General features: G+C 62.6%; 57 protein-coding genes and 2 tRNA genes (1 of these 59 cut by a window edge). 13 read left to right on the forward strand and 46 right to left on the reverse strand.

Annotation, left to right across the window (positions count from 1 at the left end; translation table 11 throughout):
* From RBB16_RS11010 to RBB16_RS11020, 3 genes are all read right to left on the reverse strand, one after another.
* Positions 1 to 280: biotin/lipoyl-containing protein (locus RBB16_RS11010; protein ID WP_306046222.1), on the reverse strand; the 280-nt coding region annotated here is incomplete at its 3' end.
* 19 nt (positions 281 to 299) lie between these two features.
* Positions 300 to 1325 carry a pyruvate dehydrogenase (acetyl-transferring) E1 component subunit alpha gene (gene pdhA / locus RBB16_RS11015; protein ID WP_306046223.1) on the reverse strand — a complete coding sequence of 342 codons (1026 nt, stop codon included), beginning with the start codon at positions 1323 to 1325 and terminating at the stop codon, positions 300 to 302.
* A 141-nt stretch (positions 1326 to 1466) separates the two neighbouring features.
* Complete coding sequence (locus RBB16_RS11020; protein WP_071691878.1) at positions 1467 to 1760, reverse strand: septum formation initiator family protein; 294 nt, start codon at positions 1758 to 1760, stop codon at positions 1467 to 1469.
* A gap of 195 nt (positions 1761 to 1955) precedes the next feature.
* On the opposite strand from RBB16_RS11020, the gene RBB16_RS11025 reads away from it, so the two are divergent.
* Positions 1956 to 2444, forward strand: a complete 489-nt coding sequence (locus tag RBB16_RS11025; protein WP_306046224.1) for a bacterioferritin — start codon at positions 1956 to 1958, stop codon at positions 2442 to 2444.
* Between the two features lie 61 nt (positions 2445 to 2505).
* Here RBB16_RS11025 and RBB16_RS11030 read toward each other — a convergent pair whose 3' ends face one another.
* The 13 genes from RBB16_RS11030 to tkt form a co-directional block, all read right to left on the reverse strand.
* Entirely contained in the window at positions 2506 to 3399 is an 894-nt protein-coding gene (locus RBB16_RS11030; RefSeq protein WP_306046225.1) for a fructose bisphosphate aldolase, read from the reverse strand.
* 130 nt (positions 3400 to 3529) lie between these two features.
* Positions 3530 to 5164, reverse strand: a complete 1635-nt coding sequence (locus RBB16_RS11035; protein WP_306046226.1) for a hypothetical protein — start codon at positions 5162 to 5164, stop codon at positions 3530 to 3532.
* Between the two features lie 105 nt (positions 5165 to 5269).
* Positions 5270 to 5953, reverse strand: coding sequence for a DUF1045 domain-containing protein (locus tag RBB16_RS11040; RefSeq protein WP_306046227.1), 684 nt, complete (start codon positions 5951 to 5953; stop codon positions 5270 to 5272).
* Positions 5954 to 6320: 367 nt separating this feature from the next.
* Positions 6321 to 7238 carry a DMT family transporter gene (locus RBB16_RS11045; protein WP_306046228.1) on the reverse strand — a complete coding sequence of 306 codons (918 nt, stop codon included), beginning with the start codon at positions 7236 to 7238 and terminating at the stop codon, positions 6321 to 6323.
* Positions 7239 to 7442: 204 nt separating this feature from the next.
* Positions 7443 to 8621, reverse strand: coding sequence for a phosphoglycerate kinase (gene pgk / locus RBB16_RS11050; protein WP_306046229.1), 1179 nt, complete (start codon positions 8619 to 8621; stop codon positions 7443 to 7445).
* A 250-nt stretch (positions 8622 to 8871) separates the two neighbouring features.
* Positions 8872 to 9873, reverse strand: a complete 1002-nt coding sequence (gap, locus tag RBB16_RS11055) for a type I glyceraldehyde-3-phosphate dehydrogenase (protein WP_306046230.1) — start codon at positions 9871 to 9873, stop codon at positions 8872 to 8874.
* Positions 9874 to 9997: 124 nt separating this feature from the next.
* The gene (locus tag RBB16_RS11060) at positions 9998 to 10141 is read right to left on the reverse strand and encodes a hypothetical protein (RefSeq protein WP_306046231.1); all 144 of its coding nucleotides are present in this window, start codon (positions 10139 to 10141) and stop codon (positions 9998 to 10000) included.
* An 83-nt stretch (positions 10142 to 10224) separates the two neighbouring features.
* Positions 10225 to 10878, reverse strand: a complete 654-nt coding sequence (locus RBB16_RS11065) for an outer membrane protein (protein ID WP_306046232.1) — start codon at positions 10876 to 10878, stop codon at positions 10225 to 10227.
* A 64-nt stretch (positions 10879 to 10942) separates the two neighbouring features.
* Positions 10943 to 11482: a helix-turn-helix transcriptional regulator gene (locus RBB16_RS11070; RefSeq protein ID WP_306046233.1), complete on the reverse strand. Its 540-nt coding sequence runs from the start codon at positions 11480 to 11482 to the stop codon at positions 10943 to 10945.
* Positions 11479 to 12024 (reverse strand): cytochrome b/b6 domain-containing protein, encoded by a 546-nt coding sequence (locus RBB16_RS11075; RefSeq protein WP_306046234.1) that lies wholly within the window; start codon positions 12022 to 12024, stop codon positions 11479 to 11481. Before RBB16_RS11075 ends, RBB16_RS11070 begins: the two co-directional genes overlap by 4 nt.
* A gap of 67 nt (positions 12025 to 12091) precedes the next feature.
* Positions 12092 to 12337, reverse strand: coding sequence for a PepSY domain-containing protein (locus RBB16_RS11080; RefSeq protein WP_306046235.1), 246 nt, complete (start codon positions 12335 to 12337; stop codon positions 12092 to 12094).
* 235 nt (positions 12338 to 12572) lie between these two features.
* Positions 12573 to 13577 (reverse strand): type I glyceraldehyde-3-phosphate dehydrogenase, encoded by a 1005-nt coding sequence (gap, locus tag RBB16_RS11085; RefSeq protein WP_306046236.1) that lies wholly within the window; start codon positions 13575 to 13577, stop codon positions 12573 to 12575.
* Positions 13578 to 14080: 503 nt separating this feature from the next.
* Positions 14081 to 16096: a transketolase gene (tkt, locus tag RBB16_RS11090; RefSeq protein WP_306046237.1), complete on the reverse strand. Its 2016-nt coding sequence runs from the start codon at positions 16094 to 16096 to the stop codon at positions 14081 to 14083.
* 275 nt (positions 16097 to 16371) lie between these two features.
* On the opposite strand from tkt, the gene RBB16_RS11095 reads away from it, so the two are divergent.
* Together RBB16_RS11095 and RBB16_RS11100 are read left to right on the forward strand one after the other, a co-directional pair.
* Positions 16372 to 17145 (forward strand): hypothetical protein, encoded by a 774-nt coding sequence (locus tag RBB16_RS11095; protein WP_306046238.1) that lies wholly within the window; start codon positions 16372 to 16374, stop codon positions 17143 to 17145.
* The gene (locus tag RBB16_RS11100; protein ID WP_071691671.1) at positions 17138 to 17581 is read left to right on the forward strand and encodes a cell division protein ZapA; all 444 of its coding nucleotides are present in this window, start codon (positions 17138 to 17140) and stop codon (positions 17579 to 17581) included. The genes RBB16_RS11095 and RBB16_RS11100 overlap by 8 nt, the downstream gene beginning before the upstream one ends.
* A 25-nt stretch (positions 17582 to 17606) precedes the next feature.
* Here the strand turns inward: RBB16_RS11100 and RBB16_RS11105 are convergent, their stop codons facing one another.
* Together RBB16_RS11105 and RBB16_RS11110 are read right to left on the reverse strand one after the other, a co-directional pair.
* Complete coding sequence (locus RBB16_RS11105) at positions 17607 to 18818, reverse strand: multidrug effflux MFS transporter (RefSeq protein WP_306046239.1); 1212 nt, start codon at positions 18816 to 18818, stop codon at positions 17607 to 17609.
* Positions 18819 to 18854: 36 nt separating this feature from the next.
* Positions 18855 to 19523 (reverse strand): SDR family oxidoreductase, encoded by a 669-nt coding sequence (locus RBB16_RS11110; RefSeq protein WP_306046240.1) that lies wholly within the window; start codon positions 19521 to 19523, stop codon positions 18855 to 18857.
* A gap of 124 nt (positions 19524 to 19647) precedes the next feature.
* Here RBB16_RS11110 and RBB16_RS11115 point away from each other — a divergent pair, with 124 nt between their 5' ends.
* Positions 19648 to 20241: a biotin transporter BioY gene (locus RBB16_RS11115; RefSeq protein ID WP_306046241.1), complete on the forward strand. Its 594-nt coding sequence runs from the start codon at positions 19648 to 19650 to the stop codon at positions 20239 to 20241.
* Positions 20242 to 20580: 339 nt separating this feature from the next.
* On the opposite strand, the gene RBB16_RS11120 is transcribed toward RBB16_RS11115, so the two are convergent.
* The 3 genes from RBB16_RS11120 to RBB16_RS11130 all read right to left on the reverse strand — a co-directional run bounded on the left by RBB16_RS11120 (position 20581) and on the right by RBB16_RS11130 (position 22782).
* Positions 20581 to 21003: a DUF1284 domain-containing protein gene (locus RBB16_RS11120; protein ID WP_306046242.1), complete on the reverse strand. Its 423-nt coding sequence runs from the start codon at positions 21001 to 21003 to the stop codon at positions 20581 to 20583.
* On the reverse strand, positions 20996 to 22471 hold the full coding sequence (purF, locus tag RBB16_RS11125) for an amidophosphoribosyltransferase (RefSeq protein WP_306046243.1): 1476 nt from the start codon (positions 22469 to 22471) through the stop codon (positions 20996 to 20998). Before purF ends, RBB16_RS11120 begins: the two co-directional genes overlap by 8 nt.
* Before the next feature lie 119 nt (positions 22472 to 22590).
* Positions 22591 to 22782, reverse strand: coding sequence for a hypothetical protein (locus RBB16_RS11130; RefSeq protein ID WP_306046244.1), 192 nt, complete (start codon positions 22780 to 22782; stop codon positions 22591 to 22593).
* 156 nt (positions 22783 to 22938) lie between these two features.
* Here RBB16_RS11130 and RBB16_RS11135 point away from each other — a divergent pair, with 156 nt between their 5' ends.
* Positions 22939 to 24126: an alpha/beta fold hydrolase gene (locus RBB16_RS11135; RefSeq protein WP_306046245.1), complete on the forward strand. Its 1188-nt coding sequence runs from the start codon at positions 22939 to 22941 to the stop codon at positions 24124 to 24126.
* Positions 24127 to 24133: 7 nt separating this feature from the next.
* Here the strand turns inward: RBB16_RS11135 and RBB16_RS11140 are convergent, their stop codons facing one another.
* From RBB16_RS11140 to RBB16_RS11150, 3 genes are read right to left on the reverse strand one after another with little or no spacing between them, the layout of a single operon-like run.
* The gene (locus RBB16_RS11140) at positions 24134 to 24700 is read right to left on the reverse strand and encodes a CvpA family protein (RefSeq protein ID WP_306046246.1); all 567 of its coding nucleotides are present in this window, start codon (positions 24698 to 24700) and stop codon (positions 24134 to 24136) included.
* A gap of 33 nt (positions 24701 to 24733) precedes the next feature.
* Positions 24734 to 26101 carry a DNA repair protein RadA gene (gene radA, locus RBB16_RS11145; RefSeq protein WP_306046247.1) on the reverse strand — a complete coding sequence of 456 codons (1368 nt, stop codon included), beginning with the start codon at positions 26099 to 26101 and terminating at the stop codon, positions 24734 to 24736.
* 9 nt (positions 26102 to 26110) lie between these two features.
* On the reverse strand, positions 26111 to 26569 hold the full coding sequence (locus RBB16_RS11150; protein ID WP_306046248.1) for a paraquat-inducible protein A: 459 nt from the start codon (positions 26567 to 26569) through the stop codon (positions 26111 to 26113).
* Between the two features lie 198 nt (positions 26570 to 26767).
* Here RBB16_RS11150 and RBB16_RS11155 point away from each other — a divergent pair, with 198 nt between their 5' ends.
* Complete coding sequence (locus tag RBB16_RS11155; RefSeq protein WP_306046249.1) at positions 26768 to 27256, forward strand: hypothetical protein; 489 nt, start codon at positions 26768 to 26770, stop codon at positions 27254 to 27256.
* Positions 27257 to 27543: 287 nt separating this feature from the next.
* Here RBB16_RS11155 and gltA read toward each other — a convergent pair whose 3' ends face one another.
* Both gltA and gltX read right to left on the reverse strand, forming a co-directional pair.
* Complete coding sequence (gene gltA, locus RBB16_RS11160) at positions 27544 to 28836, reverse strand: citrate synthase (RefSeq protein ID WP_306046250.1); 1293 nt, start codon at positions 28834 to 28836, stop codon at positions 27544 to 27546.
* Positions 28837 to 28940: 104 nt separating this feature from the next.
* On the reverse strand, positions 28941 to 30344 hold the full coding sequence (gene gltX, locus RBB16_RS11165) for a glutamate--tRNA ligase (RefSeq protein ID WP_306046251.1): 1404 nt from the start codon (positions 30342 to 30344) through the stop codon (positions 28941 to 28943).
* A gap of 172 nt (positions 30345 to 30516) precedes the next feature.
* On the opposite strand from gltX, the gene RBB16_RS11170 reads away from it, so the two are divergent.
* The gene (locus RBB16_RS11170; RefSeq protein ID WP_306046252.1) at positions 30517 to 32580 is read left to right on the forward strand and encodes a ComEC/Rec2 family competence protein; all 2064 of its coding nucleotides are present in this window, start codon (positions 30517 to 30519) and stop codon (positions 32578 to 32580) included.
* A 238-nt stretch (positions 32581 to 32818) separates the two neighbouring features.
* On the opposite strand, the gene lexA is transcribed toward RBB16_RS11170, so the two are convergent.
* The 8 genes from lexA to RBB16_RS11210 form a co-directional block, all read right to left on the reverse strand.
* Positions 32819 to 33511: a transcriptional repressor LexA gene (lexA, locus tag RBB16_RS11175; RefSeq protein WP_071691659.1), complete on the reverse strand. Its 693-nt coding sequence runs from the start codon at positions 33509 to 33511 to the stop codon at positions 32819 to 32821.
* A 79-nt stretch (positions 33512 to 33590) separates the two neighbouring features.
* The gene (glp, locus tag RBB16_RS11180) at positions 33591 to 34775 is read right to left on the reverse strand and encodes a gephyrin-like molybdotransferase Glp (protein WP_306046253.1); all 1185 of its coding nucleotides are present in this window, start codon (positions 34773 to 34775) and stop codon (positions 33591 to 33593) included.
* Positions 34772 to 35668 carry a GIY-YIG nuclease family protein gene (locus tag RBB16_RS11185; protein ID WP_306046254.1) on the reverse strand — a complete coding sequence of 299 codons (897 nt, stop codon included), beginning with the start codon at positions 35666 to 35668 and terminating at the stop codon, positions 34772 to 34774. The genes glp and RBB16_RS11185 overlap by 4 nt, the downstream gene beginning before the upstream one ends.
* Complete coding sequence (moaC, locus tag RBB16_RS11190; RefSeq protein ID WP_071691656.1) at positions 35665 to 36144, reverse strand: cyclic pyranopterin monophosphate synthase MoaC; 480 nt, start codon at positions 36142 to 36144, stop codon at positions 35665 to 35667. The genes RBB16_RS11185 and moaC overlap by 4 nt, the downstream gene beginning before the upstream one ends.
* Positions 36144 to 36953, reverse strand: coding sequence for an indole-3-glycerol phosphate synthase TrpC (gene trpC / locus RBB16_RS11195; protein ID WP_306046255.1), 810 nt, complete (start codon positions 36951 to 36953; stop codon positions 36144 to 36146). The genes moaC and trpC overlap by 1 nt, the downstream gene beginning before the upstream one ends.
* On the reverse strand, positions 36950 to 37621 hold the full coding sequence (locus RBB16_RS11200) for a uracil-DNA glycosylase (RefSeq protein ID WP_306046256.1): 672 nt from the start codon (positions 37619 to 37621) through the stop codon (positions 36950 to 36952). The genes trpC and RBB16_RS11200 overlap by 4 nt, the downstream gene beginning before the upstream one ends.
* Positions 37622 to 37727: 106 nt before the next feature.
* Entirely contained in the window at positions 37728 to 38744 is a 1017-nt protein-coding gene (gene trpD / locus RBB16_RS11205; RefSeq protein WP_306046257.1) for an anthranilate phosphoribosyltransferase, read from the reverse strand.
* The gene (locus RBB16_RS11210; RefSeq protein ID WP_306046258.1) at positions 38741 to 39337 is read right to left on the reverse strand and encodes an aminodeoxychorismate/anthranilate synthase component II; all 597 of its coding nucleotides are present in this window, start codon (positions 39335 to 39337) and stop codon (positions 38741 to 38743) included. Before RBB16_RS11210 ends, trpD begins: the two co-directional genes overlap by 4 nt.
* 176 nt (positions 39338 to 39513) lie before the next feature.
* Between RBB16_RS11210 and RBB16_RS11215 the strand changes: the two genes are divergently transcribed.
* On the forward strand, positions 39514 to 40839 hold the full coding sequence (locus RBB16_RS11215; RefSeq protein ID WP_306046259.1) for a divergent polysaccharide deacetylase family protein: 1326 nt from the start codon (positions 39514 to 39516) through the stop codon (positions 40837 to 40839).
* 91 nt (positions 40840 to 40930) lie between these two features.
* Here the strand turns inward: RBB16_RS11215 and rpsI are convergent, their stop codons facing one another.
* Positions 40931 to 41425, reverse strand: a complete 495-nt coding sequence (rpsI, locus tag RBB16_RS11220; RefSeq protein ID WP_071691650.1) for a 30S ribosomal protein S9 — start codon at positions 41423 to 41425, stop codon at positions 40931 to 40933.
* Positions 41426 to 41429: 4 nt separating this feature from the next.
* The gene (gene rplM, locus RBB16_RS11225) at positions 41430 to 41888 is read right to left on the reverse strand and encodes a 50S ribosomal protein L13 (RefSeq protein ID WP_306046260.1); all 459 of its coding nucleotides are present in this window, start codon (positions 41886 to 41888) and stop codon (positions 41430 to 41432) included.
* Positions 41889 to 42609: 721 nt separating this feature from the next.
* Between rplM and RBB16_RS11230 the strand changes: the two genes are divergently transcribed.
* The 3 genes from RBB16_RS11230 (at position 42610) to RBB16_RS11235 (ending at position 45481) form a co-directional block, all read left to right on the forward strand.
* Complete coding sequence (locus RBB16_RS11230; RefSeq protein WP_306046261.1) at positions 42610 to 43755, forward strand: site-specific integrase; 1146 nt, start codon at positions 42610 to 42612, stop codon at positions 43753 to 43755.
* A 235-nt stretch (positions 43756 to 43990) separates the two neighbouring features.
* The gene (locus tag RBB16_RS20680; RefSeq protein ID WP_371931238.1) at positions 43991 to 44170 is read left to right on the forward strand and encodes a helix-turn-helix transcriptional regulator; all 180 of its coding nucleotides are present in this window, start codon (positions 43991 to 43993) and stop codon (positions 44168 to 44170) included.
* Between the two features lie 141 nt (positions 44171 to 44311).
* Complete coding sequence (locus RBB16_RS11235; protein WP_306046262.1) at positions 44312 to 45481, forward strand: hypothetical protein; 1170 nt, start codon at positions 44312 to 44314, stop codon at positions 45479 to 45481.
* A 197-nt stretch (positions 45482 to 45678) separates the two neighbouring features.
* Here the strand turns inward: RBB16_RS11235 and RBB16_RS11240 are convergent, their stop codons facing one another.
* The 4 genes from RBB16_RS11240 to RBB16_RS11255 form a co-directional block, all read right to left on the reverse strand.
* Positions 45679 to 46176: a hypothetical protein gene (locus RBB16_RS11240; protein ID WP_306046263.1), complete on the reverse strand. Its 498-nt coding sequence runs from the start codon at positions 46174 to 46176 to the stop codon at positions 45679 to 45681.
* Positions 46177 to 46376: 200 nt separating this feature from the next.
* On the reverse strand, positions 46377 to 48041 hold the full coding sequence (locus RBB16_RS11245) for an AIPR family protein (protein WP_306046264.1): 1665 nt from the start codon (positions 48039 to 48041) through the stop codon (positions 46377 to 46379).
* A gap of 362 nt (positions 48042 to 48403) precedes the next feature.
* Positions 48404 to 48478 (reverse strand) — tRNA-Asn (locus tag RBB16_RS11250).
* 70 nt (positions 48479 to 48548) lie between these two features.
* Positions 48549 to 49427, reverse strand: a complete 879-nt coding sequence (locus RBB16_RS11255; RefSeq protein WP_306046265.1) for an MBL fold metallo-hydrolase — start codon at positions 49425 to 49427, stop codon at positions 48549 to 48551.
* A gap of 40 nt (positions 49428 to 49467) precedes the next feature.
* On the opposite strand from RBB16_RS11255, the gene RBB16_RS11260 reads away from it, so the two are divergent.
* Complete coding sequence (locus tag RBB16_RS11260; RefSeq protein ID WP_306046266.1) at positions 49468 to 50784, forward strand: ATP-binding protein; 1317 nt, start codon at positions 49468 to 49470, stop codon at positions 50782 to 50784.
* Positions 50785 to 50795: 11 nt separating this feature from the next.
* Here the strand turns inward: RBB16_RS11260 and RBB16_RS11265 are convergent.
* Both RBB16_RS11265 and RBB16_RS11270 read right to left on the reverse strand, forming a co-directional pair.
* Positions 50796 to 50872: transfer RNA gene (locus tag RBB16_RS11265), tRNA-Ile, on the reverse strand.
* An 88-nt stretch (positions 50873 to 50960) separates the two neighbouring features.
* Positions 50961 to 51854 carry a Hint domain-containing protein gene (locus RBB16_RS11270; RefSeq protein ID WP_306046267.1) on the reverse strand — a complete coding sequence of 298 codons (894 nt, stop codon included), beginning with the start codon at positions 51852 to 51854 and terminating at the stop codon, positions 50961 to 50963.
* Between the two features lie 298 nt (positions 51855 to 52152).
* On the opposite strand from RBB16_RS11270, the gene RBB16_RS11275 reads away from it, so the two are divergent.
* Positions 52153 to 52488 carry a hypothetical protein gene (locus RBB16_RS11275; protein ID WP_306046268.1) on the forward strand — a complete coding sequence of 112 codons (336 nt, stop codon included), beginning with the start codon at positions 52153 to 52155 and terminating at the stop codon, positions 52486 to 52488.
* Positions 52489 to 52491: 3 nt separating this feature from the next.
* Here RBB16_RS11275 and RBB16_RS11280 read toward each other — a convergent pair whose 3' ends face one another.
* The 4 genes from RBB16_RS11280 to RBB16_RS11295 all read right to left on the reverse strand — a co-directional run.
* A complete protein-coding gene (locus tag RBB16_RS11280) occupies positions 52492 to 52992 on the reverse strand; it encodes a GNAT family N-acetyltransferase (protein ID WP_306046269.1) in 501 nt (166 codons plus the stop codon).
* A gap of 78 nt (positions 52993 to 53070) precedes the next feature.
* A complete protein-coding gene (locus RBB16_RS11285; protein WP_306046270.1) occupies positions 53071 to 53520 on the reverse strand; it encodes a hypothetical protein in 450 nt (149 codons plus the stop codon).
* A gap of 72 nt (positions 53521 to 53592) precedes the next feature.
* Positions 53593 to 54120 carry a phage tail protein gene (locus RBB16_RS11290; RefSeq protein WP_306046271.1) on the reverse strand — a complete coding sequence of 176 codons (528 nt, stop codon included), beginning with the start codon at positions 54118 to 54120 and terminating at the stop codon, positions 53593 to 53595.
* A gap of 255 nt (positions 54121 to 54375) precedes the next feature.
* Positions 54376 to 55246, reverse strand: partial view of a Hint domain-containing protein gene (locus RBB16_RS11295; RefSeq protein ID WP_306046272.1) — the 3' portion only. It continues 11 nt past the right edge of the window; only the last 871 of its 882 coding nucleotides appear in the window; the start codon falls outside the window, past its right edge; its stop codon occupies positions 54376 to 54378.

Below are 55246 nucleotides of genomic sequence, written 5' to 3' on the forward strand. Positions count from 1 at the left end.
CGGCGGCGGCAGGGGCAGGCGCGGCGGAGGCGTCTTCGCCTTCCTCAAGCAGCACCGCGATGGCCGTGTTGACCTTCACCCCTTCGGTGCCTTCGGCCACCAGGATCGGGCCCATAACGCCCTCATCCACGGCTTCGAATTCCATCGTGGCCTTGTCGGTTTCGATCTCGGCCAGGATCATGCCGGATTCGATGGTATCGCCTTCCTTGACCAGCCATTTGGCCAGCGTGCCTTCCTCCATGGTCGGCGACAGGGCGGGCATGAGAATTTCAGTTGCCATATCGTTTGTCCCCCTCGGATCAGGCGTTTTCTTGCGGAACTTCAGCCGCGTAGATGTCGGTCCAAAGCTCTTCGAGCGCGGGCTCGGGGCTTTCTTTCGCGAATTCGGCGCTGTCGTTCACGACGGCCTTGATCTCCTTGTCGATGGCCTTGAGGTCATCTTCGGAGGCATGGCCGCCGGTCAGCAGAAGCTGACGCACATGGTCGATGGCGTCGCGTTCCTCGCGCATCTTCTGCACCTCCTCGCGGGTCCGGTATTTCGCCGGGTCCGACATGGAGTGGCCGCGATAGCGGTAGGTTTTGACTTCGAGAATGTAAGGTCCGTTGCCCGCGCGGCAGTGGGCGACGGCCTTTTCACCGGCGGCTTTCACGGCCAGCACGTCCATGCCGTCGACGGTTTCACCGGGGATGCCGAAGGGCTCGCCCCGCGTGTAGATATCGGCGGTGGAGGTGGAGCGGTTCTGCGCTGTGCCCATGGCGTATTGGTTGTTTTCAATGACGAAAATCACCGGCAGCTTCCACAGCGAGGCCATGTTGAACGTCTCGTAGACCTGGCCCTGGTTCGCCGCGCCATCGCCGAAATAGGTGAAGGTGACGTTGTCATTGCCCCGGTACTTGTCCGAGAAGGCGAGACCGGCGCCAAGCGGCACCTGCGCGCCGACGATGCCGTGGCCACCATAGAAATGCTTCTCTTTCGAGAACATGTGCATGGAGCCGCCCTTGCCCTTGGAATAGCCGCCCTCGCGGCCCGTCAGCTCGGCCATCACGCCCTTGGGGTCCATGCCGCAGGCCAGCATATGACCGTGGTCGCGGTAGGAGGTGATGCGCTTGTCGCCTTCCTTGGTGGCCGCTTCCAGCCCGACGACAACCGCTTCCTGACCGATATAGAGGTGGCAGAAACCGCCGATCAGGCCCATGCCGTATAGCTGGCCGGCCTTTTCCTCGAATCTGCGGATCAGCAACATCTCGCGGTAATATTCCAGCAGTTCTTCAGGCGAAACGTTTGGTTTTGCGGCAGATTTCGCTGTGCTCTTGCGCGCGGCCATGCCAGCCCCTCCTCTCGGTCAATAGAATAGTTTAACGTTGAACTATCTTCTAGCAGAGGTGTCCGCAAAAATCACGCATTGATTTTCCCATGCGTCAGCTTGCGCGGGAAACCCCGGTATGCGTTTGGATCATGGGATGGATCAGGGCAGGACGATCTCGTCGGGGCGCATATAGCCAAGCCGCTGGCGGGCCTGCTGGTCCAGAAGGTCGAGGTCAAGGTAATCGTCCGACAGGCGTTCGGTCAGCAGGGCCATTTCGGCGGTCTCGGCCCGCAGTTCGTCCAGTTCGGCCTGATAGACATCGCGTTCGGCCTCGATCTGGATGCGGCGGAACAGCCCGTAATCCCCCTGCACGGCGGCAAAGGTGAAATAGGCCCCGATGAACAGGAGCCCCATGGGCAGGATAAGCCCTGAAAACGAGCGTCTTTTCTGCATTTAACTCTGCCGTGCCTCACGCTCCACCCGTCATTTCGCGGGCGGTTGCAGGGGCAGACTCGCATATCGCGGCGCAAAAGGGAATCCCCTGATTCGCAGAGCCCGACGTTGCGTCATTTCGGCAGGGTGGTTGAACCTGACAATCATCTTCTTAGATTCATTCTAAATCGAAAACGAATGTGAAAGGACAGTCCCATGCCCCGCAACGCCACCAGCCTTCCCGCCCTGCAGAAAGCCCTGTCGATGGAACTGGCCGCGTCCCAGCAATACCTGCTGCATGCCCATGTGCTGGAGGATTGGGGGCTTGGCAAACTGGCTGCCACGATGCGCGAGGAGATGCAGGAAGAGCTTGGCCATGCGGGCCAGTTCATCGACCGGATTCTGTTTCTGGGCGGTAACCCCGAGATGGTGCCCGCGAAAACGCCGGTGCGAGCGAATAGCCTGAAAGAGATGTTCGAGATCGACCGCGCCGATGAGGCCGAGGCGATCGAAGTCTATTCCGCTGCCGCTGCCGAGGCGAGCGCCGCTAATGATATCGGCAGCCGGGTGCTGTTTGAAACGATTGCGCTGGACGAGGAGGGCCATTGGGGCTGGCTCGACCAGCAGCTTGACCTGTTGGAGCGGCTTGGCGAACCGGTGTTCATGCAGACCTATCTGGGGTCCGCCCCCGCCGCTGAAGCGTAACAAAAACCCCCTCCCCGGACCGAGCGGGGAGGGGGTTTCCTGATGAACGGGCCTGCGCGGATCAGCCCGCGACAGACGCATCCCGGATCGACTGAATGGAGGCGTCCAGCACGGCGTTGAACTGCTCATCCGTCTGCTGTGCCGAGAGACCCTCGGTCAGGGCGCGGCTGAAGCTGGCGATCATGCCGGTTTGGCGCGACAGGCGAGCATTGGCTTCCTCGCGGTTGTACCCGCCCGACAGCGCCACGACCTTCAGAACGCGCGGGTGATCGACCAGCGGTTTGTAGAGGTTGTCGACCTCGGGCAGGGTCAGTTTCAGCATCACCATCTGGTCATCCGCCAGCGCATCGAGATGGGCGAGGATCACGTCGCGCAGCATCTCTTCGGCTTCCGCCTTGTCGGCGATGGTGATGGTCACCTCGGGTTCGATGATCGGCACCAGCCCCTTGGCGAGGATCTGCTTGCCCACCTCGAACTGCTGCTCCACCACGGATTTGATGCCCGCCGGGTTCGCTGCCGAAATGACAGACCGCATCTTGGTGCCATAGACGCCATTGGCCACGGCCCGGTCCAGCAGCGCGTCGAGATCGGGCATCGGCTTCATCACCTGGCAGCCGTTTTCCTCTGCCGCCAGACCCTTGTCGACCTTGAGGAAGGGCACCACGCCGCAGTCTTCCCAAAGGAACTGGGCCGAGGGCTTGCCGCCGATCTGCCGGTCCATGGTCATCTCGAACAGGATCGCGCCGACCACCCTGTCGCCGTTGAAGGCGGGCGATTGCACGATCCGGGCGCGCATGGCGTGAACCAGATCGAACATTTCGGTGTCGTTGCTGTAGGCGTCCTCGCCAACCCCGTAAAGCCGCAGCGCCTTGGGCGTGGAGCCGCCCGATTGGTCGAGCGCGGCGATAAAGCCCTGTCCGTTGCGGATAAGGTCGGTCTGGTCCTGGTTCGGCATGGGAAAATCCTTGGCAATCTGTCAAAGCCCGGGCCCGGGCGTCTTTCCGCCCGGTGATAGGACAGGCCCGGCGCGGCTTCAATTCTGGTTACGCTAACAGGGGGCGATGACCGCCCCCTGCATTCCGGTTTCACTCACTGGCGGGGCTGGCAAACCAGACCGTGTTGGCCCGGTCGTGGATGGCAGCCAGCGTTTCGGCCCATTGGGTCGCGTCGGCGTCGGGCATCCGGTCGCCCATGGCTTCCAGTTCGTCGACGATCAGCGCCGCGCCGGCATCACCGGAGGCCAGAGCCAGCAGCGCGTAGAAATAGGCATCGGAATAGCGCCGGGGGGCGCCGAGGCCCGACAGCGCCGCTTGTGCCATCTGCCGCAGCTCGCGCCCGGTCTCATCGCCTGCGAGGTTCAGGTCGCCGCCGTCTTCCTCCTGCAGTTCCAGCACGTCGAGCAGGGGCATCGCGGCTTCCAGCCGGTCGAGATGGGCGAAGGCCAGCCGGTCGCCCTGGGCGGCAGCGCCGCGGGCAATCTGGTAGGCGAAGCCGGGGTCAAGCGCGTCGAGCGTGCCAAGCGCCATATCCAGCGCGTCCGGGTTTCCGGTTTCCAGCAGCGGGGTCAGCAGTTCCATCGCAAGGCCCGGATCACGCGGTGCGCCGATACCGGTCAGGAAGGCATGGGCGTAGCGCATCAGGTCCGCGTCGCCAAATTCCACGTCGCCGCCGTCGATCCAGGTCTGAATCTCTGCGGCCTCATCGGCGGTGATACGGCTGTCGGGCCGATCCGCGTCGGTGAACAGCATCGGCGAGAGGGCGGCAACGAAAGGCCCGAATTCATCGAGCAGGTCCTCATTGAGGCGCACCGGGGCCTCGGGCGCGAATTCCAGACGCAAGGTACCGGGGTTCGCGGCAAAACGGGCGAAGGTGGCGGCGCTGGCCTCGATAAAGGCAAAGGCGGCCTCGTCCTCGGGGCTGTTGAGAGGCGCGGGCTGCGGCGTGGGTGCGGGGCTTTCCTCATCGCCTTTGCCATCGCTCGGGGCCTCGGGTGTCGGAGCCGGGGCAGGGGCCTGATCCGGGTCCACATAGCGGGGCAGCAGCTCATCCACCAGCTGCGGGACAATGACCTCTGGCAGCAGCATCATCGGCGGAATCTCGGGTGAGATGATCGACCAATAGCCCTGATCCGTCACCTCGATTTCGGCATAGGCCAGATCGGCCACAGGCTCTTCCCGGTCGAAATTCACCGCGAAATAGCTGAATTCCGCATGGGCGCGCAGTTCTGCCAGCCCGGCGGTGTCAGCCAGAATGTCGAGGGTCAGGCCGGAACTGGCATAGTCATATTCCAGCCGGATCTGCCCCCGATCCAGCACCATTTCGGTGATGCCGATCTCGGCCAGGTCGCCACGGTCCCGTTCGCTCAGGCAGCCATCGCCCAACTCGAAGCCAAGGACGTCGATATCCAGCGCCCCGTAGGCGATCTGGTCCAGCGGCGCGGTGGTGATCACGGCGCGATCGAGCGTGATCGTGCAGTCGGGCTCTTCATAGGGAGACACTTCAAGCCCGGTCAGGATCATGCGGCCATCCAGCGGGCGGATATCCATATGCGCATAGGTCACCTCGGCCACGCCGCGCAGCGCATTGATCACGATCTGGCCGCCCATGTTTGCCAGCCGGTCGACCGTCAGCAGGTCCAGCAGGGTGACAGGCTCGGCGCGGGCGGGGACGGTCAGCAGGGGGACTAGGGCGGTGGCGGAAAGCAGGAAACGGCGGATCATGGCAATATCTCCGGTCGGAAATGAAAGGGACTGGTGCAGACAGGAAACCCCAAATGGCCCGTATCTTGCAACCGGTTTGGGTGATTCCCCGGGGCTCTCGATGCTCTACCCCGAGAGGCCATAGCGCTGAATCACGTGGAACCTGCCTTGCGCGTCTTCCCCCACAAGGGCGAGATCATCAATCCGGTAGGGTTGCGGCAAAACCGGCGTGAACAAATTGCGAAGACGTTCGGCCACCCTGTCGGCGTCCTGGCCAAGCCGCCCCGTCAGTGTCATGTGAAAGCGGAACTCTTCCATCACGTAAGGGTAGCCCCATTGGACGAGGTTGGCCTCTTGCCGGGCAGAGAGACCCGATTTGCGACGCCGGTCCAGCTCGGACTGTGAAGGGGTGGCGCGGAACCTGTCGAGCCGCCTCACGGTTTCCGCCGCCAGATGTGCAAGCGCCTCCGCAGGGAATGCTGGCACCACCGCGACGAACCCGCCAAGGCGGCGCAGGGTCAGGGCCGGAATCTCGACCGGTGCAAGGCCGGCGCACAGCGCCGCCGCGGCATCGCGCAGCGCCGGTTCGGTCATGCCGTCTGCCAGCCGGAAGGGCGGTTTCACCGTGCCGTGAAAGCCGTATTTGCGGGGCGTTGCGGTCATCTCTGCCACCGGGCGGGGCAGGCCCTCGACCGTCGGGGGGGCGAGCGTACATCCCGCCACGCTGTCCCATCCCAGCCACGCGGCCCCCGTGGCGTAGAAGGCACCATTGGGCACGGCATAGATCCCGTAGCGGCGATAGGCGGTCATGGGCCTTTCCTTTCCAGCGGTGAAGAGGCCCCGTTCAGATGACAGAAGAGCCGATCCTTGCCAATGCGCGGGCGCGGCAGCTTTGCCGATCCGCCGCTTTTCAGCGGCACAAGGCCCCGCGCCGCAAAAGAGCGTTGAGGGGCGTGAACCCCGGGGGCCATCGCTGCCGCTTTGCCCGATACCCGACCTGTCGTCCTGGATGCCGTCATGATGTGCTGTTACCGAGTCGATTTCAGATCATCGTCACATGCCACGGAAACATGACAGGTTTTTCCGGTGTCCGGGCCAGCGGGTGAATTCTGTGCAGCGACAGCCCCCTGCAACCGGCATCCGGCCCGGAGATCCGCGCCGTCCCCGGCCCAAGCGGTCAGGGGGCGGTGATGGGCGGCGGTTTGCGCCGTTTGCCCGACAGCGCATTTCCCGCAATCGCCACCAGCAGAACGGCCCCGCCAAGCAGCGTGTTCAGGCTGGCCGTTTCACCAAGGAACAGCCAGACCCAGAACGGCCCGAGCAGCACCTCGGCCAGCGACAGCAGGGCCAGTTCCGCGGCAGGCAGGCTGCGCGACCCGAGCGTATAGAGAATCAGCCCCGCCCCGACCTGAAACACCCCCATGCCCATGGAGATCGCGCCATCCTGCGCGCCAATCGCAATCGGCAGGCCCGAGAATTTGCAGACCGCGAGGGTCACGACGATTGCGAACAGGCCGGACAGAAAGACCGATGGCAACATCTCGCCCGTGCGTCCCCATCTGAGGGACACGGTGAACACCGCGAAGCCGAAAGCCGAGCCAAGCGCCGCGAGACTGCCATTCAGCGCGACACTGCCGGACTTGTCGGCGACCATGATGGCGATCCCGCCGATGGCAATGGCAATCGCGATCCATGTTGCGATGCGCACGGGTTCTCTCAGCACGATCCATCCCAGCACCGCAGCCATGAAGGGAGCGGTTGCAAACAGAAGCATCGCATTGGCAACCGAGGTGTGCTGGATCGAATAGATGCCACCGGAAAAGGCCGCGACCAGCGACAGCCCGGCAATCACGGAGGCAACGCCCATGCGGCGGATCTGGGCAAAGGGGCTTTCGCCCGATCGCAGCCGAATGACCACGTAGAGAAACAGCGTCATGCTGATGGAACGATATAACAGGATCTGCCAGACGACCGCGTCTTCGATCATGCGGATGCCAAGCCCGACCGTCGACCACAGAACCCCGGCCGCGAACACGAAGAGCACGCCGAACCTGTGGGCGCCCGCGGCGGAACTGGGGGAGGTCAAAGCTGTCATGTTGCGCCGATCGGAGGTGACTTTTCGCAAGGCTAACTGCTTGACGCGCCCCCGTATGCGCCGAAAGCGACATGATCCCCGATCCCAAGGCCCGTTTGCGAAGTCTTTTCCCGCTGGCCGCGACACCCCCCGTCGCGGTCCGCGTCCTCACGCGAACCGCGACGGTGCCCCGCGATGGCGGGTGGCTGCCTGACGATCGGGCGATCAGCCCTCCAGCGCGGCCACGCCGGGCAGGGTCTTGCCCTCCATCCACTCCAGGAAGGCCCCGCCCGCGGTCGAGATATAGGTGAAGCGATCCGAAGCCCCCGCCTTGTTCAGCGCCGCGACCGTGTCGCCGCCGCCTGCCACGGAAATAAGCTTGCCCCCGGCGGTCAGCCGCGCGGCCTCTTCCGCGGCGGCATTGGTGGCGGCATCGAAGGGCTCGATCTCGAAGGCACCAAGCGGGCCGTTCCAAATCAGCGTCCTGCACTGGCCGAACACCTCTTTCAGCGCCGTGACAGTTGCCGGACCGGCATCGAGGATCATCGCATCCGCCGGGCACTGGTCTACGGGCAAGGTCTCGCTCGCGGCATTGGCGGCAAACTCCCGGGCCACGACAATATCTACAGGCAGATGTACGGCGCAGCCCGCGGCCTTTGCCTTCTCGAGGATCGCGCGCGCGGTATCGGCCATCTCATGCTCGGCCAGCGATTTTCCCACGTCGACGCCCTGCGCAGCCAGGAAGGTGTTGGCCATGCCGCCGCCGATCACCAGGTGATCCACCTTTTCCACCAGATTGCCCAGAAGATCGAGCTTGGTGGACACTTTGGCCCCGCCGACCACGGCGGCCACCGGGCGCGCGGGCGAACCGAGCGCCTTGTCCAGCGCCGAAAGCTCCTCGGCCATCAGCCGCCCCGCGCAGGAGGGCAGACGCCGCGCCACACCTTCCGTCGAGGCATGCGCCCGGTGCGCCGCCGAAAACGCATCGTTGCAGTAGATATCGCCCAGAGAGGCCAGGAAATCCGCCATCATCGGATCGTTCTTCTCCTCCATCGGCGTGAAGCGGGTGTTTTCCACCAGCACCACGGTGCCGGCAGGCAGCGCCTCCAGCGTCGCCCGATCCGGGCGTTCGACAAACTCGACCCTCTGTCCCAGCTTCTCCTCCAGCGTGGGCAGCGTGATCCGCAGGCTCATCTCCGGCACCGGCTGCCCCTTGGGCCGCCCGAAATGCGCCAGCAAAACCGGCGTGCCGCCATGGACGAGAATATCCTTCACCGTCGGCACGATCCGCTCGATCCGGGTGGCATCCGTCACCCGGCCATCCTCGACCGGTACGTTGATATCGACGCGGGTCAGTACGATCTTGCCCGCAAGCTCCATGTCATCGAGCGTTTTCCAGCCCATGGAATCCTCCTGTCAAATGTTGCGCCGCTCATATCATCCCGAAGGCAAAAGGGCAGCCGCCATCATGCCGCTGCCCCTTCTTCTTGGTCCAAATACTCCCGCCGGAGGCATCTACCCCCTCAACCGGCGCGGAGGGTCATGCCCGCAGACCGCAGCTTACCACGATCCCGTGGCAACGCGGCCCGACGACGGCCCCAAAGGGGCCCGAGGAGGGGCGCTCCCGGATCGACGCCAAAGGCGGCGAAACCCCTTACAGATGCTTGCCCATCTCCACGGCGGTATCGAGCATCCGGCAGGAAAACCCCCATTCATTGTCATACCAGGTGAGGATCCGGCACATGCGGCCTTCCAGCACCTTGGTCTGGTCGGTCGCAAAGGTAGAGCTGTGCGGGTCATGGTTGAAATCCATCGACACCAGCGGCTTGTCGGTGACGCCCAGAATACCCTTGAGCGGCCCTTCAGACGCCGCCGCCCGCACCAGCGCGTTGATCTCGTCGACCGTGGTGTCGCGAGCGGCCTCAAAGGTCAGGTCCACGACCGAGACATTCGGTGTCGGCACCCGTACGGCCACGCCATCGAGCTTGCCCGCCAGTTCCGGCAGCACCAGACCGACGGCGCGGGCGGCACCGGTGGAGGTGGGGATCATGCTCATCGCCGCCGCGCGGGCGCGGTAGAGGTCGGAATGCATCGTGTCCAGCGTCGGCTGATCGCCGGTATAGCTGTGGATCGTGGTCATGAAGCCGCGCGAAATGCCGATCCCGTCATTCAGTACCTTGACCACCGGGGCGAGGCAGTTCGTGGTGCAGGAGGCGTTCGAGACATGCAGATCATCCGCCGTCAGCGTGTCGTGGTTCACCCCATAGACAATCGTCTTGTCCGCGCCTGAGGAGGGGGCCGAGACCAGCACGCGGGACGCGCCGTTTTCCAGATGCACCCTGGCCTTGTCGCCCTTGAAGATGCCGGTGCATTCCAGAACGATATCCACATCGCCCCAGGGCAGCTCGGCGGGGTTGCGGATGGCGGTTACGGCGATCTTGCCGCGACCGGCGTCGATCCAGCCCTCGCCATGGGTCACCTCGGACGGAAACCGGCCATGGACGCTGTCATATTGCAGCAGATGGGCATTGGTTTCGACCGGTCCCAGATCGTTGATCGCAACCACCTCGACATCGCTGCGGCCATTTTCGATGAGCGCGCGCAGCACCAGACGCCCGATGCGGCCGAACCCGTTGATGGCAACCTTCACACTCATGGCAGATCCTCTCGCTTTCTCCTGGCCCGGAGCCTCGCCCCGACAGCCATGTTAACGCTAACATTGCCGCTGTGTAGCCGATCCGCCCGCGAAAGGGAAGCCGGATTTCAGCCTGTGCCGGGGATCAGCGCCAGAACGCCACGATGTCCAGCAGGCGCAGCAACTGCCTGCCAAGTGCGATATGAAGGTCCCACCCGAAATAGAGAAAGTCGGCCGCGAAAAGCGCCACGATCAGGACGGCCAGCCATAGCGCAATGATGTTGGTCATGTCGGTGCAATGCCCTGCTAGGAAATCGCGGTCAGTCTAGGCAAGCGGGCGCGGCTGCGAAACCCCGCCCGTCGTCCCTTCCGTCAGAAATACCGCGTCAGGCCGAGCCGCACCATACCCACCCGATTGTCCGAAACTGTCCACACCGGGCCGGACAGCGTATGACGCGTATCCTCGAAATCCATGTATTGCAGCTCTGCCCGGAAGGTCCAGCCATCCTGCAGCGGATGTTCATAGCCGATCCCGGCCAGCCAGCCGCCCAGATCACGTTCCTGCCGGGCAAACCCGACCGGGGCCAGATCGACGCGGCCGATGGCGAGACCGGCGAAACCGTAAAAATGCCCGTCCCCCATGCGCTGGCCCAGTTGCGCGCGCAAGGCCGCATAGCTTTGCAGCGTGGTTTCACAGCCCGCGGCGCAGCCAGAATAGCCCGTGCCATCCGCAGGGGTCACCGTGATGTCCAGCGCCAGGCCGAAATAGGTCCGCCCCGTTCGCCAGTTATATCCGACAATCGCCCCGCCACCGCGCCCGGCAAGGTCAAACACTCCGGTACTTGCGGGGCCAAGTGGGTCGGTCCAGCTGGATTGGCCGAATGCGTAGGTCATGGAAAACCCGGCATAGGCACCCGAGAAATCGAAGGCCGTGCCGCGGTCTTCGGCATGGGCCGCCATCGTGCCGGCCAGCATCGCCAGTCCGGTCATCGCAAGACGCAACTGTGACGTGAGTTTGCTGATCATCTGCTCCCCCTCGAAGATCGAATCTTCGTTATCCCCGAGGGCAGTAGAGGACAGAATTAACCATTTATCCAGAGGTTTCCGCGACCGGTTGTCCCGCGTCTTCCACGGCGCTGTCATGGTCCATGATCTCTTCGATCAAAAGGCTCAGAAGCTCGCCCCGATTGCCCACGCCCGCCTTGCGGTAGATGGCGTTAAGCTGCGATTTCACCGTACCTTCCGCCGACCCGCGCAGGCCCGCGATATCGGTGATCGACAGCCCCTTGACGCTGAAATGCGCCACGTCGCGTTCGGCGGCGGTCAGCGACCAGTCGGTGAAGCGTTCCTCGATCACCTCATGAAAGGCGCGGGCGGCAAGGCTGACCTGCCGTTCCAGATGCGCCTTGCGCTGCAACAGCCGCATCAGCACCCGGATCTCGAATGCAATCCCCGCGATCAGCGCCAGCGTGGCAGCGGTTTCAAGCACCGGCATCTGCTCGACCGGTCCAAGCGCCGCGTTGCGCCGTGCGTCGGCAAACACATCCCAAAGGAAATACGCCGCGCAGATGCTCTGCGCAGCGATCAGGGCGATCACGATCGCCGGTTGTTCCGAATAGGGCCGCTTCATGGATCGACCTTTACCCCCTCGGGCACGGTTTTCACACCCGAAACCATCGCGCGGGGCAGATTGACGCCGGTGCGCAGGCTTTCCCAGATCACCGCGCCCACATGGGCAACGATGGAGAACTCGGCCCAGGTCACCAGCACCTCGTGCAGCTCCTCGACCCACTCGATGCCCCACCAGGTATTGGTGGTCATCATGTAGCCCGTGGCCCCGATGGCCAGAATCGTCAGCAACAGGTTGTAGATCATCAGCGCCCCAAGCGGCGTGTGGCCCAGATGGGTCCGCTTGCGGCCCGTGGCGATGTCCGACAGCTGCTCCATGACCCCCTTGGCCGAGGGCGGAAAGCTGGTGAACCGGGCATAGCGGCTGCCGAACAACCCCCAGAGGATACGCAGCCCGATCAGGGCGACGATTGCATAACCGACCCATTCATGCAGATTGCTTTCCGGGTCCGTAAAAAGCGCATTGGCCGCGAAGCCAATGACCAGCGACCAGTGAAACAGCCGCACAAGCGGATCCCAAACTTTGAAGATGCGGGAACTCATCGGCCCATCCTTTCCGATTGGCAAGAAGCAGGGGCAGCCCCGTCGGCTGCCCCCTTTCGGGACGAGATCAATCGTCTTCTTCCACGCGCAGGATGGTCAGGCTCTCGTCCAGATAGACCTCGAACCGGGCCCCGTCGCGCATGGCATAGGCCTCGTAATTGCCGTCTTCCATCTGGATCGAGCGGACCTCGTAGCCGTCGGCGGTCAACAGCGCGGTGATCTGGTCCTGCACGTCCTGGGCAACGGGGCTGCCCGAGGCGAAAACCGCGGTGGCGGGCAGCAGCAGGGCGAGGGCAATGGCAGTGCGTTTCATGGGATATGTCCTTTCTTGAGGTTGGTCTTGGGTCTTGGACGACCCCGATTTGCGGGGCCGTGACCAACAGAAAGGGGACGGCGGCGGCCGGGGCCATCCCCCTGCGGTTCACGCCGGGCGGATTGGGCCAAAGGTTTAGCGCCATGAACCGGGGTTGATGGGGGCAGGGGGCTGATACGCAACAAAAAACGCCCGCTAAGGTAGCGGGCGTTCTGATGCGGTCTGGCAGGGCTGATCAGTTCAGCATGCGGCCCATATGGGCGGCGACATCGGCCATGCGCGCCGAGAAGCCCCATTCGTTGTCATACCAGGCCAGCACCCGGACCAGGCGCTTGCCCGAGACCTTGGTCTGGTCGGGCGCGAAGATCGAGGATTGGGTGGTGTGGTTGAAGTCGATGGAGACCTTGGGTTCGGGATCATAGCCCATGACCATGCCCATGTAGCCGTTTGCGGCCTCGGCGACGATCTCGTTCACATCGGCAACGGTCACGTCCTTGCCAGCGACAAAGGTCAGGTCCACGGCGGAGACGTTCGGGGTGGGCACGCGCATCGCGGTGCCGTCCAGCTTGCCCGCCAGTTCCGGCAGCACCTCGCCAAGCGCCTTTGCGGCCCCGGTCGAGGTCGGGATCATCGCCATGGCGGCGGCGCGGGCGCGGTAGAGGTCGCTGTGGCGACGGTCCAGCGTCGGCTGGTCGCCGGTATAGCTGTGGATCGTGGTCATCAGCCCGCTTTCGATGCCGATCGCATCGTTCAGCACCTTGGCCAGCGGCGCGAGGCAATTGGTGGTGCAGGAGCCGTTGGAGACCATGGTTTCACCATCGACCAGATCGCGGTGGTTCACGCCATAGACCACGGTGCGCTGGACATTCTTGGCGGGGGCCGAGATCAGGACCGACTTGGCGCCCTGTTCCATGTGGACATTGGCCTTGGTGCCGTCATTGAACTTGCCGGTGCATTCCAGAACCACGTCGCAGCCCGACCAGTCCAGCTCGCGCGGGTCATAGGTCGAGAAGACCTTCATCGGGCCGCGGCCCAGATCCATCGTGTCCCCTTCGGTGGTGACGGTGCCGGCAAAGCGGCCATGGACGCTGTCATAGCGCAACAGGTGGGCCGAGGTCTCGATCGGGCCGGTGGCGTTGATCTTGACGACCTGAACGTCGTTGCGGGCGCTTTCGGCGATATGGGCCAGCGTGCAACGGCCGATGCGGCCAAATCCGTTGATGCCGATGGTGACAGTCATGGCGCGTGCTCCTTGGGTCTGCTTGCGCCGGTGTATAGGTGGTGGGGGCGGGTCTGAGAACCCGAAAAGCCCAAGATTTGCAGCCTGTTAGCGATAAAAGTGCCTGTTAGCGCATAACAATCGCGGCTTTGCAGCATCCGGGTCGCGCAACAATTCGGGACGGGGCAGCGTGTCTCGCGCAAGGAACGGAAACAATGGCCCCGAATCCCTGATGGGGCGGGGGAATGCTCTTCGAAGAGCATTCGGGTGCGCTTGTGAAGACCTATCGGAGATACTGCGCAGGTCGGGGGATGGTGGGCGGTCTCAACGGTTGGCGACGGCGATCCGGTGATCATGGGCGGTGGAATGCGCTTCGAAGCGCATTGAAACGGCCCTTCGAAGGGCCGTCCGGGTCGACGAGGCAACGTCTCGGCGAAACCGGCAGAAGAAACGCCGTCCCGATCGGGATCGGAACGGCGCCAGACGCAGAAGCCCGGGGGGCATGCCCACGGGGTCCCGATCTCTCAGAGCAGCGATTTGACCTTCGCGGCCACGGCCTCGGCGGTGATGCCGAAATGGGCATAAAGCTCGCCTGCCGGGGCAGAGGCCCCGAAGCTGTCCATGCCCACGAAGCCTGCCTTGGCCTCGCGGCCCCGCTCGCCAAGCAGCCACTGGTCCCAGCCCTGGCGCACGGCGGCCTCGACCGCCACGCGCACCGCGCCACCGGGCAGAACCCGCTTGCGATAGGCGTCGTCTTGCGCGGCGAAGAGCTCCATGCAGGGCATCGACACGACGCGCGCGCCGATCCCTTCGGCCTGCAATATGTCGCGCGCTTCCATGGCGATGGACACTTCCGAGCCGGTGGCCATGATGATCGCCTGCCGTTTGCCCTCGGCATCGGCCAGCACATAGGCGCCACGCTCGACAAGGTTGGAATTCTTGTGATCTTTCCGCACTGTCGGCAGGTTCTGGCGGCTCAGCGCCAGCGTGGACGGCGTCGCCTTCTGGTTCAGCGCCACTTCCCAGGCCTCGGCGGTTTCCACCGCGTCAGCAGGACGGAAGACCAGCATGTTCGGCATCGCGCGCAACATGGCCAGATGTTCCACCGGCTGGTGGGTCGGGCCGTCTTCACCCACGCCGATCGAGTCGTGGGTCATCACGAACTGGACCGAGATCCCCATCAGCGCGGCCAGGCGCATAGACGGGCGGGCATAGTCGGTGAAGGTGAAGAAGGTGCCGCCATAGGGGCGCACGCCACCATGCAGCGCCATGCCGTTCATGGCCGCCGCCATGCCATGTTCGCGGATGCCGTAATAGACGTAGCGGCCTGCGCGGTTGTCCACGTCGAAGACGCCCATATCGCCGGTCTTGGTGTTGTTCGAGCCCGTAAGGTCAGCCGAGCCACCCATTGTTTCGCCCACCACCGGGTTGATCACCTCAAGCGCCATTTCACTCGCCTTGCGGGTGGCGACCTTGGGCTGGGTCTCGGAGACCTGCTTTTTCAGTGCCTTGATGGTGGCCGACAGCTTTTTCGGCATGTCTCCGGCGAAGCTGCGGGCAAACTCTGCCTGTTTCTGGTTCGACAGCATTGCGACGCGGGTTTCCCATTCCTCGCGCTCAGCGGCACCGCGCGCGCCAATGGCCTCCCAGGCGGCTTTCAGATCGGCGGGGATCTCGAAGGGGCCGTATTCCCAGCCATAGGCCTCTTTCGCGGCCTGCAGCTGCGCCGGATCAGTCAGCGCGCCATGGCCCTTGGAGGTGTCCTGCGCCGCGTGGCCGATGGCGATATGGGTCTTGCAGGCGATCATGGCGGGGCGGGGCGATGCCTTTGCTGCGGTAATGGCCGCGTCGATGGCTTTGGGATCATGTCCGTCGCATTCGAACACGTCCCAGCCCGAGGCCTTGAACCGCGCGACCTGATCGGTGCGGTCCGACAGGCTAACCTTGCCGTCGATGGTGATGTCGTTGTTGTCCCAGAAGACGATCAGCTTGGACAGCTCATGCCGACCGGCCAGACCGATGGCCTCCTGGCTGATGCCTTCCATCAGGCAGCCGTCACCGGCGATGCAATAGGTGTAGTGATCCATCACCTTGGCACCCCACCGGGCGCGCAGGTTTTCCTCTGCCATGGCAAAGCCCACGGCATTGGAAATGCCCTGACCAAGCGGGCCGGTGGTGGTCTCCACCCCCTCGACATGGCCATATTCCGGGTGGCCTGCGGTGATCGCGCCCAACTGGCGGAAATTCTTCACCTGCTCCAGCGTCATGTCGGCATAACCGGTCAGGTGCAGCAGCGAATAGATCAGCATCGAGCCATGGCCCGCCGACAGGATGAACCGGTCGCGGTCGGGCCAGCGCGGGGCGCTTGCGTCGAATTTCAGGTGCTTTTCAAACAGCACGGTGGCGACATCGGCCATACCCATGGGCATGCCGGAATGGCCGGAATTGGCAGCGGCGACCGCATCGAGCGTCAGCGCGCGGATGCAGGCGGCTTTGCGCCAGTGATCGGGGTTCCGGGCGGCAAGAGCAGAAAGGTCCAAGGGGCGCGTCCTTCATATGTCATGTTAGCGGGCTCGCGCGCGGTCTTAGCAGAGGGGGGGGCAAGTGCAAGCATGCGCAGAGGCGGAGGACCGCCAAAACCGCGTAAAATCGGCCCAACCCGTGGTTTTCGGCCCGGAAATGGTTGCAAATCCGGCCCGGATGCGATTCGCTGTCCACAGGGGCAGGTGGGCAGACCGCGCCCCGCTATGGCGCGTAAAAAAGAACAGCCCGGGATGCGCGCGCGGGCGGTAGAGTAGAAGAGGCGTGGCACAGGATGAACGAGACCACGGATCTGGAACAGATCACGGCGCTTGAACACCGCATTACAACGGCGCTGGACCGGATTGCCCGAGGGGTAGCCGCTCGGGCCGCGGCGCAGGCCCCGGCAGCCGCCGAGGATACCGGCGAACTGGAAGAGCGTCTGGCAGCCCTTTCGGCGGCGCTGGAGGAGACTCAGGCGGCGCTGCAATCGGAACAAAGCGCCAATGCGGATCTGACCGAACGTCTGCGCGCGGTGGAATCCGCGCGTCAGGCGGATGCGGATCAGGCAAATCGCGACATTGCCGAGTTGCAGGCACAGCTGAATTCGGCCCCCGAGCCAGCCGCGGAACCGGATGGTGCCGACCGGGAAGAGCTCGAAGCGGAACTTGCCCGGCAACGCGAGGTGGAAAGCGTGCTGCGCCGCCGGATTGCGCGGCTGCGTGAGGAACGCAAGACCGTCCGCGCCGAATATAACGAAGCGCGCGATCAGCTCGAAGAGGTCGAGGGCAAGCTTGACCAGTTGCAGGCGCTGACCGATGCCAGCGCACCGTCCGCCTCGGGCGAACTGGCGCGTCTGCGCGACAGCAACCGCGCCCTGCGCGACACGATCGAGGAGCTTCGGGAAGCGATTGCCGCAGAGGGACCGCCCGATGACGATCTGGTGACCAGTGCGCTTGCGGCGGAACTGGAAAGCCTGAAGGCCGACCGCGCCGCCGAGGCCGCCGAGGCCCGCGCGATCCTGTCCGAGATCCGACCCGTCCTGCAGGGAGGTGCCGCAGATGCCTGAGATCGTGATCCAGATCGGGGGCCGGGATTTCACCGTGGCCTGTCAGGAAGGCGAAGAGCCGTTCTTGCGCGCCGCCGCCCAGATGCTCGATACCGAAGCCAGTGTTGTTCTTGGCCAGATCGGCCGGATGCCGTCGGAGCGGATGCTGCTGATGGCCGGGCTGATGCTCGCTGACAAGACCGCCGGGCTGGAGGAAGACCTGCAACGGGCCGAGGACACCTTGCGCGCCCGTGACCGGGCCTTGGCCGATGCAGAGGAACGGCTGGCCGAACGTGCCCGCCGGATCTCCGAGCTGGAGTCGGCCCCGCCACCCGATCCCGAACAGGTCTCGGTGCCGGTGATCCCCGCAGATGTGTCCGACAGCCTGGCCGAAATTGCCGCAAGGGCCGAAGCATTGGCGCTGGAGCTGGAAGAGGGCGGCGCGGATCAGGACTGATCGCGATTTATGCGTCCAAACTTGATCAGGCGGTTCCTTCGCGGGCCGCCTTTTTCTCTGCCTGCCCAAGCCAGCTTGCAGCGCCGAGCCCGATCAGACAGGCCGCCAGAAGGATGCTCAGCCAGATCTCGGTCGCATGGGCAGGGGTCATCAGCGCCCCGGTCAGCCAGCTCAACGCGCCGCCTGTCGCAACGGTCAGCGACCCGGTGATCCCGGCAATACTGCCCGCCAGTTCCGGGGCCACGGACATCGCGCCCGCGTGACTGTTGGGCATGGTCAGCCCGTTGCCGATGCCCACGAAGAGCGTCGCCACGAAGACCACCGGCAAAGCTGGGCCGAGGGCGAGGGTCAGCACCAACCCCGCTGCGACCCCGATGGTCGCCACGATGCGGCCCGCCAGCATCATCCGCGTGACACCAGCCCGGACCGACAGGCGCGATGATAGGAAACTGCCCATCAGGAACCCGAGCGTGACCGACCCCACGGCGATGCCCACCATGGCCGGGGTCAGGCCAAAGACCTGCCCGGCCACCAGCGGCGCGCCTGCTAGGAAGATGAAGAAGGTGCCGGTGGAAAACATCATGGTCACGGCATAGCCCCAGAACCGTGGAAGCCGCAGCAATCGGCGGAAGGCCTCTGCCATGGCGCGGAACCCGCCGCCGTTGCGGGCGGCTGTCTCCCCCAGATCGTGCCAGCAGATCGCCAGCAGACCCGCCCCCGCCAGCCCATAGCCCAGAAAGATCGCGCGCCAGCCAAACACCGCCTCGACCGCGCCGCCCACCATCGGCCCCAGCATCGGGGCAATCGCCATGGACATGGACAGAAGCCCGATCCGCGCGGCGGCTTCTTCGCGGGCGTGGGTGTCGCGGGTGATGGCCAGCGTCATGGCGAAGCAGGAGATGATCGCGCCCTGCATCAGCCGTGCGGCCAGGAACAGTGGAAAGCTGTCCGCCAGGTAGCACAGCGCCGAAGCGAGGGTGAACACCGCCAGCGCCACCAGAACCACGGGGCGGCGGCCGAACCGATCCGACAGGGGGCCTGCGATGATCTGGATCAGCGCGGTCAGGCCCAGATATCCCGCCAGTGCCAGGTTGGCGGTGGCATAGCTGACCCCGAGCTCTTCCGCGATGGCGGGCAGCGAGGGCAGGATCATGTTGAGCGTCAGCGGTGCCAGCGCTGTCAGGCCAACCAGCGTCCAGAACCGAGGCGGGGTTCGCGCGGGGGAGTGAATGCTCATGCGCGCCCCTTGGGGATCTGGGACGCGCGGCGCATGTCAGGCCGGAAAGAGCGGCGCGAGAAGACGCGCGGCCTCGTCCCTTGGGCTTGCCAGCGCATCCCGATCCTCACCGGGATGGAAGCGGGCGCGCACGGCGGTCGGCATCGGGTTCGGCTTGAGCAGGGCCACGCGGGGGCCATGCTTGGCGCTTTCCGCCTGCCAGCGGCTGACCAGCGCCCGTTGCGCCGCCTTGGACATGGCATAGGCCCCGCCATACATCGCCTCACCGTCATCATCGAAGAATACGGCCGTGGCGATGTCGGACGGCTCGATCAGCGGTTCAACCATCGCGATCAGCCGCGCGGTGGCGCGGATATTGGTGGCGATATTGGCGTCGAGATCCTTTTCGCGGATCTGCGCGGCAGGGGTCAGCGCGGTGGCGTGAATCGCCGCATGCACCCAGATATCGGCCTTGCCCCACCGGTCATGGATCGAGCGGCAGAGATGGGCCATCGCGGCCTCGGTCGTGATATCCATGGGCGCGAGCGTGGTGCTGCCGCCCTTCGCCTGAATGCGGTCGTCGAGCTCTTCCAGCCCGCCGGTGGTCCGCGCCACGGCGACCACATGGGCCCCGCGCGCGGCGAGCCATTCTGCACAGGCGGCGCCAAGGCCGCGCGAAGCGCCGGTGACAAGAGCGATCCGGCCATCGAGAGGTTTGTGTTCCATGGCCCGCGTGATGGCGGGAAATCCGGAGCTTGGCAAGGGGGCGCGACCCTTAGCTGCTTGACTTTGCGCCGGGGGGCAGATACAAACGGCGCAAAGGGGAACTTGCTTTCAAAAGGAGACGCGCATGAGCCGCGAAATGACCCTGAGCCAGGCCGTGATCGGCACTGGAAGCACCGCCCGCAAGGCGATGCTGGTACTGGCCGGATCGGCCTTCATTGCAGTTGCTGCCCAGATTTCCGTACCGATGCTGCCGGTTCCGATGACCTTGCAGACACTCGCCATCCTGATGGTGGGCTTCGCCTATGGCTCTCGCCTTGGGGCCGCGACGCTGCTGGCCTACCTGGCCGAGGGCGCCATGGGGCTGCCGGTCTTCGCCAATGGCATGAACGGGCTGGCCTTCGCAGGCCCGACCGCTGGCTTCCTGATCGGTTTCGTTGCCATGGCCTGGGCTGCCGGGTTTGCCGCCGAGCGTGGCCTGGCGCGTGGTGTGGTCGGAACCGCCCTGTCGGCGCTGCTGATCTCTGCGGCGCTCTACATTCCCGGCCTAGCCTGGCCGGCGCTGGTTGCAGGTGGCTTCGGGTTCGAGGCCGGTTGGGTCGCGCAGGATGCCGGGTTCTACTGGACCTGGTTCGTCGCGCCCTTCCTTCTGGGCGATGCCGTCAAGGCCGTGATCGCGGCCCTCTTGGTTGCCGGGGGCTGGAAGGCGCTGTCGCGCTGAGGCTTTGCGAATTTGAGGATTGGAAGCGCCGCCCTTCGGGGCGGCGTTTTCGTTTCGCCGCCTGCCGGCGTCGACCGGGGAGCGGCCCTCCTCAAGCTCCCTTCGGGAGCCCTCGTCGGGCCGCGTTGCCACGGGAAATCGTTTTTGTTCGCTATATTGCTTCGGCGTCTGGTTCTGGTTGAAAGGGCGTCGCCTGTCTGCTGAGAGGTCCTGTTGCCGGGAACTGTCCCGTCACAGGACCTGTTCGAGGCTTTTTGCGAGTCGCGCCCGCGTCAAGGGCAAGCGGCCTTCGGCCGTCGCTGGCGCGACCCTTGACCCGGTCCCGACTCACGGGGGGCGCTACGGCATGCTGTCGTGCAGGTCCTGCAGGGCGGTCTCGCAAAGGCCCAGGTCGAGCCATTGGCAGCCCGCGCAGAGCGTCGACAAGCTGCCCGGTGGAACATTGTCGAGAATGCGTCGCTGCGCCTGCCCCCAGGTGAGCTTTTCACGGGGCTTCAGTCTCAGCGCCGCCGCGTGGGCGCGGTCCAAGGTGGCAATGGCCGATTGGTTGGTGCAAAGCCGCCCGCGCCGCTTGGGGCAGGGGGTGCAGATATCGTCGGTTGCGCCGGTCGTTTCGATCAGCACCTCATCACCGCCGGGCGCGCGCAAGCGGTTCACCACGATGGCGGTCATATTGGCTGTGAACGCATCCGAGTAGCCCTTTCCCTGATAGCCGAGGGCGCAGAGAAAGTGGTGGGGACGGAAACGGACCGGATCAGGCATTTTCCTTGAGCGCGAGCTTGCCCGCATTCACCACATCCGTGGGTTTCACCGGGTAATCACCCGAGAAACAGGCGTCGCAATAGCGCGGGCAGGCGGGATCGCGGCCCTCGGCCTCGCCAACCGCGCGGTAGAGACCGTCGAGCGAGATGAACCGCAGGCTGTCCACCTGCAGGTGCTGGCGCATTTCCTCTTCGCTCATCGTCGCGGCCAGAAGCTTTTCCCGTTGCGGAGTATCGACGCCGTAGAAACAGGGCCAGGCGGTCGGCGGAGACGCAATACGGAAATGCACCTCCGCCGCGCCGGCATCTAGGATCATCTCCTTGATCTTGCGGCTGGTGGTGCCGCGCACAACGCTGTCATCGACAAGGATCACCCGTTTGCCCTGAATGAGCGCCCGGTTGACGTTCAGCTTCAGCCGCACGCCCATGTTGCGGATCTGCTCGGTCGGTTCGATGAAGGTCCGGCCCATATACTGGTTGCGGATGATCCCCATGGCGTAGGGGATGCCGGATTCCAGCGAAAAACCGATGGCGGCAGGCGTGCCGCTGTCGGGCACCGGGCAGACCAGATCGGCCTCGACCGGGGCTTCCTTGGCCAGTTCGCGGCCAATGGCTTCGCGGGTTTCGTAGACGGACCGGCCCCCAAGGATGCTGTCGGGGCGCGAGAAATAGACATGTTCGAAGATGCAGGGGCGCGAGGCGCGTTCTTCGAAGGGGTGGAAGCTTTCCAGCCCCTTGTCGGTGATCACCACCATTTCGCCCGGCTCGATCTCTCGCACGAATTCCGCGCCGATGATGTCGAGCGCGCAGGTTTCCGAGCTGAGCGCCCAACCATCACCCACCTTGCCCAGAACCAGAGGGCGCACGCCAAGCGGGTCGCGCACGCCGATCAGTTTCGTCCGGGTCATGGCCACAACGGAAAAAGCGCCTTCGACCCGGCGCAGCGCGTCTTTCATCCGTTCGGGAATGGTTTTCTGATAGCTGCGCGCCATCAGGTGGATGATGCATTCGCTGTCAGAGGAGCTTTGGAAGATCGAACCGCGGCCAATGAGTTCGCGGCGCAGTTCCTCGGCATTCACGATATTGCCGTTATGGGCAATCGCAGCGCCGCCCATGGCGAACTCGCCAAAGAAGGGCTGCACGTCGCGGATCGCGGTGTTGCCCTTCGATCCGGCGGTGGAATAGCGCACATGGCCGATGGCGAGCGGGCCGGGGACGGTTTTCATCACCTCTTCGGAGGTGAAGTTGTCGCGCACATAGCCGAAGCGACGGGCGGAGTTGAACCCTTGCTGAGGGTCGTGGGCGACGATGCCACCCGCCTCTTGCCCGCGATGTTGCAGGGCGTGCAGGCCGAGGGCCACGAAATTCGCCGCGTCGGCAACGCCGATGACGCCGAAGACACCGCACTCCTCCTTGAGCTTGTCGTCATCAAACGGGTGGCTCAGGAAGGGCTTGTCGAGGTCACGCATGGGGGGATGGCTCCGCGTCCGGTGATTCCGCGTCCGTATAGCCCCCCGGGCAGGTAAAGTCACCTGTGACAGATATGTGAATGCGCGATTTCCGATATGTGTTTCCTTCGACCGGCGGGTCAGAGCAGGCCCGGAACGATCACCAGCACGGCGAGACCGAAGATGGCCAGAACCGGCACAAGGGACAGGGTCTTGCGGCTGCCGGTGCGGGCCATGTCGGCGGCCTGCTGGCTGCGCATCTGGCGGCCACGGGCCATGTAAAAGGCGGTGTCGATGGAACCATCGGGGCGGGTTTTGATCGTGTCGGTCATGGCGTGTCTCCTTTGCTGCTGATGGGAACCAGAGTGCCACCACTGCCGAAGCCGCGCTTGAAGACGGTCTTTAGAAGGTCTTGGGATTTGCCCGATTTGTCTTGAGACGCGGCTGTTTTCCTTGAGAAAGCCCCACAACCCGCGCAAGCTTGGGGCATGATCTATCAATTTGCAGATTGTCAGCTGGATGTGCCCGCCCATGCTCTCATGCGGGACGGGCAGGAGGTGCATTGCGAGCCGCAGGTTTTCGATCTGCTGGTCCTGCTGGCCACCCGTGCGCCCGAACTTGTCAGCTATGACGACATGATCAGGGATATCTGGAACGGGCGTATCGTGTCCGATTCCACGCTTGCGACGCGGGTTGCGGTGGCGCGGGCGGCGGTCGGGGATGATGGCAAGCGACAGGCGGTGATCCGCACCGTGCCGCGCCGGGGGGTGCAGCTTGCCGTGCCGGTGACGATCGGGACCGGTGGCCCCCAAACCGCTGAACGCAAGGGACAGGCAGCCCGGCAGGTCATCCGCTACACCAGTTCGCGCGATGGCACGGGGCTTGCCTGGGCCGAGATGGGGGACGGGTCGCCGCTCCTGCGGGCCGGGCATTGGCTCAGCCATCTGGAGCACGATCTTCACAGCCCGGTCTGGCGCCCGCTGCTGGACCGTCAATCCGCCGGGCGGCGGCTGGTGCGATATGATCCGCGCGGCACGGGGCTGTCGGATCGGGATGTCGATTTCTCGCGCGTGAGTGTTGAGGCGCTGGCCGATGACCTGGAGGCGGTGGCCGATGCCGCCGGGCTGGACCGGTTCCCGATCTACGCAATCTCGCAAAGCGTGCCGGTGGCGTTGACCTTCGCGGCGCGTCACCCCGACCGGGTCAGCCGTATGATCCTGCACAACGGGTTGGTGCAGGGGTCAACCGCGCGGGGGGAGCCGGAGAAAACCGAGACGATGGTTGCCATGATCCGCTCTGGCTGGGGGGTGCCGGACAGCCCCTTCATGCGGGCGGTCGCGACCGTCTTTGCGCCGCGATCCACCCCGGAAGAGCTGGAAAGCCTCGTCCATATCCAGACCGTGTCCGCGACCCCGGAAAACGCCGCCGAGATTCGGCGCGTCGTGGGCGAGATCGACGTTCTGGACAAGCTGGACAAGATCACCTGCCCGGTGCTGATCATGCATTCTTCGGGCGATGCCGTGCAGTCCCCCGACCAGTCCAAGCTTATGGCGCGGGGGCTGAGAGACGCCCAGTTTCAGTCCTGGGACTCGAATAACCACATGCTGGTGCCGAGCGATCCGATCTGGGACGCGGTCGTAACCGAGTTCGACCGCTTCCTGTCAGAAGACGGATAGGCCCGGCTCAGTTCCCGTCAACCGGACCGCAGCTGTTCACCAGTTCCTCATAGCGGCTGACGATCCAGCCGGGCGCGTCCGAGGGGATCTGTTCCTCGACACGGGTCTGCATGGATTGGAAAATCTCGGCGGACCGGCTGTCGGAAATCACCGCAATCGGCTCGTTCCCGACGATGCGGTCATAGGCAATCAGCGCCACGACAACCAGCAGAACCCCGCGCAGCACCCCGAAGAGGAAGCCAAGCCCCGCATCCAGCCCGCCGATGGCGGATCGCTGCACGGCGCTGGAAAAGAAAGGAGTAAAGAGAGAGATGACCACAAGCGCGATGGCGAAGACGGCGGCAAAGGCCGCGATGACCGCCAGTTCGCAGGAGCCGTTGAGGAAATCGCCCAGATAGGGAATCTCGAACATCAGTTCCTTGGCGCGGGGGGCAAAGAGGAAAGCCACGATGGCCGCCACGATCCAGCCCGCAATCGACAGCGCCTCGCGCACGAAACCACGGGAATAGGCGAGAATGGCGGAGATCACGATCACACCGGCCACGACCCCGTCAAAAATGGTAAAACCGTCCATTATCTCTCTCGTCTCCCTCGTGGCTTGGGCCGGTCAGCCTGCGCCGAAAATATCACCAGTAAACCGGGCCAGGTCCGGCATCAGTTTCAAATCCATATCAGCCCCGTCGGTGATTTTGCATCCCTCAGGTGCGATTGCGGAGGAAAAACCAAGTTTCCGCGCCTCTTTCAACCTGTTTTCGGCCTGAGAGACCGGGCGTAACGCGCCGGAAAGGCTCAATTCACCGAAAACGACGCATGTGGCGGGCAGGGCTTCGTCCTCTCGCGCCGACAAAAGTGCGGCGGCCACGGCCAGATCGGCAGCGGGTTCCGAGATGCGCATGCCGCCCGCGATATTGAGATAGACGTCGAGCCCCTGAAAGCTGATCCCAACGCGGGCTTCCAGCACCGCGAGGATCATCGACAATCTGCCGCCATCCCAGCCCACAACCGCGCGGCGGGGTTGGGACAGAGACGAGGGCGCGACAAGGGCCTGCACCTCGACCAGCACAGGCCGCGTCCCTTCGATCCCTGCAAACACCACCGATCCCGGCGCGCGCGCCTGCCGGTCGGACAGGAACAGGGCCGAGGGGTTCGGGACTTCGGCCAATCCGCCGCCGGTCATCTCGAAGACACCGATCTCATCCGCCGGGCCAAAGCGGTTCTTGACGCTGCGCAGGATGCGGAACTGGTGGCCGCGCTCGCCCTCGAAATAGAGCACGGTGTCGACCATGTGTTCCACCACGCGGGGGCCAGCGATCTGGCCTTCCTTGGTGACATGGCCCACCAGCATCACGCTGACGCCCTTGCGCTTGGCGAAACTCACCAGCTCATGCGCGGCGGCGCGGACCTGACTGACGGACCCCGGCGCGCTGTCCACGGTATCGAGCCACATGGTCTGGATGGAATCGATCACCACCAGATCGGGCTTTTCCTCGTCCAGCGTGGTCAGGATATCGCGCAGGTTGGTTTCGGCAGCGAGCTTTACCGGGCTGTCGCCAAGCCCAAGCCGCTGTGCGCGCATTCGCACCTGGGCCGTCGCTTCCTCGCCCGAGACATAGATAACCTTGAGACCCGCCTGCGCAAAACTGGCTGCTGCCTGCAACAGCAGCGTCGATTTGCCGATGCCGGGGTCGCCGCCCACCAGCGTGGCACTGGCCCCGACCAGCCCGCCGCCAAGCACCCGGTCAAGCTCAGCAATCCCCGATCCGTCCCGTTCCGGCGGGCGTTCTTCCGTCGCCAGATCGGTCAGTGCCATCCCTTTGCCCTTCATCCCGCCAAGCCCCTTGGCTCCGGGCCCCATGGAGAGCGGCGTTTCCTCCTGGATGGAATTCCACTCGCCACAGGCATCGCAGCGGCCTGCCCATTTCTTATGGGTGGCGCCGCAGGCGGAACAGACGAATTGGGTGACGGGTTTTGCCATTCGGTTGGCTTAGCCCAAGGCCTCGCGCTTGGCCAGTGCCGAGGTTGCCAGGCTGATCCCGAAGCTGACCAGCACGCAGGTGGTGAAGAGCCAAAGCCCCCAGGCGGTTTCCACCCGGCCCACACCGACGCCCTTGGCGAGCGTGATGTAGATGGCGATCAGGAAAACATCCGCCATGGCCAGCTTGCCAAGCGCGGTGAGCGGCGCCAGCAGGCGGCTGTCGGTCATGCGGAAATGGATCAGCGCCAGCCCTGCCGTCTTCAGGATCGGCGCGACGATGGCAAAGAGCGCCACTGCCAGCGCCAGCAGAACGTCCTCCTCCCATAGCGCCATGACACCGGACAGGACCGAGATCTCGCTTAGCCCGAAGAGCGGCAACAGCCCCGCGCGCATCAGCGGTGCGACCCAGGCCAGGGGGAAGAGAACCAGCAGCGACAGGTTCAGCGAGGTCAGGATTATCCGTGTCATTACAGGCAGATGGGGCAGGGGGCCGCGACGCGCAAGGGCGGGATGCGAAAAGGCCGCCCGCTGCGCACTCTCTTTGATGATGGATCAGATCGGGATTGTTCGATAGTGATTGACGCAAGTGGTGACATGTAACGAGTGGCGGATGCGTTGAAGAACGGGCTTCCGGATCAGATCAGGTTCAGAGGGCAGCAGATAAGCTTGTCCCACCTTCATCCGTTTACGCATGTCTTTGCTGGACACGGACCCGAAGGCCGAGACCTGGTTCTTCGCGTCAGGTTTGAATCTCACGTGTTTTCCAACTCTTATGGAACTGGTCCGCATGACTTTCTGGATGAAGCAGGCAACAAGCGACAGTTTTGTGCCAATCGCTATGCCTTTTCCCATTGTCTCCCTTCTGAAATCCGCAACCTGCTGACCTGCAACGCCTACACGTGGGAGGAAAAGGACAGAAATCAGGTGGCGAACCTCGCTGTGCTCACACCTGCGGGATCCCCGCTGATCTCTGGGATTCACACCGTCATTATCTACTACTTGTATCCGAGCAAGGTGGAGGAGATCGACGTCGAGATGCTGGTGAAGACCTGCTATGAAAAGGAGATCAGCTTTGAACACAGGAAAAAACGCGAGAAGATCAGGGTCTACGTCAAGAAAGCCTGCTTTCAGCAGGTGAGAATCCCGAAAAACTGAAGGCATTAAAAAAGGCCCCCCGAAGGAGGCCTTGTCTTCATGCGGGTGCGCCTTACCGTGATATGCCGACCCTTGCGGGTGCGCGTGTAGCAGCGATCCAAGGAAAGCCCCGCTATCTGCTACTGCGCTGACAATACGTTTCATGGTCACGATTGTCAAGGAAAGTGGCCACGATCACCAAGGGAAAGCGCTTCCGATACCGTGCATGTCATTATGCGGATGCCTGACATCCGTGCAAAAAAGGCCAACCTTGGGAGGCCAGCCTTTTCGTGTCTCTACCAACCCGCTCAGCGGTTCTCGATATCCGTGTATTCGCGGTAGGTGGCCCCGGTATAAAGCTGGCGCGGACGGCCGATCTTGCCTTTCGGGTCGGCGATCATTTCCTTCCACTGCGAAATCCAGCCCACGGTCCGCGACAGGGCGAAGATCGGGGTGAACATCGAGGTGGGGAAGCCCATGGCCTCCAGGATGATGCCGGAGTAGAAATCGACGTTGGGGAACAGCTTCTTCTCGGAGAAATACTCGTCCTCCAACGCGATGCGTTCCAGTTCCTTGGCGACCTGCAGAAGCGGGTTGTTTTCCACGCCCAGAAGGTCCAGCACCTCGTCCGCCGATTTCTTCATCACCGTCGCGCGCGGATCGAAGTTCTTGTAGACGCGGTGACCGAAGCCCATCAGGCGGAAGGGGTCGTTCTTGTCCTTGGCCCGCGCGATGTATTCGGGGATGCGGTCGACAGTGCCGATTTCCTTCAGCATCTCCAGACAGGCCTGATTGGCGCCGCCATGGGCAGGCCCCCAGAGACAGGCGATGCCGGCGGCAATACAGGCAAACGGGTTCGCGCCCGACGACCCGGCCAGACGCACGGTCGAGGTGGACGCGTTCTGTTCGTGATCCGCATGCAGGGTAAAGATCCGGTCCATCGCGCGGCTCAGGATCGGGTCGGGCTGGTATTCCTCTGCCGGGACGGCAAAGCACATGCGCAGGAAGTTGGTGGCATAGTCGCAATCATTGCGCGGATAGACGAAGGGCTGACCGATCGAGTATTTATAGGCCATCGCGGCGATGGTCGGCAGCTTGGCGATCAGGCGGATCGAAGCGACCTCGCGCTGCCACGGGTCCGAAATATCGGTGGAGTCGTGGTAGAAGGCCGACATCGCGCCGACAACGCCCACCATGGTCGCCATCGGATGCGCGTCGCGCCGGAACCCGCGGAAGAAGTTGTGCATCTGTTCATGCACCATCGTGTGACGGGTCACGCGATCCTCGAAATCTTCCAGCTGGGTCGCGGTCGGCAGCTCACCATATAGCAGCAGATAGCACACTTCGAGGTAATGCGATTTTTCTGCCAGCTGGTCGATCGGGTAGCCGCGATGCAACAGAACGCCCGCGTCACCGTCGATATAGGTGATGGTGGATTCGCAGGCCGAGGTCGAGGTGAAACCGGGATCGTGGGTAAAGACGCCCGCCTGACCGTAAAGCTTACCGATGTCGATCACGTCGGGACCGACACTGGGCGAGTGCATTGGCAGCTCGAATGTCTTGTTATCGAACGTGAGCGTCGCGGTTCTGTTGTCTGCCATCCTGAGTCCCTCTTCAAAAAGCCTGCCCGATGGGGTCATCAGGCGGTGTTCAGGGACCGGTTGCCCGGGCCCCTCTATTCGCAGGCAGCCACGACACACTCAGGTCATTCGGCTGCGGCCTCCGTCAGGCGGGCAAGTGTCTCCTCCCGGCCGATGACGAGCATCATGTCGAAAACGCTCGGGCTGACGGGGCGGCCTGCCAACGCGGCCCTCAGGGCCGGTGCAAGCTTGCCCAGTTTCAGATCGTGGCGTTCGGCCACTTCGGAAACTGTCGCCTCCAGCGTGTCGCGTGTCCAGCTAGCATTTTGCAACTGCGGCGTCAATTCTGCCAGTATACCACGGGATACATCTGTCAGCGCGGCCAGCGACTTCTCATCCCGATCCAGCGGGCGTTCCGTCAAGACAAAGTGTGCCTTTTCAAGGAGTTGAGGAAGAGACTTTGCCCGATCCTTGAGGCAATACATCGCAGCGGCCAGCCCGTCTTTCTGCGCCTGCGAAAGCGCGGGTTGCTGCGTTGCCACCAAGAAACGCTCGATTTCAGACACCAAATCGTCATCGGCCATGGCCCCGATATGATGGCTGGCCACATGTTCGAGCTTCTTGAAATCAAGCCGCGCGGGGGATTTGCCGATTCCCGTCAGGTCGAACCACTCTTTCGCCTCAGCGTCGCTGAACAACTCGTCATCCCCATGGCTCCAGCCAAGCCGCGCCAGGTAGTTGCGCATCGCAGCGGGCGGGTAGCCCATGGCGGCATATTCCTCGACCCCGAGCGCGCCGTGGCGTTTCGACAGTTTCTTGCCATCAGGCCCGTGGATCAGCGGGATATGCGCCCAGACCGGTTCCGGCCAGCCCATGGCATGGAAAATCTGCGCCTGGCGCGCAGCGTTGTTGAGGTGATCGTCCCCCCGGATCACATGGGTCACGCCCATGTCATGATCGTCCACAACCACGGCCAGCATATATGTGGGCGTGCCATCGGAGCGTAACAGGATCATGTCATCGAGCTGATCGTTGCGGATCGTGACATCGCCCTGCACCTGATCCTTGATCACCGTCACGCCCTCGCGCGGGGCTTTCACGCGGATCACATAAGGCGCGTCCGGGTGGTCAGCCTCGGCCACATCGCGCCAGGGGCTGAGGAAAAGGGTCGAGCGGCCCTCGGCCTTTGCCGCCTCGCGGAAGGCCTGAATCTCCTCCTGCGTGGCGAAGCATTTATAGGCGTGGCCCTTGGCCAGCATGTCGCGCGCCACCTCTGCGTGCCGGTCGCGGCGTTCAAACTGGCTGATCGGCTCGCCGTCCCAGTCGAGACCGAGCCAGGTCAGCCCGTTCAGAATGGCCTGCGTTGCCTCGGGGGTGGAGCGTTCGCGGTCGGTGTCCTCGATGCGCAGCAGGAAGGTGCCGCCCCGCCCGCGCGCATAGAGCCAGTTGAACAGCGCCGTCCGCGCGCCGCCGATATGCAGAAAGCCCGTGGGCGAAGGGGCAAAGCGGGTCACGACATCAGAGGTCATCGAAGGTCCTTTCCGGGGCACGCGGGCCTTGAGCGGCGCCGCGCGTTAACAGTTTGGCAACCATGAGGCCGCACAGTCATCTGCGCGCAGGTTTAGGCAAGCCCGGAAGGGGTGGCAAGTGCGGCTGTGGCACTGGTTGAATGCGGTCCAGCAGGGCCAGCGGGGCTATCTGATGCCCTGGTCCCCGGTCTTTTTCGGGATCGGGGTGGCACTCTATTTCGCCCTGCCAGTGGAACCGGGGCGCATGGCGTATGGCCTGGCCGGGGCGGCGGCCCTTCTGGCCGCGTTCCTTGGCCGATGGCGACGCGAAACGCTTGGGCCTTTGGCGACGGCGGTGCTGCTTGTCGCGCTCGGGCTGTGCACGGCAGGCTTGCGGACGGCTCAGGTGGCGGGGCCGGTTCTGGGCTTTCGCTACTATGGCCCCATCGAAGGCCGGATCGTGGTGGTGGACCGGTCCGCCTCGGACCGGTTGCGCCTGACGCTGGATCGGGTCGTGCTGGCCGACACCGACCCCGACCGCGTGCCCCGGCGGGTGCGCGTCTCGCTTCACGGCGACCAGCCGTTCCTGACGCCGGAACCCGGTGCGCGTGTTGCCCTGACCGGCCATCTGTCGCCCCCTGAAGGACCGGGAGAGCCCGGTGGCTTCGACTTCCAGCGACACGCCTGGTTCCTGTCCATCGGCGCGGTCGGATATACCCGCAATCCAGCCCTCCTGCTGGAACCGCGCCCGGAGCGCGTCCTGCCGCTGTTGCATCTGCGCATGCGGCTTTCGCGCGCCATTCAGACCCGGATCGAGGGCGAACCCGGCGCCTTCGCCGCTGCCGTCATGACCGGGGACCGCTCCGGCATCTCGACCGAAACGCTGGAGACCCTGCGGCGCACCAATATCGCCCACCTTCTGGCCATTTCAGGCCTGCATATGGGATTGCTGACCGGCTTTGTCTTTCTGTGCCTGCGTTCCGGCCTGTCGCTGATCCCGCCCCTTGCCCTGCGCATTCCGACCAAGAAGATCGCCGCCGTCGGGGCCTTGGCCGCCGGGGCCTTCTACCTGGCCGTGGCGGGGGGCAACGTCGCCACCGAACGCGCCTTCATCCAGGTGGCGGTGATGTTCACGGCGGTTCTGCTGGACCGGCGCGCCGTCACCTTGCGCTCGGTCGCCATAGCGGCGCTGATCGTTCTGGCGCATCGCCCCGACTCCCTGCTTGGCCCCGGATTCCAGATGAGTTTTGCCGCCACGACCGCGCTGGTGGCGGTCTTCACCGGCATGTCCCGCATCGAGCGGCTGCGCACCTGGCCCGCATGGGCGCGCTGGCTGCTTGGGCTGGTCCTGTCCTCTGGCGTTGCGGGGCTGGCGACGGCCCCTTTCGCGGCGGCGCATTTCAACATGCTGGCGTCTTACGGGCTGGCCGCAAACCTGCTGACGGTGCCTGTCATGGGCAGCCTCGTGGTTCCCGCGGCGGTGGTGGCCATGCTGCTCTGGCCTCTCGGGCTGGAGTTCCTGGCCTTCCGGGTGATGGAGGCGGGGCTGGTCTGGATCCTTGCCGTGGCCGAGCGCATCTCGGGCATGGAGGGTGCCGTCCGGACCATCGAGATGCCCCCGGCGGAGGTGCTGCCGCTGCTGACCTTCGGGGCGCTGGTCGTGATCCTGTGGCAAGGGCGCGGGCGTTGGACGGGACTTGCCCCGGCAGCGCTGGCGCTTCTGCTCTGGTCGGGCGGAGAGCGCCCGTCGCTGCTGATCTCGCCCTCGGGGCGGCTGGTCGGGGTGATGACGGAGGAGGGGCGAGCGCTCAGCCGTGCGCGGGGCGATGGATTCGTCGCGGGGTTGTGGCTGGAAAATGACGGGGATGGCGCGGATCAGGCCGGGGGTTTTGCGCGTCCGGCATGGGGTCAGGACGGGGCCGGGCAGGCGGTGGCGATCGGCGGGCTGTCTCTGTGGCACGGGGTCGGTCGCCGGGCCGCGCAGGATCTCGCCCGGGCCTGCGCCGCACATGACTGGGTGATCACCTCCGAGCGGTCTGAAAGCGGGTTTGGGGGTGTCCCGGACTTTGGACCGGGCGCGGGGACAGGGGCGGCCATGGCCGACAGCAGCAGGGAGGGCGCCGCCTGTGTCATGATCGGCCCGGACATCCTGTCGCAAACCGGGGCCATCGCGCTTGCGGCGGGGGAAAACGGGCTGCGGGTCGTCACGGCCCGCGCATTGCAGGGCCGACGTCCCTGGGTGCCGACATCCCGCTGACAAACGGGGCGCCCGCGCGGATTTCCGTGATGGGTCATTGCCACCAGTCCCAGGGTCTTCGGATCAGCACCGACCCCTGCCATATATCCGTGGCAACGCGGACCGATGAGGCCTCCGGCGTCAGCCGGGGGTTGAGGAGGGCCGCTCCCGGGTCGACGACGAAGTCGGCGAAACCCCGTGGACGGCAGGGCGAGGGACTGAAGACAACAGCGCCGGTCAGACCGGCCTAAGTGACGGATCAATAGGTGCGGATCAGCCCGACAAGTTTGCCCTGCACCTTGACCTGGTCGTCGCGCAGCATCCGGGTTTGATAGGCGGGGTTGGCCGCTTCCAGCGCGATCATATTGCCCTTCTTGCGGAAGCGTTTCAGGGTTGCCTCGTAACCTTCCACAAGTGCCACGACGATATCGCCATTATCAGCGGTCGAGCCTTCCTCGATCACCACGATGTCGCCCTCGTTGATCCCGGCCTCGATCATCGAGTCGCCCTTCACCTCCAGCGCGTAATGCGATTTGCCCGATCCCAGCATCTGCTGGGGCACGGCAACATGGGTGGACACCTCGCTGATCGCCTCAATGGGCGTCCCGGCGGCGATGCGTCCCATAACCGGCAGGTCGATGGCAGAGGCGGCGGCCACGGGGCGCGCGTCGCGGGGCGGATCGGCGCGGCTGCCTTCGATCACGCGGGGGGTGAAGCCGCCCAGTTTGGTTTCCAAACTTTCGGGCAGTTTCACGATCTCGATCGCGCGCGCCCTGTGGGCCAGCCGCCGGATGAACCCGCGTTCCTCCAGCGCCGTGATCAGCCGGTGGATGCCCGATTTCGACCGCAGGTCCAGCGCATCCTTCATTTCGTCGAAGGAGGGCGGCACCCCGTCACGCTGCATGCGGCGGTGAATAAGCTCCAGCAGGTCCAGCTGCTTCTTGGTCAGCATCGCAGGGCTCCCCTAACGGAAATTACATCTGTTCGGGGAATGTTCTATCGCTGTTCCCGCTTCGTGTCAACATATTGGGTCAGAATCGCAAGATATCCACAAGCGACCCGGCTTTGAGCGGCCCTGCCGAGGGTGGGTAGATCATCAGCGCATCTGCTCTCGACAGCACCGTCAATAGCGAGGAATCCTGACGCCGATCGGGGGTCACGCGCGGGTATCGGCGGCCCGGCTCCAGCACCGCGCGCATGTAGTGTTCACGCGGGCCGTTCTGCGGCAGGTCCACCGCCAGTTCGGCGGTCTCACGCGGGGCAGGGGCCTTGCCCAGACCCAGCATCGCCCGGATCATTGGCACCAGGAAAATCTGCCCGCAGACCATTGCGGACACAGGATTGCCGGGCAGGCCGAGCAGCGCCGCCTTGCCCATGCGCCCCGCCATCAGCGGCTTGCCGGGTCTGAGCGCCACCTTGTAAAAACTCCGCTCCAGCCCCTCTGCTGCCGCCACCTGCGCCACAAGGTCATGATCGCCCACGGACGCGCCGCCGATGGTCACGATGATATCGGCATCGGCTGCCAGTTGCAGCGTGCTGGCGAGACTCTCGACCGTGTCGCGCGCGATCGGCAGCAGTCGTGCATGCGCCCCCGATGCCTCGGCCAGCGCCTTCAATCCATAGGAATTGGAGGCCACGATCTGGTCAGGCCGCGGGGTGTCGCCCGGCTGCACCAGCTCATCCCCGGTGGCAATCAGCGCCACGACGGGTTTGCGGGTCACGGGCAGGGTGGGCAGGTTCATGGCGGCGACCAGCGCCAGATCGGCCGGGCGCAGGATGCGCGGGGCGTCCAGCGCGTCCCCGGTCAGGAAATCGCCGCCAGCGGGGCGGATATTGGTCTGGTGATCCAGCCGGTCGCCCAGGGTGATGACATCGCCCTCGCGCGTCACATCCTCCTGGATGATCACCCGCGCCGCACCGTCAGGAACTGGTGCGCCGGTAAAGATGCGCACCGTCTGACCCGCGCCTATCTGGCCCTGCCAGACATGCCCCGCAGCGGCCTCTCCGATCACGGTGAACCTGTCACCGGGCCGGGGAGCCTCTGCCGTCACCGCATAGCCATCCATGGCCGAGGCCGCAAAGGGAGGCTGATCGCGCCGCGCGGCCACCGCCCGCGCCAGAACCCGGCCATTGGCATCTGCCAGCGGAACCTCTTCCGAGGGCAACGGATCGGCAAGCGCCAGACAGGCGGCGAGGGCCTCGTCAACTGTGATCATGGAGCGGCCCCTTCGATTTGTTCCGCCTCCCAGTCCGCATAGGTGCGGCCATCGGGAAGTTTCCATTGCGTGCGGCCATTGGCTGAGCGGCCAGACACAACTGCGGCAGCGGCAGATGGGCTACTAAATGCATAGTTTTCAGCCATCACCGCACCGCCGTCTGACACGAGGATAATTCCCTTCTCAACGAGTCCTTCGTGCAACTCTCTATAGTTTGAGGCGTGCTTAGGGTTGCCGACCCACGCGGGGCGTACCATTGAACGGGCCTGAACCACCATCTCCCCATTGACGAGTTCTGCGCTGGCATCAACACCATGTCGCGGGACCGCAAGGTGAAAGACTGGGCGCGGAGTAGCACTTTCACTACGCATGTCGGACTGGTCGGCAGATCTGCGTCCGGTTTGAAAAAGATCCACTCTGATCGCGGGCAAAACCATCTGAAGCGTGTCTTTGAAGCCTTCCATATTTGCCATGCCTGCTTCGTTCAGGCTTGACCCGCCAGGCTGATTTCCGTTCTCCAATCTCATCGTCCCGGCGGTACGAGCCATGCTGACAAGGCGGTTTTCGAGGTGGCGTATATGAGCCTTGTTCAACGCGTCCCCGGCGGCCGTGATCAGAACGGCAACGTCCCACCAGTCTTTCTCGCGAGCATGCTGTCCGATGCGGCGGGCCATGTCCTCGGCCTCACCGACATAGGCCAGCGGGCCGTCCGCATCCTCGCCAAGCAGCAGGTACACGCCGGTTTGCCCGGCTTCGGCCCGCCGCAATCCGTCGGCAAGCCGTGTGCGCGGGATGCGCAAGACATGACCGGTCCAGTTGAAAACCTCTGCCGTCAGCATGCCGTCAGGCTTGCCATCGACGAAGTAGAGTTCAAGCGACCGGCCCGATGTCATCCCTGCGCCTCGTATCTCCCGGATTTCCCGCCCTCTTTCAGCAGCAACCGGATGCCGGTGATTTCCATTGATTTATCAACGGCTTTCACCATGTCATAGACCGTCAGCGCGGCGGTGGAGACGGCGGTCAGGGCCTCCATCTCGACCCCGGTCTGGCCGCCGGTCTTGACGGTGGCCACGATACGGATGCCGGGCAAGTCGGCCACGGGTTCCAGCTCCAGCGCCACCTTGGTGATCGGCAGGGGATGGCAGAGCGGGATGAGGTCCGATGTCTTCTTGGCCCCCATGATCCCCGCCAGCCGCGCGACCCCCAGAACATCGCCCTTCTTCGCCTCACCACCGGTGATGGCGGCAAGTGTCTCGGGCGTCATCCGCACGAAGCCTTCGGCCACCGCCACGCGCGCCGTCACCGGCTTGTCCGAGACATCGACCATATGGGCCTGCCCCTCGGCGTCGAAATGGGTGAGACCCGCCATCATTGCGCAGCCCGCAAAGGGTTGGCCAGAAGCGTCCGCGTGGCGGTTTCCACATCCTCCTGCCGCATCAGGCTTTCGCCGATCAGGAAGCAGCGGGTGCCGTACATGGCTATATCGGAGAGATCCTTGGGCGTGTTCAGCCCGGATTCAGAGACCACCATCCGGTCGCCGGGAATACGGCGCACCAGCGTCTTTGTCACGTCGAGAGAGGTGACGAATGTATTGAGATCCCGGTTGTTGATGCCGATCATGCGGGATTTCAGCGTCAGGGCGCGGTCCAGTTCCTCGGCATCATGCACTTCAATCAGCGCATCCATGCCCCACCGGGTTGCGGCCTCCTCCAGCTCCTGCGCCTGCGCGTCAGAGACGCTGGCCATGATGATCAGGATGCAGTCGGCCCCAAGCGCGCGGGCCTCGGCCACCTGGTAGGGATCGTAAAGGAAATCCTTGCGCAGAACCGGCAGCGACACAGCGGCGCGGGCCGCGACAAGGTAGTCATCAGCGCCCTGAAAGGAGGGCGTGTCGGTCAGGACAGACAGGCAGGTCGCGCCCCCGGCCTCATAGGCGCGGGCCAAGGCGGGCGGGTCGAAATTGGCGCGGATGAGCCCCTTGGAGGGGCTGGCCTTCTTGATTTCCGCAATCAGCCCGTAGCCCTCGCGCGAGGCAATGCTGAGCGCCTCCGCGAAGGGGCGAACCGGCGGCGCGGCCTCTGCATCGGCTTCCACGGCGGCCATGGGCCGGGCGGCTTTGCGGGCGGCCACGTCTTCCAGCTTGTAGGCCTTGATCTTGTCGAGAATGCTTGTGGTCATATCTGTCCCGGGTCCGTCCAGTTGATGGGCGTCAGTCCCTGCGTTTGTAACCAGTTATTCGCGCGAGAGAAGGGGCGCGCGCCAAAAAAGCCCCGATGCGCGGAAAGGGGCGAGGGATGCGGGGCTTCCAGCTTGAGATTGCGCTCTGCGGGGATGTCTTTGGCGGCTTTCTGCGCGGGCTTGCCCCAAAGCATGTAGACGCGGGGGAGGCCGTCGCTGGAGAGATGGTCCAACACCTGTCCTGTCAGCCGCTGCCAGCCCAGTTTCGCGTGGCCATTGGCCTCGCCTGCGGGCACGGTCAGGACGGTGTTGAGTAGCAGAACGCCCTGCGCGGCCCAGAACCGCAGATCGGCATTGGGCGGGCAGGCCCCCAGGTCGGCCTGCATCTCCTTGTAGATATTGGCCAGCGACCGGGGCAGGGGGCGCACATGCGGTTCTGCCGAGAAGGCGAACCCATGGGCGTGGCCGGGGGTCGGGTAGGGGTCCTGGCCGAGGATGACGACCTTTGTCGCGTCGGGCGGGCAGGCTTCCAATGCGGCAAAGACCTGCGCCGGGGTGGGGAGCCAGGGCCGGGGTTCAGCGGTCAAAGCGGCTTCGAAGCCGCTTATGTCGCGCGCGAAGAATGGCAGGTTGGCCCAAGACCCGAGATGAGACAGATCGAAACGCATGGGTCAGGGGGTAACGCGTGCGGCCGGGCGGGGACAAGGGTTTTCGAAAACCCTTCCAACGCGGTTTCGAAACCGCGTTCTGCGCCCCGTGACGGGCCGGAGCGCCTCAGGCCGCCGACGTGACCCTGGCCAGTGTTTCCACCGCCTTCAGCGCGGCACCGGAATCGATGCTTTCAGCCGCTTTCTGGACACCATCGGACAACCCGCCGACCACGCCCGCCACCAGCAGCGCCGCCGCCGCGTTCAGCAGGACCGCATCGCGATAGGCCCCGCCATCACCGGACAAAAGCGCCCGGAACGCCACGCCGTTCTCCTCTGGCGTGCCGCCGAGGATCGCCTCGAAAGGATGCACGGGCAGGCCTGCATCGGCGGGGGTGATCTCGAACTCCTCGATCTTGCCGTCCTTCAGCGCCGCCACGGCGGACGGACCCGCAATCGACAGCTCATCGGTGCCGTCCGAGCCATGGACCAGCCAAGCGGCCTCGGACCCCAGAGCGGCCAGAACCTCGGCCATGGGGCGGATGAGCCAGGGGGCAAAGGCCCCGGTCAGCTGGCGCTTGACGCCCGCAGGGTTGGTCAATGGCCCCAGCACGTTGAACAGCGTTCGTGTGCCAAGCTGCTGCCGGGTCGGCATCACATGGGCAATCGCCGGGTGATGCATCGGCGCCATCATGAAGCCGATCCCGGCCTCTTTCAGCGCCTGTTCCACCACCGGCGCACCGACCATCACATTGACGCCCATCTGGCCAAGCGCATCCGCCGCCCCGGACTTGGAACTGAGGTTCCGGTTGCCATGCTTGGCCACCGGCACGCCTGCCCCCGCCACGACAAAGGCCGTCGCGGTCGAGATGTTCAGCGTGCCCTTGCCGTCGCCGCCGGTGCCGACGATATCCATAGCGCCCTCGGGCGCGCGCACGGCCACGCATTTGCCGCGCATCACCTTGGCGGCGGCGGCGATTTCCTCGACGGTCTCTCCCCGCACGCGCATCGCCATCAGCATCGCACCGATCTGGGCATCCGTCGCCTCGCCGTCGAAGAGCAGGCCGAACGCCGTCTCGGCCTCCTCCGCCGACAGGCTGCGCTCGGCCACGGCGGCGATCAGGGGTTTCATCTGGTCGCTCATGCCGGTTCCTCCTGCAACGCGCCGGGCACTGTCTGCAGGAAGCTCCTCAGCATCGCATGCCCATGTTCGGAGCGGATGCTTTCGGGATGGAACTGCACGCCTTCAATCGGCAATTCCTTGTGGCGCAGGCCCATGATCGTACCATCCTCAAGCCAGGCGGTCACCTCCAGGCAGTCGGGCAGGCTTTCACGCTCCACGACCAGCGAATGATACCGCGTGCCCAGAAGCGGCGAGGGCAGGCCCGAGAAGACGCCTTGGCCCGCGTGATGGATTTCCCCCATCTTGCCATGCACGATCTCGTGGCAGCGCACCACCTTGCCGCCAAAGGCCTCGCCAATGGTCTGATGCCCCAGGCAAACACCCAGAAGCGGCGTGCCGGTTTCGGCGGCGGCAGCGGTCAGCGACAGGCAAATCCCCGCCTGCGCCGGATCGCAGGGGCCGGGGCTCAGCACGATCCCGGCGGGGTTGAGCGCCATCGCCTGCTGCACATCCAGCGCATCGTTGCGCACCACATGCGGCACGCATCCCAGCTCGCCCAGGTAATGGACCAGGTTGTAGGTGAAACTGTCGTAATTATCTATGAGCAGCAGCATGCCCGTGGGTCCTCGTCGCAAAAAGGGGTGCGCCTTGCCCGCGCGCCGGGTTATACATGCGCAGGGCCGCGGGGCATGGTCAACCCATGCACCCAAAGAACGGCCACTGGCTGGGGCTATTTGGATGTGAAGCGTTCCGTTCGGGGCGCAGGACATGTATCGAGAGGGTGAAAGACATGGGCAGAGGTCTGATTTCAGGTCTGATCTGGGGTGCGTTCATCGCCATCATCGGGGCGGCGCTGTTGTCGCTCGGGCTGCCATTGCCCGATCGTCCGCAGCAGGGCCAACCCACGCCGCAGCAGGTGTCGGAACAGCCGGCCGTCGTGGAACAACCGACCGAAACGCCAGATGCCATGCCAGAGGCCGCGCCGGTGGAAGCGGACGCGCCCGATGCTGCCCCGGCGACCGGGCAGGGCACCGCATCGCAGCCTGTCTCGGAAATCCCGCTGCCCGCAGGGTCCGAGTTCAACCGCCCGCCAGAGGAAACCGCCGCCGCCCTGCCGGGGATCGACACCGCCCCCGCCGGTGCGCCGCAGGCCATCACTGCCCTGCCCACGCCGACCGGGCCAAGCCTGCCCGACACCGCCCCCGCCCCGCAGCCCGAGGCAATGGACAGCCTTCAGGCCCCCTCCGCCGCGCCGACGCTCGGCACCCCGGTGGCGTCGCCCTCGGCCACGCTCGACCCCTCGCCGCCGGTGGCAGAGGAACAGCCCGCGCCGCTTGGCCTGCCGCAGATCGAGACCGGCCCCGAGGCACAGACAGAAACAGCCCCGCTTGGCCGCCCTCTCCAGCCCGTCGAAACGGGCGACGCAGCCGAGCCCGATGCGCCCCGCAGGGCCATCGACGCCTTCGCCACCCCCTTCGACGCCGAGGAATCCCGCCCCTTGATGGCGGTGATCCTGATCGACGATCCCTCGTTTCCGCTTGGCCGCGACGCGCTGACCCGATTTGATTTCCCCGTCGCCTTCGCCATCGACCCGCGCCGCCCCGATGCCGCCGAGGCCGCCGCCACCTATCGCGCCGCCGGGTTCGAAGTGCTGCTTCTGGCCGAGATCTTTACCGAAGACACCGGGCCTGCGCAGGCGGAAGAGGTGCTGACGCGCGGATTTGACCGGCTGCCGGAAGCGGTGGCTGTGCTCGATACCTCAGAGGGGGCGATCCAGGGGCGGCGCGCCTTGCTCGATGGGGTTGTCGAGGTGTTGGCAGAGACCGGCCACGGGCTGGTGGCCTATCCGCGCGGGCTGAATGCCGCCGAACAGACGGCGACCCGCGCCGCAGTTCCGGCAGCCACGCTGTTCCGCGAGATCGACAGCGAGCGCGAACGCGCCACGGTCATCACCCGCTATCTCGACCGCGCCGCTTTTGCCGCCGGGCAGGAAGGGGGCGTGATCGTCGTGGGGCATACCTATTCCGACACGGTGACGGCGCTGTTTTCATGGGCACTTGGCAGCCGGTCCGAGGCGGTGGCGTTGGCCCCGGTCTCGGCGGTGCTGACGCGCTGACAGGGCAGGTTCTGCAAAGCCGATGCGCACGAAAAAAAAGGGCTGCAAAACATGCAGCCCTTTCGAATGGTCTTGATGGCCTTCCGCGCAATCAGCGCTTGGAGAACTGGAAACTCCGGCGGGCCTTGCGGCGGCCGAATTTCTTGCGTTCCACGACGCGGCTGTCACGGGTCAGGAAGCCAGCCGCTTTCAGCGCGCCGCGCAGGGACGGCTCGTAGCGCTGCAGCGCCACCGAGATGCCGTGCTTGACCGCACCGGCCTGACCGGACAGGCCGCCGCCCTTGACGGTGGCCATCACGTCGAACTGATCTTCACGACCGGCGACGGTGAAGGGCTGGCGCAGGATCATCTGCAGCACCGGACGGGCGAAATAGGCGCTCATTTCCTTGCCGTTCACGGTGACCTTGCCGGACCCCGGCTTGATCCACACGCGGGCGACAGCGTCTTTCCGCTTGCCGGTGGCATAGGAACGGCCAAGCGCATCGCGCTGCGGTTCACGAGGGGTTTCGAGGTCGATCGCGGGGGTGGCAGCGTCGCCACCGGCCACGGCCTGCAGCTCTTCGAGCGAGGTAATGGTTTCAGCCATGGTATCAGCTCCGCGTGTTCTTGGAGTTCATGGATTTCACATCCAGCACGGTGGGCTCCTGCGCCTCATGCGGATGTGCGGCACCGGCGTAAACGCGCAGGTTGGTCATCTGCTTGCGGCTCAGCGGGCCGCCGGGCAGCATGCGCTTGACGGCCTGCATGACCACGCGTTCGGGGTACTTGCCTTCCAGGATCTGGCCAGTGGTGCGGGACTTGATGCCGCCCGGGTGCCCGGTGTGCCAGTAGTTGGGTTTGTTGCGCTTGTTGCCCGTCAGCTGGATCTTGTCAGCGTTGATGACGATCACGTTGTCACCCATGTCCATGTGGGGGGTGAAGGACGCCTTGTGCTTGCCGCGCAGGCGCATGGCGATGATCGAGGCGAGACGGCCCAGAACAACGCCCTCGGCGTCGATCAGGATCCATTTCTTGTCGATATCCGCCGGGGTAGCGGTAAAGGTTTTCATCTGTCTTTTCCTTGCGGGGCCGGGGCCGATGCGACCCTCGGATCATCTCAAGAACGAACGAGGGGCGATGGCCCCCCGTCGGATGGGCGTGTTCTAACGATTTCCGGGGGCGGGTCAACAGCTAGTTTCAATTCCGGATTTGATTTTATAGTTTAAAAGCAGGTGCTTAATGCTGGGGTATTATTTTACCCCAAATGAGTGCCGGTCAATTTGGCTGATGTTGCCCGCCGATCTCTCTGGTCGTGCAATTCAGCTTGGCGGGAAGCTGCCTGAGCCTGGGTCGCAAGTGAGGGCGACCGAGCAACTCGACGGCTCCGCGCCCGGCGCTCTTGCCCAAGCCGAAACCCAGGATGACGAACACCAGACCCGCAGACTCTCGCCACGTACAAGGGACCAAAGGGGGGCAGGTCAGCTGGAAATTCGTGACCATGCGCCCACAAGCGCCAAACACCCAATGATCCACCTCGCTGAGGTGTCTCGTAAATCTCTGATCTACTTGGGATTTTTGGCTCCGGCGGTAGGGATCGAACCTACGACCAATTGATTAACAGCCGGGGTTTGATGGCTTGCTATGTAACTGGAAAATCTGAGAGAATTTCTGTATCATACTGAAAAGAAAGAAATTTCTGGACAGGCTCGGACACGGAGAGACATTCAGATGCCAAAGGATAGCCAAGATTCGGTTTACATAGAGATGACATGTAGACCTGAGCGCGACCAAGTGAAAATCACTCAGGCGCTCCTTGACGGTCTCACGCCACCAGAAACCGGGTACAAGCTGGTGCAGGATAGCTATCTGCCGGGCTTCGGTGTTCGGATCACGTCGAAGGGCGTCAAGAGCTTCATCCTGAACTATCGGATCGCGGGTCGCTTGCGCCGCTACACCATCGGGCGCGCGGGTGATTGGACAGTCGTCGCGGCGCGGAAACGAGCATCAGAACTTCGCCGGATGATTGATGTTGGGATCGATCCAATGGCGGAAAAGCAAGAAGCCCGGGAAGCCCCGAACGTGCGCGATCTGTTCGACCGCTACTGCCGCGACCATCTTCCCAAGAAGCGCACCTCAAGTCAGGTGGTCGATATCCAGATGTTCCAGAAATTCATCTTGCCGTCGCTCGGCGCGATGAAGGTTGCCGATCTGACGTTCGACCATTGCGACGCGCTGCATCGGAAGGTTTCAAAGCGAACACCAATTCAAGCCAACCGTGTTATCGGACTGCTTCGCAAAGCCTGCAATCTTGCGATCCGCTGGCGTTGGATTGACCGCAATCCGGCGCAAGGTATCGCGCTCAATCCTGAGAATAAGCGGGAACGCTACCTGACGGCGGACGAGCTCGACCGGCTTAACACTACAATGGCCGATCACCCCAAACAGACATCCTGCGATATTGTCCGTTTCTTGATCCTGACTGGGTGTCGTTCTGGCGAAGCGATGCGGGCGAGATGGGATCAATTCGACGCCGATCTGCGCGTGTGGACAAAACCTGCTGCGACGACCAAGCAAAAGAAACTTCACCGTGTGCCGGTTTCTGAAGCGGTAACGGCCCTTCTTCTGCGCCGCCGTGACTTGGCAACCTCGGAATGGGTTTTCCCCTCTCACACCGGAGAGCCGTTTGTGACCATTAAGAAGACCTGGGCGAGCTTGTGCGAGAAAGCTGAGATTGAAGACGTGCGGCTTCACGATCTGCGGCACACCTTTGCCAGTCTGCTCGTGTCCAGCGGTGCGAGTCTTCCCTTGATCGGGGCAATGTTGGGCCACACGCAGACGAATACCACTGCGAGATACGCACACCTTTTCGATGATACGCTGTCCGATGCTGCCGAAACGGTCTCTCGGTTGGTCAATGTCGGACAAATGCGGACATAGTCCAATTCAATAGTGATTGCCCTTGATTCCCGATTGTTTTTTGGGAATGCTGTAGTCGCTGACTTCGCCACAGTGTGGCCGCAGTTACGTCCAAAAACGAAATAGACATCGCAAGCATCATATCTCGCGACACCCGCGCATAAGACCTGCCATTCGGCAGGCCGTCCGGCTGTTTCACTTTCTTGGACACTGCAAAACGGTTTTCCGCATGACTGATAATTCTGGTTTTCGTCGCATGACGAAAGCTCAAGCCGCAGAGTATCTCGGCATGAGCGAACGCACCCTTCAAAGACGCCATTCCGAAGGCGTTGGACCACCTCGAGTTAAGATCGGTGGCAAAATCTTCTACTTCGAAGAAAGCCTTATTCGCTGGCTCAAAGCGCAAGAGAAAGAGCCAGTGAGACTCAAGTGCTAATCCGGACAGCCGTCCACGCGCGCGCTGCGCTGCCTTCAGGTAGCGAGCGCGGCGCGCGGGTGGGCGGGTGGCCGAACGCCACGCGGCAAAGGGGGGTCTTTGTAGCACCCCCCTCTAGAAATACATGAATGGGTGAAAGTTATGAATTTGGAAGTTATTCGGTCGGGTTTCGACAAGCTGGAACTCTCACTGAACGTTGTCGTTCCAGAAGAGCTCTGCGAGCACTTGGCATCAGCCAAAGCAGAGGCAGAAGAGTTGGCAAAGCGGAACCAGAAGGCGAAATGTGGCACCCTGTACAATGGGGAGGATCTGATCGTCCGACCAAACGGCGCGGCTGGCGGCTACGCTTATTCCGTCGAGACGTCCAATCTTGAGGCCAACTGGTTCCTTAGAAAAAGCACTTCCGCTTCTGGCTGGGGAGTCCGTGTCGCTGTCAGAGCGATGCCGCTGGTATTGAACGGCATCGCTTGGGTGAAGGACGAGTTGGAGAAGACAGCGGACGCGTTTGGTCTGAGCATCCCCCCGAACGGCGTAAGCATCTCGAGGATCGACTACGCGGTTGACTGCCTCGCGCCCGGATTCAGTTTCAACCCAAATCAGTTTGTCGTGCATTCAGCATCAAACACGACACGGCACATGCAACCCGAAGAAATGGACGTGTCGGGTAAGTGCTGGAAGGCCAGTTCAATGCGAGTTGGTGGGATCACCAACAAACAAATCGGCATCTACGACAAGTTGCAGGAAGTTAAGCAGAAGCGAAAATTCGACATGTTCGAAATCTGGGACGCCGCTCGTCACGCACAGGGCGCACGCCCGCTTGTTTATCGCGGGGAAGCCACTGATGAAATCTGGCGGGTAGAGCTGCGCGCCGGAAAAGACTACCTCAAGGGCCGTTGGGACGTAACCGGTTGGGGAAGCCTGTTCGATCAGATCACCGACATACTTGGCGGCATACTGAAAACCATGCGCTACACGGTGCCCGTGCGGGACACCAACAGATCCCGCTGGGATAATCATCCGCTTTGGAACATGGTCGCTGAAGAGGTAGAACAAAACGCTCTTCGCCATGTGCCATCGGTTAGCCGGGAAAGACTTGTCGAAGTGAGATTGGCTGACAAGCTTCAGTGGTTCGAGACCAACATGCTCGGAAACGCGATCTCTCACGCGGCGTTGAGCGGAAAACACGGAGATCAGGTTGAGTGTCACCTTGAAGAGCTGGCGCAAAAACTGAAGCAACAGAATCGGGATCACCGTGTGCCCGCGGATGTACGGATGGAAGCGGTTAGGCGACGCTACCCCGGATTGGTTTGAAATGATGAAGTGTGAACGGCAGTGAAGCAAACGGCCCACACCAGCCATTGGGTAGGGCCGCAGAATGCTGCTGCGCGGCCCGCCGAACCGGTCCTTGGTGGATCGTGCAACATTTTCGAAATGCGAACGTCGGCAGCGCGGGATAAAGTGATCTTTATCGAGTTGGTGTTGTAAATGGACAGCAATATGCGGCAAAGTTAGTGCGTTAGGACAAGTAACGCAGCCACGATTGCGACAATCATGTTCAGAGCTGGCCAGAGAAAGTAGAAATCAACTTTTGAAGACCACTTGTTTATGAAACCAAACCGCTTTGCCTTGTCAGATGATACTTTGAAGGTGAGATCGAACTCCTTTTCAAAGCCGGAATCCTTGACGGCTTGCTGATAAAACAATCCAGCAGCGTTGTTGTAGTACATATGCACAGTGCCAATCTTTTGATTCACAAAGGTAAATGAAATTCCTAGCATCATAATTGCCCCAGAAACCAACCACGGGTTTAGCGTTGTTGAAAATCGGAAGAAGAGCCCAACTAAAAGCGTCGCAACAGTAATGTTGCTTACGACAAAGCTAAGCCTAATTGCACTGTAGTGGATTGCGGCGCGTTGGGCATGGTCAGCCAACTTCACGCAGTTGTCAGTTCGAGAGTTCAAGCGACGCTTAAGTTTGAGTTCTTCTTCATCGTTGTGTTCAGGCATTGGGATCTCCAGTTTTCTTCAAGCAAAGCGCATTTTTGAGAGAGTCTAGAGCGACATAGTGGGCTCACTAGCGACCTTGCGGCGGCACGGCACGCGGGTCGTGGCCTTGTTGGCCCTTGCGTGGCCAACTGAATGCCTGGTGCCAGCCTAAAGCAGACATGACAATGTTTCGTGGCTCTATGAGCGACCAATCTCCACGATCAACCAAGCTTCTCGCCAAAACCAATGGCCTTTCCTTTGTGGTATTCCTTCTCATATGACTGAAGTAGAAGCGCTGTAAGGGACTTGATTTCAGTTGTGCTCTTCAATTCGCGCTTGTAGTCGAATGCATGGTCCTTGGCCCTGAGTTCGTAGTTCAGATCGACGATCAAGTCGATTAGAAGCTCGGGAATCTTCTCCAAGACCTTTTTGCGATCATCAGTGGAGTTTAACTTATCGGTGTTTGCCAAAAACTCACGGCCTTCAGGAAATTTTCTGATAATTTGCCCCAAAACGCTTAGCAAAAAGTATCGTGTAAGAGAGTAATTTGCCATCGCCTTGTTTTCCAATTTTTCAAGGGCTTCACTGACTAGTTTCTGCAACTCATGAGTAAAAATTATCCGGCCAAAGGTTACTTCGTGCCTACCAAAAATTTCCGCGTAACGATCGTCAAAAACTTTTCCAATCTGATGACACAAGTTACTTTCATGAAGATCAAAAGCTAGTAGCTCCCGCCCAGCAAGCTCATTGGAAATCGCTATCTTATTCTCGTCAGTCTCCTGTCCCCGCTTTATAACAAAGACGTATTCGTCTTGTTTGCTTTCAAACTCGGCTCGCAGTCGCAGCATAAGGTCATGGTTGGACCTAAGGTCCCTAGGCTTAATTGAGTTTTGGTTGTTGCTATTGATGGTGATTTTTCGAGAAAGCTCGCTAGACTTTAGAGCGACGACCTTAACGAAAACCCTGAGATCTGGAGTGAGGTTTGCACTATTTTTGTAGAAAGTTGATATGCTTTGCGCACCGTTTACCACTACATAATTTGAAACTGTTAGGGTCTCGTCTTCATGTATCGCATTCTGACAGATGAGAGTTATCCCATTGTGGTAAAGTGCAAAGTTCTTGTGCTCATCTTTGTCTGCGACGGACTTGGATATAGACCTATTGACTGCAGTGTTGCCCAAGGAATATCGGACATTCTGGCTGAAAAGGACCCCGTCATGGATGCCACTTAGCTTGACTAATTGCATTGCGGAAACGGGGAGAAGAAATACTTCTGTCTCTGCGTCAATGTGTAGGTTGACGACTCCTGCATAGCTGGTGTCGAATGAAAAATTACCATCAACGCCTTCGTCGGCATCAAAGTCGACAAAACTCTCCGCAATGTCAGAAGCACAGAATATCGAGATATTTTCAATTACTTTCTCAATTTCGAGCGTATTGTCATCGCGCTCACTGTTGCAAAGAAAAATTCCCTTGACCGAGTAGCCTTTCTCGATCAGTCCTGCAACATTGTTGCGAGTTAGTATCCGTTTTAAATCATCATTGGCCTGACCGAGTAAAATAATCTCGATCTTTTCGCTTGTTTCAAACTGTTGCAGTGATCCCAAAAACTCCTTAATGACCTTATCGCCCAGAGTTCGATTCGCCTTTTGGGATATCTTTGCCTGAAAAAACAAAATTTCCGAGGCGTTATCATCCACGTATATGCCGTCAATCCCCTTATCGTTCTCCTTGTCGCAGATGCAATCATCGGCTGTGGTCTCGTCCAACCGGTAAATATTCTCCAAAAACCAATTCAAAAAATTTGCTGATTCAGTGCGCCCTTTTGGTGAATACCGGGACAGGATGGGTAGGAGGGCGGCGTACTCTAGTTCTTCTGATTTCAACGTCTTGCTCTCGATAGTGACAACCTAGATTTCAGCCTCGGCTCTTCTTCTGAATTGGTCAAGGGTCTACGGTGGTTGATCCCACGGTTTGATGGTGCGATCTATTCGTCGGAATGGAAGGAAGCACTATGGGAAAAATTCGTCACAGCTGCGCCACGACCACGCACGCCAAGCATAGGTAGAAAATTGGAGAAGCGGCGCCCAGTCCGTGCACTGAAGTTGACCTCGGAACGGCAAGCCTATCGTGAAACTGTGACAGAGTCGGACGGTTTGTCGCAGCGTACAAGAGGTCTACATACCCCTAGAGCTGCGAGCACGCTTACGAAATGGCAGTGTTATCTACCTGATATTTAAGTGATAATTGGCTCCGGCGGTAGGGATCGAACCTACGACCAATTGATTAACAGTCAACTGCTCTACCGCTGAGCTACGCCGGAACTGGGGGGGATATAGCAATCTCGTTTTCGGGCGTCCAGAGGGTTTGCGGGAAAAAAATGGAAGAAATCCTCATGCGGTGTGAAAGTGGGCGGATATGGCGAGGTTTGGATGTGCGGTGGCCATATTTCTTTCAACTAGATCAATGAGATGCGCCAGAACGTTGCGTTCGGCGACCGGCGCGAGGCGTGTGTCGAGATCCGTGTAGATGCGGGCGGTCAGTTCGGCAGGGGTGGCCGGGCCCGATTGCAGCGCCGTCAGAATCTGCGCCTCGCGTCCGGCCCGGTGATCCAGCAGCTCCCGGCAGCGCAGGGCCGGATCCCGAACGGCCTCGCCATGGGCAGGGTAGTAGAGCCGGTCACCGCGCGCGGCCAGACGGGTCAGCGAGCCGCGAAAGGCGGTGAGGTCGCCATCGGGGGGCGAGATCAGCGAGGTGGACCATCCCATGACCAGATCGCCGGAGAAGAGGGCTCCGGTCCAGGCGAAAGACAGGTGATTGGCCATGTGGCCCGGCGTGGACACAACCTCGATCTGCCAGCCATCGCCGGCAATCACCTCGCCATCCATGACCATCCGGTCAGGGGCGAACGCCCGGTCGACCCCTTCGCCACCGCCGATCCCGCCCGCATCGGCCAGTTTCTGCATGGCGGGCGAGCGGCCCCAGTCACTGGGCCCTGCGGCCAGAACCGGTGACCCCGTGACCTCGGACAGGGGGCGGGCGAGGGGGGAATGATCGAGATGCGAATGGGTGACGAGGATGTGGCTGATCCGCTGTTCCGGCCCGAGGGCATCGAGGATCCTGTGCAGGTGGCTCTCGATCGCGGGGCCCGGGTCGATCACCGCGATGTCCCGTTCCCCCACCAGAAAGGTGTTGGTGCCATGCAGGGTCATGGGCGAGGGGTTCGGGGCGGTGATCCGGCGCAGGCCGGGTTCCAACAGGGTTGCGGTCATATCTCTTTCCTCTGCCCCGGTCGCGGGGTTAGATGGGGCCATGCAATGGGACTGGCTCAAACAATTTTTGCCGCGGGGGCTTTATGGCCGGGCCGCGCTGATCCTTGTGGTGCCCATCGTGTCATTGCAGCTTGTCGTGTCGGTGGCCTTCCTGCAACGCCATTTCGAGGATGTCACCTGGCAACTGACCTCGGCGCTTGGGCACGACCTGCGGCTGGTGTCGGACCATTTGCAGGCGGACGGGGCCGAGGCCGCCATGGCGGTGGCTGCACGGCTGGATCTGGCGCGGAGCGACGCGGCCGCACCGGACTGGGTTTCCGAAGCCGATGTATCGCGCCGTTGGTATGACCTGTCGGGGCGCGTCGTGATCACGACCCTGCAGGGGATGGTGCCGGAGATCGTCTGGATCGACCTTGCGCGCAACGACCGGCGGGTTTTCCTGGCATTGGGGCGCGGGCAGGAAACCTTGACGCTGGAGATCGACCGGCGGCGCGTGTCGGCCTCCAACCCGCATCAGCTGTTCGTCATCATGATCCTGACAGGCATTCTGATGACTGCCGTGGCCTTTGTCTTCCTGCGCAACCAGGTGCGGCCGATCCGGCGGTTGGCGCGGGTGGCAGAGGCCTTCGGCAAGGGCAGGGTCGCGCCATACAAGCCCTCGGGCGCGCTGGAAGTGCGGGCCGCTGGCCGCGCCTTTCTGGACATGCGGGCGCGGATCGAGCGGCAGATCGAACAGCGGACCATGATGCTGTCGGGGGTCAGCCATGACCTGCGCACGCCGTTGACCCGGTTGAAACTGGGTCTGTCCATGCTGGACTCGGGGCCGGAGACCGACGACCTGCTGCGCGATGTCGAAGAGATGGAGTCCCTGCTGACCGCGTTTCTGGATTTCGCCCGGGCCGATGCGCTGGATGATCCGGAAAGCGTCGACATCCTGGCCCTTGCGCGCAAAGTCGTCGATGATGCGATCCGCATGGGCGGGCAGGTAGAGCTCGTGCTGCCTGAAGCGGCCCCAGAGGTCGCCCTGCGTCCCGGCGCGGTCAAGCGGGCCCTGTCGAATCTTCTGGTCAACGCGCTGCGCTATGGCAGCCACGCAAAGCTGACGCTGACGGTTCTGGATCGGGCGGTGCGCTTTAGCGTGGAGGATGACGGGCCAGGCATTGCCCCCGAGGATCGGGACCGCGCCATTCGTCCCTTTGCCCGGCTGGACGAGGCACGCAACCAGAACCGTGGGGGGGGCGTCGGGCTGGGTCTGGCCATCGCCAATGACATCGCCCGCAGTCATGGCGGCACCATGCGCCTGTCGCGTTCCGAAGAGATGGGCGGGCTGCGTGTCGATCTGGTGCTGGCGCGGTGAAGGCGGTGTTTTGGTAGGCCCGGCAGGACTTGAACCCGCAACCAAAGCGTTATGAGCGCTCTGCTCTAACCAATTGAGCTACAGGCCCGCCGAGGCGAGGAAATATCAGGATGAAGGGCGGGGTCAAGCCCGTCGCGGGGGCCGATCAGGCCCTCGCATCCGATCGTGGGGTTCGGTCAGGCGACTTTCGACGCGCCGAGCAAACGCGCGATATGCGCGGGCACCTGCCGGGCGCTCATGGCACGGGGGTAGGGCAGTTCTTCCATTTCCGGCACATCGCCATAGAGCGCCTCGAATTCGGCGTAGTTGTCGAACACCCGGCGGCTCACGTTGTCGATGAAGGTTTCAGCCGGGGCACCGTTTGCGAGGATGATCTCATGCGCCTCGGTCTCAACGTGGTAGACGGTGTAGCTCTCGCCCATCTCCTCCATCGGAACACGGGTAATAGTGGTGCCGTTCACGAGCGCCCCTGCATGGCAGATCACGCCATCGACCAGCATGCCGTGATCGGCGGTGACCGTCAGGTCGGACACAGGCAATCCCTCGCCAAGCGACCCGGCGGCAAAGCGCACGGGGGCCACACGTTCAGCGGGTTTGAACATGGTCTTGATCGTCTGCCGCCCGATCCATTTGACGGCGACCTCTGCGCCATCAGCGTTCAGAACCGTGTCGCCGATGGACAGGGTTTCAACGGCCACATCCCCGGTAGGGGTTGCGACGGCGGTGCCGGTAAGAAAGCAGGCTGTGAAGTCGGCGGTGTTGAGAGCCGCGTCAATTGCTGCGAAATCCGCGTAGTCCAAAAGGCCCTGTGCGTGATCGGTCGCATTGTCATAAAGAACTGTGTAATCGTTCGAACCGTTCAGAAAAACTGGAAATTCCTTACCATTTACAGTGACGGTGCCCGCATAGGTTCCGGGAGGAATGACAACAAAAGCACCGCCATCAGTCAGCGTCTCGCCAAGGGTCCAAATTTCATCACCGGAGTCCGTAACGGTCCCGGAAAGCCAGCTGTCGGTTCTTCCGCCGGTATCGCCATAGATCGTCGAATGGGTTGCAACATAGGCTGGCATCTCTAATCCTCGTTATTTCTGACTGTGACCGCCGAGGATACCCCAAGCTGTCACTCGTATTCGATTATGGACCCAAAGGGTTATTTCCAGCTTTCATTTCTAGATTGTTTTTGTGTGTGGGTCCACAGGATTAAGCGGGGAAGGCTGGACACGCGCAGTTGGTCGCCGTAAATGATTTGCAGGGTTCATTACTACTATCGCCGATGACAATCAAAATGCGATCAGTTTTTATCTAACCTTGACCTTTGCGGCGGTTTTCAGATCAATAGGATCCTCCTGATCCGTTTGAAAGCCCGATATGTCCATCGATTTGATCACAGCAACTCATGAAACCTTTGAACCTTTTGTGGCTCAGAATTTCACCGTCACAACCGACGCTGGCGACATCGAATTGCTGCTGGACAATGTGAAGATTTTTCATGGCTCCATGATACGTGATAATGAACTGGTCATTGATGGTGTGCTCTACCCCCCGCGCAAGGCGTTTGCCCTGACATGGGAAGGCCCGCGTGACGCGCTGCTTGCTTCGGGAATGCACCATGTTGCGCATCCGGAGCTGGGACAGCTGGACCTGTTCATCAAGCCGTTTCGGCAGGATCACGACTGCATTCTCTACGAGACGGTTTTCAACTGATCCTCAGAGCTCTCTGGGTCCGGTCTGCGGCATCCATTCCATCGCGATATGGTGGCCCGCATCCGACACCGCGCGAAAGCCGTGGCGGAGATAGAGGTTGAGCGCCGGGCTGTGCTTTTCCACATGCAGACGCACCGGAACCTTGCCGCCATGGGCCTCGTTCATCAGGCTGCGCAGAAGATCGGTGCCGATCCCGCGTCCGCGCGCGTCCGGGATCAGCGAAAGCTCGATGATGCGCAGGCAGTCATCCTGCCGGTCGAGGTAAAGCCGCCCGATATCGCGCCCGTCGATCTGGATGATCCGCCTGATCGCATTCGGGAATGCCCGCTGGTAATGCAGATCCTGAGCGGCAAACTGCCCTTGCAGGAAGTCCCGCCAGTCTGCTTCGGTCCAGCTGGTCTGCTGAAATTCCCAGTTGCGCGTGGAGGCATAGAGATCGAAGAGAAAGGCCCGGTCAGCGTCCTCGATTATGCGAAAGCCGATCTTGCCACGCGTCAGCTGCATCGGGATTGCCCTTTTGATTTCAAAGTTAAGGCCCGCCGCACTATGTGAGGCAGGCCATATGTTCGCTGCTGCAAGGCGTCAGCTCAGGGTCAGTTCCAGCAAGTCTGACCCGTCACGCGTGTGCACCGGGCCAAGGAACAGGTCCGCACTGCCCAGATGCATATGGCTGATGCGCCGGGTCATGTGGCCGGTCTCGACGAGCGGGGCCTTGTCGGGGCTGTCGAATACGGCACTCACCGCTTCGGCACGGGGCAGATCGGCGGGCGCATCGGGGCCGAAGGGCCTGGCCTCGACATCGATCAAGTGCAGAATGGTCACCGTTCCGTCAGGTGAGGTGACCCGAAACCGATCGCCGACAAAGCGTTGCAGATCGGCGGCGGTTGCCGTTCTCCAGTCGACGGGGTCGGTGGCGGCTGGTTCAGGCGAGGGGCGGGCCAATGACGCGGATGGCAGCGCAGCCGCGGCGGCCGCCACAGCGGCCTGGCTTGCCAGATAACCCCGGCGGCTGAGCTTGGTGTCGGATGTCATGGCATTCTCCTATCAGAACGAAGAGCAGGGGGGTGGTTGCCGCAGGGGATGCAGCGACCACTTTTCGATGGCCTAGCTGCGCGACGGGAAGATCCCCTGAAGCGCGATCTCGTAGTTCAGGACAAGATAGGGCTGCAGATTGTTGACAGGAAGGTTGCCACCGACATTGCTGGACCTGATGGCATTGGTGGCCAACTGCGTATCCTCGGAAGCGTCCACGGCGGCATAGATATTCGTGAGTGACAGCATATTGCCGGACGGGCTGGGAGAGCCGGGAGGATTCAATTCGGCGTGCAATGTGGGAGAATGGTTATGAGACGGGAGTTCCGCAACGGTCAGCGTATTTGTTTCAGATCCGCCATGTTGACCCATCGTGCGCGCACTCAGACCCGGCCCGTGCCCACGCCCCATGGCAACCCGGCCCCGCAGGTCGGGCAGCCCGAATGTTGTCCGACCGTCGCCGCCATACATGGTGCCAAGCAAGGAAAACAGCGCAGAGTTGGAGGATATCGGCAAAAGCTGCCCGTCGCAAAACGCAAAACCCCGTTGCGCAAAGTTGTATCCGACCAGATAAATCTGACCCAAATATGGTTCTGCCATGATGCTTTCCTTATGGTCTGAGCCCGGGAATCGGGCATTAAATCGATCCCTCCGACAAGCACCGCAGTTTTATTGTGTCGGAACTTTTATTTAGATCATCGGGATATTTGGAGAATGTCTCTGGCCTGTTCATTTAGTCAAGACATTTGTTAATTCTGGTATGAATCAAATGGTTTTCCCTGTAAATAATTGCTGGCGGGTGGGCAAAAAAAAGAGGGCCTTGAAGGCCCTCTTCTTGTGAAAATGAAATTGAAATCAGGCTATTGCCTTTCGCGCACCGTGTTGAAGCCTCGCCCGAATCCGGGCGGGAACCTGCCTTGCGGACATGGCGCGCGGGTAGGGCAGTTCGTGCATTTCGGGAACGAACCCGTAAAGCGCTTCGAACTCCGCGTAGTTATCGAAGGCCCTTCGGGACACATTGTCGATAAAGGTCTCGGCAGGGGTGCCATTGGCGAGGATGATTGCATGCTCCTCGGTCTCGATATGGTAGACCGTATAACGCTCAGCCAGGTCTGACAGCGCAACGCGGGTGATGCTGTCTCCGTTCACCAACGCACCTGCGTGGCAAATCACACCATCCACGAGCATCCCGTGATCGGCGGTCACGGTCAGATCGGCATTTGGCAGGCCATCGCCAAGCGACCCTGCGGCAAACCGCACCGGCAGCAGGCGTTCGGCGGGTCCGAAGCGCGGGGCAACGGTCTGGCGGCCGATCCACTTGACCGGAAGGTGGTGTCCATCCGCAGAGATCACCAGATCTCCGATCGAAAGGTCTTCCACCGATCGTGTCCCATCCGGCGTGTCGATCCGGGTTCCTTCGTGAAAGCACACCAACAGCGGGTCCGTGGTGATGTTGGCAATCACGATCGAGGCGGGGGGCGTTGCCGACGCATCGCCGCTGAACAGCATGTAGTCCCCGCCGGATTCCTGAAGAACACCCCAAACAGTCGTGCCGTCGTCATATGTGCCAAAATAGGTGAAGCTGTCGCCCCCGCCTCCCGGGGAATGCACGACCGCTTCGCCGTTGGTGAACGTGCCGCTGACTTCCGTCAGCTGTGTCACGTTGTAGTTTGGATTGGCTGAGTTCCCGGTCGTGCCGTCATAGCGGTCTCTGACTACTACTGTG

The sequence above is a fragment of the Nioella sp. MMSF_3534 genome, assembly GCF_030732985.1.
In the GTDB taxonomy this organism is placed as follows: Bacteria; Pseudomonadota; Alphaproteobacteria; order Rhodobacterales; family Rhodobacteraceae; genus Nioella.

Bases quoted from the DNA above. Each gene is read 5' to 3' on its own strand.
- pdhA (WP_306046223.1), bottom strand. From the start codon at position 1,325: ATGGCCGCGCGCAAGAGCACAGCGAAATCTGCCGCAAAACCAAACGTT.
- RBB16_RS11020 (WP_071691878.1), bottom strand. From the start codon at position 1,760: ATGCAGAAAAGACGCTCGTTTTCAGGGCTTATCCTGCCCATGGGGCTC.
- RBB16_RS11025 (WP_306046224.1), top strand. From the start codon at position 1,956: ATGCCCCGCAACGCCACCAGCCTTCCCGCCCTGCAGAAAGCCCTGTCG.
- RBB16_RS11030 (WP_306046225.1), bottom strand. From the start codon at position 3,399: ATGCCGAACCAGGACCAGACCGACCTTATCCGCAACGGACAGGGCTTT.
- RBB16_RS11035 (WP_306046226.1), bottom strand. From the start codon at position 5,164: ATGATCCGCCGTTTCCTGCTTTCCGCCACCGCCCTAGTCCCCCTGCTG.
- RBB16_RS11040 (WP_306046227.1), bottom strand. From the start codon at position 5,953: ATGACCGCCTATCGCCGCTACGGGATCTATGCCGTGCCCAATGGTGCC.
- RBB16_RS11045 (WP_306046228.1), bottom strand. From the start codon at position 7,238: ATGACAGCTTTGACCTCCCCCAGTTCCGCCGCGGGCGCCCACAGGTTC.
- pgk (WP_306046229.1), bottom strand. From the start codon at position 8,621: ATGGGCTGGAAAACGCTCGATGACATGGAGCTTGCGGGCAAGATCGTA.
- gap (WP_306046230.1), bottom strand. From the start codon at position 9,873: ATGAGTGTGAAGGTTGCCATCAACGGGTTCGGCCGCATCGGGCGTCTG.
- RBB16_RS11060 (WP_306046231.1), bottom strand. From the start codon at position 10,141: ATGACCAACATCATTGCGCTATGGCTGGCCGTCCTGATCGTGGCGCTT.
- RBB16_RS11065 (WP_306046232.1), bottom strand. From the start codon at position 10,878: ATGATCAGCAAACTCACGTCACAGTTGCGTCTTGCGATGACCGGACTG.
- RBB16_RS11070 (WP_306046233.1), bottom strand. From the start codon at position 11,482: ATGAAGCGGCCCTATTCGGAACAACCGGCGATCGTGATCGCCCTGATC.
- RBB16_RS11075 (WP_306046234.1), bottom strand. From the start codon at position 12,024: ATGAGTTCCCGCATCTTCAAAGTTTGGGATCCGCTTGTGCGGCTGTTT.
- RBB16_RS11080 (WP_306046235.1), bottom strand. From the start codon at position 12,337: ATGAAACGCACTGCCATTGCCCTCGCCCTGCTGCTGCCCGCCACCGCG.
- gap (WP_306046236.1), bottom strand. From the start codon at position 13,577: ATGACTGTCACCATCGGCATCAACGGATTTGGCCGCATCGGCCGTTGC.
- RBB16_RS11095 (WP_306046238.1), top strand. From the start codon at position 16,372: ATGAACGAGACCACGGATCTGGAACAGATCACGGCGCTTGAACACCGC.
- RBB16_RS11100 (WP_071691671.1), top strand. From the start codon at position 17,138: ATGCCTGAGATCGTGATCCAGATCGGGGGCCGGGATTTCACCGTGGCC.
- RBB16_RS11105 (WP_306046239.1), bottom strand. From the start codon at position 18,818: ATGAGCATTCACTCCCCCGCGCGAACCCCGCCTCGGTTCTGGACGCTG.
- RBB16_RS11110 (WP_306046240.1), bottom strand. From the start codon at position 19,523: ATGGAACACAAACCTCTCGATGGCCGGATCGCTCTTGTCACCGGCGCT.
- RBB16_RS11115 (WP_306046241.1), top strand. From the start codon at position 19,648: ATGAGCCGCGAAATGACCCTGAGCCAGGCCGTGATCGGCACTGGAAGC.
- RBB16_RS11120 (WP_306046242.1), bottom strand. From the start codon at position 21,003: ATGCCTGATCCGGTCCGTTTCCGTCCCCACCACTTTCTCTGCGCCCTC.
- purF (WP_306046243.1), bottom strand. From the start codon at position 22,471: ATGCGTGACCTCGACAAGCCCTTCCTGAGCCACCCGTTTGATGACGAC.
- RBB16_RS11130 (WP_306046244.1), bottom strand. From the start codon at position 22,782: ATGACCGACACGATCAAAACCCGCCCCGATGGTTCCATCGACACCGCC.
- RBB16_RS11135 (WP_306046245.1), top strand. From the start codon at position 22,939: ATGATCTATCAATTTGCAGATTGTCAGCTGGATGTGCCCGCCCATGCT.
- RBB16_RS11140 (WP_306046246.1), bottom strand. From the start codon at position 24,700: ATGGACGGTTTTACCATTTTTGACGGGGTCGTGGCCGGTGTGATCGTG.
- radA (WP_306046247.1), bottom strand. From the start codon at position 26,101: ATGGCAAAACCCGTCACCCAATTCGTCTGTTCCGCCTGCGGCGCCACC.
- RBB16_RS11150 (WP_306046248.1), bottom strand. From the start codon at position 26,569: ATGACACGGATAATCCTGACCTCGCTGAACCTGTCGCTGCTGGTTCTC.
- gltA (WP_306046250.1), bottom strand. From the start codon at position 28,836: ATGGCAGACAACAGAACCGCGACGCTCACGTTCGATAACAAGACATTC.
- gltX (WP_306046251.1), bottom strand. From the start codon at position 30,344: ATGACCTCTGATGTCGTGACCCGCTTTGCCCCTTCGCCCACGGGCTTT.
- RBB16_RS11170 (WP_306046252.1), top strand. From the start codon at position 30,517: ATGCCCTGGTCCCCGGTCTTTTTCGGGATCGGGGTGGCACTCTATTTC.
- lexA (WP_071691659.1), bottom strand. From the start codon at position 33,511: ATGCTGACCAAGAAGCAGCTGGACCTGCTGGAGCTTATTCACCGCCGC.
- glp (WP_306046253.1), bottom strand. From the start codon at position 34,775: ATGATCACAGTTGACGAGGCCCTCGCCGCCTGTCTGGCGCTTGCCGAT.
- RBB16_RS11185 (WP_306046254.1), bottom strand. From the start codon at position 35,668: ATGACATCGGGCCGGTCGCTTGAACTCTACTTCGTCGATGGCAAGCCT.
- moaC (WP_071691656.1), bottom strand. From the start codon at position 36,144: ATGGCGGGTCTCACCCATTTCGACGCCGAGGGGCAGGCCCATATGGTC.
- trpC (WP_306046255.1), bottom strand. From the start codon at position 36,953: ATGACCACAAGCATTCTCGACAAGATCAAGGCCTACAAGCTGGAAGAC.
- RBB16_RS11200 (WP_306046256.1), bottom strand. From the start codon at position 37,621: ATGCGTTTCGATCTGTCTCATCTCGGGTCTTGGGCCAACCTGCCATTC.
- trpD (WP_306046257.1), bottom strand. From the start codon at position 38,744: ATGAGCGACCAGATGAAACCCCTGATCGCCGCCGTGGCCGAGCGCAGC.
- RBB16_RS11210 (WP_306046258.1), bottom strand. From the start codon at position 39,337: ATGCTGCTGCTCATAGATAATTACGACAGTTTCACCTACAACCTGGTC.
- RBB16_RS11215 (WP_306046259.1), top strand. From the start codon at position 39,514: ATGGGCAGAGGTCTGATTTCAGGTCTGATCTGGGGTGCGTTCATCGCC.
- rpsI (WP_071691650.1), bottom strand. From the start codon at position 41,425: ATGGCTGAAACCATTACCTCGCTCGAAGAGCTGCAGGCCGTGGCCGGT.
- rplM (WP_306046260.1), bottom strand. From the start codon at position 41,888: ATGAAAACCTTTACCGCTACCCCGGCGGATATCGACAAGAAATGGATC.
- RBB16_RS20680 (WP_371931238.1), top strand. From the start codon at position 43,991: ATGACGAAAGCTCAAGCCGCAGAGTATCTCGGCATGAGCGAACGCACC.
- RBB16_RS11235 (WP_306046262.1), top strand. From the start codon at position 44,312: ATGAATTTGGAAGTTATTCGGTCGGGTTTCGACAAGCTGGAACTCTCA.
- RBB16_RS11240 (WP_306046263.1), bottom strand. From the start codon at position 46,176: ATGCCTGAACACAACGATGAAGAAGAACTCAAACTTAAGCGTCGCTTG.
- RBB16_RS11255 (WP_306046265.1), bottom strand. From the start codon at position 49,427: ATGACCGCAACCCTGTTGGAACCCGGCCTGCGCCGGATCACCGCCCCG.
- RBB16_RS11260 (WP_306046266.1), top strand. From the start codon at position 49,468: ATGCAATGGGACTGGCTCAAACAATTTTTGCCGCGGGGGCTTTATGGC.
- RBB16_RS11270 (WP_306046267.1), bottom strand. From the start codon at position 51,854: ATGCCAGCCTATGTTGCAACCCATTCGACGATCTATGGCGATACCGGC.
- RBB16_RS11275 (WP_306046268.1), top strand. From the start codon at position 52,153: ATGTCCATCGATTTGATCACAGCAACTCATGAAACCTTTGAACCTTTT.
- RBB16_RS11280 (WP_306046269.1), bottom strand. From the start codon at position 52,992: ATGCAGCTGACGCGTGGCAAGATCGGCTTTCGCATAATCGAGGACGCT.
- RBB16_RS11285 (WP_306046270.1), bottom strand. From the start codon at position 53,520: ATGACATCCGACACCAAGCTCAGCCGCCGGGGTTATCTGGCAAGCCAG.
- RBB16_RS11290 (WP_306046271.1), bottom strand. From the start codon at position 54,120: ATGGCAGAACCATATTTGGGTCAGATTTATCTGGTCGGATACAACTTT.